The organism is Flavipsychrobacter stenotrophus (assembly GCF_002954265.1).
Classification (GTDB): domain Bacteria; phylum Bacteroidota; class Bacteroidia; order Chitinophagales; family Chitinophagaceae; genus Flavipsychrobacter; species Flavipsychrobacter stenotrophus.
In genome coordinates this window covers 173,014-230,684 of sequence record NZ_PPSL01000002.1, presented here as the reverse complement: position 1 = coordinate 230,684, position 57,671 = coordinate 173,014, and the positions used below count along the sequence as shown (strand labels likewise).

Here is a 57,671-nt window from a genome sequence, read left to right as displayed (position 1 = left end):
CGGAGAGGATGGCAGCAAGAAATATTTTTCTCATTAATTAGTTAGTTTTAAAGGGGTTAGAGAATTTAGGGTCGCTGATCATAGAATAATCAGTAAGCGTATTGAGGAAAGCGATCAATGCCTGTTTTTCTTGCTCAGATATGTCCATAGCGCGGGCTTTGTTATCATTACTTTTCAAGAGTATATCAAGGTTAGGACTATTCTGTATGCCATGGCTGTAGTGATTCAACACATCATTAAGCGTCTTGAACCTGCCATCATGCATGTATGGCCCCGTGAGTGCAATATTGCGTAGGCTAGGTATGCCGAATTTGCCATCATCGAAGCTGTTGCCTGTAACATTACCATTACCCTTATCAGAAGGTGTCTCATCAAGGCCTATATCTACAAAGCCAGATGAATAGTAATTGTTGGTCATTACGCGGTGGCAATTATCGCAATTGTACTTTGTTGTAAACAGGTTCAGGCCTTGAGTTTCTAAAGCATTCAGCGCGGTCATATCGCCGTTTTTGTACCTGTCGAATTTAGTGTTATGTGCCTGAATAGACACCAGAAACGCAGCCACGCACTCAGATATACGCCCTGATGTGATAGTAGCATCTCCATATGCTTTCTGGAAGAGTGGTGGGTAGAAAGGCAGTGCAGCCAGTTTGCCCGGCAGTACAGACGCATCGTCTATGCCCATTTCCACGTGGTTGGTAATAGGCCTGTTGACCAGGTTGGTAACTATATTTTCCCTGCCATCCCAGAACAGCGGGAAATTGGTGCCGGAAAGGAAGTTGGTGTAGAAAGAAGTATCAGAGCCTTTTAAGTTGGCAATACTTTGAGAATTACGACCTGTTAGCCGCCCTTCAAAGCCTGTGCTGAACTGCTTGCCATCGGCAAAGCCCCTGGCCTGCTTGTGGCAGCTACCGCACGAAATAACGTTGTTTACCGACAGGTGTCCATCATAAAACAATACCCTGCCCAATGTAGCTTTGTCATTGATGCCGGGGTTATAGCCTTCGGTTTGTGCATTGTAATATCTTGCAGCTGTAGCAGGTAGTTCTACAGTGGTAGTACCTGCAGGAGCCTGGATGTTGCTCTTGTGGCAAGAGATCATAAAGGTGATGAAGCCTGCAATAGACGCAACGTATAGTAGCTTTCTCATAGGGAATACGTATTAAGTTATGTGTTGAAGTAAAATTAATATGTTTTCGCAATAAAACAAAAAATATATTATTGCCTATTTCTTCGGTACATATATAACATACTTCTCTCTAAACGATTCTTCGTCGAAAATATTGTCTACCTCCCACGCCTGCACAATTTCTTTTAACCCGGACTCTGTGATCTCTTTATCCAGGTCACCACCTTTCAGGCAGATAAGTCCGTTTGGTAATTCTTCACTCATTTGGCCCGGTCTCAGCAATGGGTTCACCCACCGCCAGAGATCACCCAGCGGCGCCACTGCACGAGATACAGCATAGTCGAACGTGCGGCCCTTTATGTCTTCTACACGGCTATGTACTGCTGTAACATTTTTTAAACCTATGGCATTGGCTACTTCGTTGACCACCTTTATTTTCTTACCGATGCTATCCGTCAGCAGGAAGTTGACCTCGGGGAAGAATATGGCCAGCGGTATGCCCGGAAAGCCGCCACCTGTGCCGATATCCACTACCTGCGTACCCGGCTCAAAATTGCATAGCACGGCTATGGACAAGGAATGCAGCACATGCCTTTCATAGAGCGAGTCGATATCCTTACGGGATATCACATTGATCTGCTCGTTCCAGTGTTTATACAATTCTTCCAGTTGCTGCAATTGCTGCAGCTGAGTATCATTGAAGTCGGCAAAGTATTTTAAGATTATGTCCAATGCTGTTTGTTTTTTTGAAGTATGTATGGTAGAAAGGCAAAGTTATAGAGCATCCAGCCTATATCAAATAATGGGAGCAGGTAAATGATGTTTTTTTCTTTTAGTCGGTTAGCTACTCCTGCCCATAACAACCAATAGATAAGGCAGCGCACCAACAATATAATTGCAGCTACCTGCCAATAGGGAGTGAATACAAGGTAAACAAAGTATACCCATACAGCGGCCTGCGATATGCCATAGAGTGACAGCAGTACCTGTACCGCAGGGTGGTAATGTTTGCCATCGGAGGTGTGCCTTTGTTTCTGTTTCCGCCATGTGCTGAAGGATTCCCTCGCTATGGAACAGGTACGTGCAGAAGGGTCTGTTACCAACGCCATATTCTCTTTAGTGGCCGATTCTTTTACCAGCAGATCATCATCGCCGGTAGGGCCTGCAGTCCATAAGGGTGAATTGTAGGCGCGCAGACATACGGCCTTTGTGCATGCCAGGTTGCGACCGATAGCCAGGTAGGGTTTGCCTATCATAGCATAGGTAGAAAGTTGCAGAAATGTATGCGTGGTCTCCCAGCGAATGAACTTATTGAGCAGTCCCGGAGCTGGCTTATGTGCTGCATACCCTGCAACAATTTCTTTTCCCTGAGCAAGTGGTGCAACCATTTTTGCAAGCCAACTATCTGAAGCGGGTTCGCAATCTGCGTCGGTCAATAATATCCAGTTGTGTGTGGTATTAGTAACGCCGGTGCTGAGAGCAAATTTCTTACCAACCACTGTGCGCTGTGTGTCGGGTGTTATAATGATCTCGCGCAGGTGCGGATATTGCATTTGAAGGCTTGCTAACACCTCATGCGTAGTATCATCAGAGCAATCATTTACTACAATCACTTCATAGAGCAGGGAATTGTTATGACTATAGTTTTGGGTAAGGATGCCCGGCAGGTGTTTGCGCAGGTTATCTGCTTCGTTTTTTGCACAGATGACGATACTTACACCTTGCATTCTTGCCGGTTCAATAGTTTCATTATGTGCAGGCAACCTGAAAAAACGCAGGAATAAGAAGACCGCATACAATACCTGTATTACAGCCCATCCTACGAACGCCCAGAAAACTATTGTACTCAGCACGGGGCAAAGATAATCTTTAGTAGTTAGTAGTTAGTAGTTAGTAGTTAGTAGTTAGTAGATAGTAGATAGTAGATAGTAGATAGTAGATAGTACATAGTAGTTAGTACATAGTAGTTAGTTCCGACGAAGGTGATTTGGATAATAGATGTAGATAGTAACGATGGGCATAGCTGATATTATAGATCCTGCCAGTTGGCAGGATCTATAATATAGATGGGCGGACTATCTAGTATGGACTAATGACTATGTACTAAAAAAGGGATCGCTCGATTACCGTGACTATCGCTAGTCATCAGGTAATACATGCCGGGTGGGAGATCATTCCCCAAGTCAATGGATTGCTCAATTGCCTTGCCTGTGTGGTTGATAGTAGACGTATACACAGATTGACCGAGTACGTTTTTCACATCAACACTAACGCTGCCGGATTTGCCATCATGGATAATACCCTTTAGTGTGAAATGCCCGTTATTGGGGTTAGGGTAGATAGTGAAACTAGCCGATTGTGTTGCCAGGTCTTCTACAGCCAGTTTTCCCGTGCTGATGTAGATGATGTTGCTGGTATCAAAATCGGGCACGGCACAGTAACCGTTGCTATGCATGATGCAATAGAAAGTGTCGGGGCCATACATTGCTTGCTGGTAGAAGTTGTTAGTCTCACCGGCAATAGGCCCGTGGTTATTGTACCACTGAAATGTAGGTGCTGTGCCACTGTAAGTAAGGTTGCTGAACAATGTGATGATCTGGCTCCAGTAGGCTACAACAGTGTCCGGGTCTGCATGTATGTGTATGTAGGGCCTGAAGCTGGGTATTACCGTTAGGGGAATATCTACATGAGATGTAACGGGGAAAGCGCATGGGTCATTGCTGGTCAATACACAGGTAACAAAATCGCCTGTTACAGGGATGTAGGCAAACATGGTGCCGGTCCACATGTAGACACCGTTTACATACCATTTGAAAACAGGTGCAGTTCCTCCGTTAGTAGCGGTGGCAGAAAACGTCATGGTCAATCCCGCGCAAATAGTGTCGCCGGAGTGGGTTACATGTACCAACGGCAAAATCGGTGGCAGTACGGTCATGATAATCGTATCTGATTTGGCCAGCAACATGCCGCCATTGGCGGTGTCAATTATATTGCAGATCACGGTATCCTGATTATGGACAGTTGTAGACGCATATGTGGCTGAGTTGGTGCCAACAGGCAGGTTATTTACAAACCACTTGTACACGTAAGTATAATAAGCTTGTGTAGGATGTGCAGTGAATGTAGCCGCGGTATTACCACATAGCACAGGGCTTGGGGCCACACTTATGTGGAATGTATCGACCTTGTATATCTGCCGTATACGGTGTCCCCAGGGCGATCCGCTTGGGCCTTGTATACCTTTGTCGGTGATGTACATATTCCCTCTTTTGTCAAAGCAAATTTGTGATGGGTAGTTAAAGCGGGCAGTTGTAGCAGGTCCGCCGTCACCTGCAAATCCCGCACTTATACTTCCTGCATAAGTAGAAATGATACCTGCGGGGTTTATCCTTCTTATTTTGTGTACATTTTGTTCTGTAAGGTAAAGGTTGCCTGCGGTATCGAATCTGAGCCCTGCTGTTCCGTTAAGCCTTGCCGCGGAAGCGGGGCCGCCATCGCCGGTAGAGCCAGAGGAAGCAGGGCCTAATCCTGCATAGGCTGTAATAATACCTGCAGTATTTACCTTACGCACGGTAAAGCTGTTTTTTTCCGCGATATACATATTTCCTGCCGCGTCAAATGCTATATCAGATATGCCATCAAAAGAAGCCGCTGTTGCCTGGCCGCCGTTGCCGGCATTACCTAGTGCGCCATTGCCGGCTACGGTAGATATGATTCCTGCGGTATTTACCTTGCGCACTTTAGTATTGCCATCAGCTATATACAAATTGCCTGCTGCATCATATGCAAGGCCACTTACCGACCCCAGCCCCGCATCGGTAGCCGGTCCGCCATCTCCACCAACCGGCACAAAGGCATGTGTACCCGCTATAGTTGAAATAATACCTGCGGAGTTGATCTTTCTCACCACTTTGTTGCCGGCATCGCCAATAATGAGATTACCTGCCGGGTCCATGATTATTGCTGTAGGTGCAGCCAATGAAGCCGCCGTAGCAGGGCCGCCATCGCCGCCATATACAGGCACCCCATTGCCACAAATTGTGGTTATGATACCATTGCGTGTCACTTTTTTAACTACATGGTTGGCATTGTCTGTAAAGTAGAGGATACCGTTTGTATCAACAAAAACAGCGTAAGGGCAGCCTAAACCCGCAATTTTTGCCGGTCCGCCGTCACCCACAAATGCACTGCTGTAAACACCTGTTCCGGCTATAGTCCTTATTATCTGGGCATTAGCGGTAAAGGAGCATATTATCAGTAGGATAAGACCAGGTAATGTATATCGGGCATTAGTCATAAGGACATTTTAAAAATATAGGTTATATCAACAAAAATACCAATAAAATCTCATTCTTCTGTCATAAGAAGGTTAGGAAACAGTACAATTATGCATGATGATTAGCATTTAGTTAATAATTTTCGCCGTATATAAATGTTTAGACGCGGTTGTCGCAGGGATGGGGCGCAAAGAACCTCAAAGGGTATTTTTCGTGTTTGAGCACGCAATGAGTTGGCGTATAAAACTATCTTGGTAGCAGTATAATAAAGGAAAATTGAAAAGACCGCCGTGGTGGCGATCTTTTCAATTTATAAAAAATGATTTGTCTTATTTAAGAATAGCGGGTGGTTCCATTACAGTGCCGCATTTTTTGCAGGTACGTTTATGTTCATCCGCATAAAAAGCTTCCATTACAGGTGGCAGTTGTTTTACTATGTCAGATACATTCATAAACTCTTCGTATAGCTTCTCGCTACAGTTCTCGCAAAACCACATAAAACCGTCTACCTCGCTTGCATCGCGTTTCTTTTCTATCACGAGACCTATTGTACCCGGCCCGCGTTGCGGATTGTGCGGCACTTTGCCCGGCAGCAGAAACATATCGCCCTGCTTAATTGGGACCGTAACTATTTTGCCATCTTCAACTATGCGAACGGCTACATCGCCCTCCAGCTGGTAGAATAGTTCTTCACTGTTATTGAAATGAAAATCTTTGCGGCTGTTTGGCCCGCCTACTATCATTACAATGAAATCACCCGCTTCTTTATAAACATTCTGATTGCCGACAGGTGGCTTTAGCAGGTGGCGGTTATCTTCTATCCACTGGGTAAGATTGAACGGGCGCTGGATCATAAAAGTCAAAAGTTAAAACTAAAAAGTGTTTCCTGAAAAGTAAATTACCCTTACTGCTGCAATGCATTATTTCCTGCTCAATACTTTCATTTTCACGGTTTCAATACGAGTATCGGTCACCAGCAGAATGTCAAATTCGTAATCGTCGAGTATGATCTGTTCCTTGATCTTTGGTATCGTCTCGTGCCCGGCAATGATGTAGCCAGATAAAGTTTCTGATTGCTCAGTAGGGAACTCGAATCCATACTTTTCATTAAGGTAGTCGAGCTCCAGCCTGCCTGAGAAGATGTACTCATTTTCCGCCAGTTGTTTCTCCACGTGCTCTTCAATGTCGTATTCATCATTGATGTCGCCGAATATTTCCTCCAGCACATCTTCCATAGTTACTATTCCGGCTGTACCGCCAAACTCGTCTACCACCCATGCTATGCTCTTGCGCTCTTTGGTAAACCTGTTCATAAGGTCTACAGCACTCATAGCCTCGGGTATAGCAGTGATAGTGTGCAAGATCTCTTTTACTTCACCGGGTCTTCTGTTAAGGTCCAGGTGGTGTATATAGCCCACAATGTCGTCGATAGTGTCGTTATAAACAATGATCTTGGACAGTTTGGTCTGGATGAATTTTTGTCTAGCTTCCTCTACCGTGGTGGTGTTAATGTCAATGGCTTCCACCTCATTGCGGGGAACCATACATTTACGGATACGCACGTTTACAAGGTAGAGTGCATTTTCAAACAGTTCGGCATTTACTTCCCCGTTCTCATTTTCATGGCCATGCATGCCTTGCTTTACAAATACTTCAAGATCTACGCGGTTAAATACCTGCTTATTCTCTTTAATCTTCACATTGAAGAGATATTTAAGTATAAATTCTGAAATAGAAACGAATACCTTGGCAATGGGGAAGAACAGGTAATACATGAGCAGCATGGGTACTGCGAATATGGTAAGTACTACCTCTGCCTTAGACCTGAAGATGGCTTTGGGAAGAAACTCTGCGAAGATGAGGATAACCACGGTGGCAATAAGTGTGTCAACTGCCAGTTTTGGATATTCAGAGAGGTGTATGCTGTAATTCTTCAAGATGAGTTCTGTGGTCTGTGAGAGCAACAGACCATAAATAACAACTAATACATTGACGCCAACAAGGCTGGTGCCGATAAATTCAGAGGGGTTCTCCATAAACCTTGCCAGTATCTGCCCGGAGAATTTGCCTTGTTTTTTCCTGAGTTCGATGTTGAGCTTGTTTGCCGATATGAATGCGATCTCTGTACCGGCGAAAAAGCCGATCAGTAGTATGCATCCTAGTATATACAGCAGTAAATGGGAAATGGTCATATTGGTCCAAAGATAATAAACCTAATTTACTTAGTGCTCAATTGGTGAGTTAAGTACAAACTATGTTTACAGGGTTGTATAGAAAACACGTGCCAGTGTAAAATAGACGTGCGCAGCTACAATTTCTTAATGGTGGTGGGGCCGGAGGTATGAAGATATTTAAAAAAATGTCTTAGTTTTGCCCAAATTGACTACTGCTTGTTAGGTAAATTAAGAGATATAATTGTTGCTGTAATTGATTTTTGCCATAAACCCTTTGCAAAAATTATACCCACACAAACTTTCAGGTACATAGCCTGCGGAGGTGCTAATACCGTAGCCGGCCTGCTTATCTATTCCGTTGTTTTCGTGCGGATATTGCACCAGGCTGAATATGTTCATATTGTTGGAGACCTTCATATTACCAGCCGTATTGCTGCGTGGGCTGTTCAATTCCTATTTTGTTTGCCTGTCGGTTTCTTACTTTCCAGCTATGTTGTTTTTCCTGAATCTCAGATACATGGCCGGGTGCAGCTGTTCAGGTATATAATGTCTACATTGATATTTTTGTTGATGTCTTACGTGCTGACAAAGGTTTTTGCCATTATCATGCCGATAGTAAGAGCAGATATTGCCAATATATTTGTTGCTATGATCACAACAGTGCTAAGTTACCTTACGCAGCGGTTCTTTACTTTTAAAATCACCCCTGAAGCAGCTATTGAGGTGAGTGAAGAAGAAGTAGAAGAGGAAGTGATCGTTGATTAATGACATTTTTAGATATAGAGAGCGGGTTATTGAAGTAATTCAATAACCCGCTTTTGTTTGTATGAAACAGGGTGGTGGAGTCTGACCAATGATAATAGATACGTGTTTATTGACTAGTTTTTTGTTGCCAATAACGCCTTTTACTAACGGTAATTTTCAATCACGTTCTGTTGCCAGTTGCCTATGATCTGTAAATGAAAAGCGGGTGTCTCATATGATGAGACACCCGCCTGAGTGATTTTAGGTAGTGTAATATTGATTACTTTTCTATAAAGTACATAACAACAGGGAAGTGATCACTGAAACCGTTGTCCCAAACACGATTGACAGTGAAAGACCTGTGCGGAAGGCCTCTGTCCTTACCCAGTGAGTTTTTCAGGAACTCCCTGTTAAAGATTTCCTGACGGAGGTACTGCCATTTGTTATTAGCATTATTTACGAATGCGCCTGATATCATTATCTGATCTATCAGATTCCACTCACCTCTAAAGCTTTCTGTACCCAGGCCATTTTTGTACATATTGATCCATGGGTTGTAAATGTCGGTAGCTGTAAGGTCTTTTCTGAAGGCATGTGCTTTTAATACATTGATCACCCCGTCTGATGTAGGGTTATCATTCAAGTCGCCCATAAGCAGGATCTTGTTGTTGGGATTTGCCTTTTGTATAGAGTCAATGATGTTTTTATCTGTTTGAGCAGCCAACCTACGACCCGGTGCGCTTCCCGCCTCACCACCACTCTTTGATGGCCAGTGATTTACTAATACGTGGATTGTATCACCTGCAAGAATGCCACAAACGTATAATATGTCTCTTGTAGGCCTCTTTTTCCCTATGGTTTCCAGCGGAATATGATAAGGCTGAGCATGGAGTACCTTGAAATATTTAGGGTTGTACATCATGGCAGTGCTGATGCCGCGCTCGTCGGGCGTTGGGAAGCAGATAACCTGATAGTTGCGGCTTTTCAGCTCGGGCTCTTTAGCCAGATCTTTTAATACGCCTTCATTCTCTACTTCAGCGATACCTATAATAGCCGGACCGTCGGGGGTAACATCGGTACCGAGCTTGCTTAATGCTGTAGCGATATTGTGTTTTTTTGCGGAATACACCTCCATTGTATAGCCATACGGACCAGTGGGGGTGAAGTCTTCATCCTGTTTTGCTGGGTTATCTTCTGTATCAAAGAAATTCTCCACATTATAAAAACCTATGGCAATAACCTTGTGATGTTCCTTCTGTGCAAATGCCGCAAATCCTGAAACTGCAATAAGTGCTGTGAGTAATGATTGTTTTATCACGTATGTTTTTTTGCAAAGGAAATTAAAATCCCAGCACTTTTGCTGTATGAGGTATATTATAATATAGAAATGACATGCCTTTAACAATAACTTAACCCCTATTGCGCTTTTACTGAACGGAGTATCTTACTTTTGCTGCTTGTTTTAAAGTAATTCACTTAGGTATTATAAATTTGTTTATGCTGAAATTGAAGAGTTTATTAATAATCATGCTCATGCTTTGTTCCGCTGCTTATGCCCAGAAGGGCAAGAAGTACGGAACAGTGAAAGGTAAGCTTATAAATGCAGCAACAAAAGCGGCATTCAGCGAACTAAATGTCTCAGTTCCCACAATTAAAGCATTTACCATTTCTACAGGTGACGGCTCATTTGTTATCAACGAGCTCCCTTACGGTAGCTATGATATAGTAATAGCAGGTGAATATGCTGTGAGTAAGACAGTGAAAGTGAATGTGAACAGTGAGAATGTAGATGCAGGCACGATAGAAATTACGCCGTCTTCTACCAAGACAGAAATGGAGAATCAGATACCTACAATAGCGGTAGACGATGCGACAGGGGTAGATGCTGATGATGATAATAACAACAGTGACAATGGCCAGAACATGATGGGCTATTTTACACCGGCACAAGACCAGTTCCTTTTTAATACCACACGTACCTTCGGCAGCTACCGTTTCAGGCCAAGAGGTATTAATGTAGGTGAGACCCAGTTCAATGGTTTTGACATCAGGGATGTAGCAAGAGGATGGAGTTCGTTTGCTGCTTTTGGTGGATTGAATGACGTGCTGAGGAGCAGGAATGTAGTATATGGTATCAAACCGGCTGATTTCTCATTTGGCGCACCTAATGGAAGCACCAATTACATAGATGCAACAGCGGCATCTCAGCGCAAAGGAACAAGTGTATCTTATGCGGCTAGTAATCGCTCTTACCGCAACAGATTGATGGTCACTCATAATTCAGGCCTTCTGAAAAATGGCTGGGCCTATTCGTTGTCATTCTCTAAGCGTTGGGCACAGGAAGGGTATTATGATGGTACTTTTTACAATGGCTATTCGTTCTTCGGCAGCGCCAGCAAGACATTTAAGAAAGGAATACTCAGTTTAACTACTATAGGCTCGCCAACATCAAGAGGGCTTGTGTCAACGGCTATAGAAGAGACATACGAACTGGCAGGTGATCATAAATATAACCCATCGTGGGGCTACCAGAATAATGGCGCAGATAAGCGCAGCGGAAGAACATCTTATGTTTTCCAGCCAATAACCGTAGCTAACTACACACACAATTTTTCTGACCGCACCCGTTGGAATACATCACTGGGTTACCAGTTTGGGCAGAATACAAGGGGCGGTATAGATTTCTACAATGGTTATAACCCAGCTCCTGATTATTATCGTAATCTGCCGGGCTACTATATTAACGGTATACTTACTCCAAACCCTACCGTTGCTGCCGCAGTAACCGCACAGTATGAAGCTAATCCTAACCAGATGCAGATACAGTGGGATAACCTGTATCAGGCGAACTACATGAACTTCAGGACCATTGAAAATGCAAATGGTAGTGGTTCATCAGTAACAGGTCTCCAGTCTATCTACGTATTCAGCAACCAGGTTGATAATATGAACAAATTTTCGTTCAACAGTACTATCGACCATTCTGTGAACGAGCACCTGAACGTGCAGGGAGGAATAAAAGTAATGAAGCAGTCGGATGAGTTTTATAAAGAAGTTACAGACCTTATGGGTGGCGACTACTATGTGAATTTCAACCAGTTTGCAGCACAGGCTTCTCCGGGTAATGCTAATGTTATACAGAACGACCTCAACCACATCAACCAGATCATTAAGAAAGGTGATAAATACGGTTACGACTATACTTTGAACATGCTTGAGTCTCATGTATGGGCACAGGGAGTATACAATGTAAAGCAATTCAATTTCTTTGCAGCGGTTGACCTGGGTAATACTTCATTCAGCAGAGATGGTAAAACTAAGAGTGGTATCTTCCCTGGTGATTCTTATGGTAAGAGTGATGATCACAGCTTCATGACATTTGCAGGTAAAGGTGGTATACGCTATCAGCCTAATGCAAAGAATGTGTTCTTTGCCAATGCGAGCATAGGACAGTATGCACCTAATGTACACAACACCTTTATTTCTGAGCGTACAAGAAACACAGCTGTAAATAACCCAGTAGTAGCTCTTTCTTCAGGACTGGAAGCAGGTTACCAGTTTAAATCTACTGCCTTCGTTGCTACGTTTACAGGGTATGTAAATGATGTGACGAACGCTACAACTATTACGAGATTTTTTAATGATGATCCGGACATTCAGTCTTATGTAAACTATGTAATGCAGAATGTAGCTACCCGCTCAATAGGTGGTGAGTTGTCATTGAGCTACAAGATCAATGAATCATTTACGCTGAATGGTAATGCGGCGGTAGGACAGACCTTCTATACCAACAGACCTACAGTATCTATTTATCAGGATAACAATCCGGCGGCTACTATTACTTCTAAGACGGTGTATATTGAGAACTTTTATGTTGCCTCAGGTCCGCAGTCTGTATACACAGCAGGGCTTACTTACCGCCCGGGCTACAATACCCGCCTTGGTTTCAATGTTAACTACATGGACCGTAATTATGTAGGTATCAATCCAGAGCGCCGTACTACACTGGCTGTAGACATGGTAGACAGGGGTAGTGCACAGTGGGATGCGATCACCGCGCAGGAAAAACTGCCTTCAGCATTTACCGTAGATGTGAACGCCGGCAAGACATGGAACTCATCTAAATGGACAAAGCGTGTATTGAAGAAAGGAAGCACACTGGCGTTGAACGTAAGTGTAAGCAACCTGTTGAATAATACCGACATCAAGCTGATAGGCTACGAGCAGCTGAGATATGATTACAAATACAACAATGCCAATAAATTCCCTAACAAATATACTTATGCAATGGGCCTTAATTTCTTAGCCGGTCTTAGCTTAAGGTTCTAAAAATTATTTAATCAGCAACAAATAAAATTATTTATATGAAATTCGTTCGTTTGTCATTGTGCGTATTGTCAGCAAGTCTTTTACTCAGCTCATGTTTTAAGAAAACATACGATAGCCCGCTTGATACCAGCCAGTATGATCCAAACCTGCCTGTGCAGGCATCATTGAAACAGATCTCTAACATTGGCCAGGCGCTAGGTTCGGGCCATTCAAGGGTGATGGGTGATACTACGGTGTATGGTATAGTAGTAGCTGATGATAAGTCTGGTAACTACTACAAGCAGATCATCATAGAAGATACTTCATTCGGTGGCGTGGTATTGTACATGGACAAGTCATATATCTACAATGATTACCCTGCAGGCCGCAAGATCTATGTAAAGTTGAAAGGCCTTACACTTGCCAATTACAATGGCTTGCCGGAGATAGTATATTCTGCTGACCAGGCAGGTAACACAGTGCCTATTCCTTCAGGTCTTTTGGGTAACTACATTGTAAAGGGTAACTACCCGAATAACACTGTTCAGGCTCGTGATGTTACTATTGATCAGGTAAAATCAAATCCGTTCGCTTACCTCAATACGTTGGTGAAAATATCTAACGTGCAGTTCCAGTTAACTTCTGCCGGCACCTCTTATGCATTACCAAGTGCTACAGCATCGGCTACCAACAGGGTTATTGAAAGTTGTGATCATTCTGTTACCGCAACTGTCCGCACCAGCGGCTACTGCAATTTTCAGCCGTATCTTACACCTACAGGCAATGGTACTGCTACTGCAATCGTATCTGTGTATGGTAGTTTGCAATTGATCATCAGGGATACTACTGATATAAACATGACAGGTACACGCTGCAATTAATTAGCGGTATAGTTAGTAATAATTAAATAATGTTAAAACGTAACGGGTCGGTTTTTTTTGAGATTTACCCGTTACCTTTGTCCAATCTTAAACATAAAATACAGACAGATGAAAAAAATTCTTCTACTCTCTTCAATGGTTGTTTTATCCCTAGCAGCCAATGCCCAGTACGGCCTTAGTGGCTTTGCTCCTTACACTCAGAATTTTGATGCGATTGGTGCAGGCCTGCCAACGGGTTGGAATGTATACAGCGGCGCGAGCATGACTTTCGGCGGTACACTTGAAACATTCAGCGGTTCTACAAGTTATGGTATATTCAATGACACTACTTGCGCTACTTCAGCAGTAGTAGGTGGTGGTTTTAAGAATTATGCATCTGCTAACGCGGTAACTTCAGGAACGTCTTGCACATTGCAGCAGAGCGAAACCAACAGGGCTATGGGTGTTCGTCAGGTTTCTCCTTCTAACGCTTCTCATCCAAATCTTGATTCCGGTGCTTCTTTCGTTTTTCAGGTAGCTAACACAGGTGGCATCAGCGCATTGGGTTGCACTTTTAAGTTGCAGTCTTTGGATGTATCAAGCCCTCGTGTAACTACATGGAGATTGCAGTATAAGATAGGTGCAGCAGGTACATGGACAGGCGTTACTCCTACATCAGGTACTATGACTACAGGCGGTAATCTATTCAGCAACAACACTATCACTGCCAGTTTCGGTGCTGCACTAGACAACCTGTCTTCTAATGTTTACTTCCGTATAGTTACTATCGATTTCTCTTCCGGAACAGGTAATCGCCCAAGTACTGCTATTGATGATTTCACTCTTACATGGACTGGTAAAGCAGGTATCAATGATGTAGCTTCTCAGGGTACATTGCCATTAAGCGTTACTAATGCTTCTACTTCTGCAATCGGTTTCAATTTCGATGCTGAAGATGCAGGTAACTACACTATTGTTTTGACTGACATGGTAGGGCGCAAGGTAGCTACTCAGAACGTAGACGTAGTACATGGCAACCAGAACGTAGCGTTCAACGGTTTGTCTTTGACACCGGGTATGTACATTGCTAAGATCAGCAATGGTGTTACTTCAGGTATCACTAAGGTTATTGTTCAGTAATCAACTAATAATCTAATTGAAAGAGGGCGTCTCCAAAAGAGACGCCCTCTTTCAATTTCGCCACTATTGCTAAACAGAACTTTATAAAGGTGTATTTTTGACATTCAATTTTTTTGAACTAATAGTGATGAAAAGAAATATTTTCAGGCTTGCGCTTTGTGCGATAGCGCTGGTATGCAATACTGCGGTACACAGCCAGATAAAGATATTGTTTGATGCTACTAAGGCAGAGTCTGCAGGTAATGCCGACTGGGTAGTAGATGCTGATGTGAGGAATATAGACTGGTACCCTGATGCACAGATAGGTACGGGTACTTTTTATACATCAAGTAATGCGCAACGTGTGCCAACACCTGCACAAAGCGGAATAACCGCATCATCACTCGAATCATACTGGTCTGGCGGCTTATCTGCCTGGGCTGTTGACTGTGCGAAGAGGGGATATACAGTAGAAAGCCTTCCTTACAATGGGCAGATAACGTATAGTAATACAGCCAATCCGCAGGATCTGGTCAACTATAAAGTGTTTGTCATAGACGAACCGAATATTCCATTTACGGCAGCTGAAAAAACAGCAATCATGCAGTTTGTACAGAATGGCGGAGGTTTGTTTATGGTCTCTGACCACAATAACAGCGACCGTAACGGCGATAGCTGGGATTCTCCGAATATATGGAACGATCTCTTGTCTAATAACAGCGTGCAGAATTACCCCTTTGGTATCTACTTCGACCTGGATGATATTTCGGGTACTTCGACCAATATTAGTGCCGCGGCTACTGATTCTATCATAAACGGCCCTATGGGCACTGTAAGTCGGGTACAATGGGCCAATGGCACCACTATGACGCTTGCGCCATCACTGAACAGTACTGTAAAAGGAGTGGTTTTTAAGACAGGGACTACCCCCGGCAATGCAGGTGCTATGGTTGCTTATGCCAGATATGGTGCAGGAAAGGTAGCCGCACTGGGAGATAGCTCGCCTACGGATGATGGTACGGGTAACCCTGCCTGTAGCCTGTATCCCGGTTACCTGGGAGACGCGCTGGGCAACCACCGGTTGCTGATCATGAATATGACCATATGGCTGGCAGGCATATCGCATGTGGGAGTAGATGAGGTTTCAGGCAACAGCGGCCGCATAAATGTATTTCCAAATCCTGCAACTGATGTTATCAATATATCAACGGGTAAGGTGCTTACCAATACATCAATAAATATTTATAATTTCGCAGGGCAATTGGTAGTTAGGCAAACGGTAGGAGAATTTACCGCTGCTAATGATCAGTCTTTTTCTTTGCCGGCCGGAGCCTACATAGTAACGGTGCAGAGCAATGAAGGGTTGCAAACTTCAAGGTTTACCGTATATTAGTCGAAAATAACTTTATGATAAAGAGGATATCAGTAGCAATAGCAATTATCTGTTCTTTGTTTTGTGGCGCTGCGACCACCTATGCCTGGGGCGTATGGGGGCACAGTAAAATAAACAGGGGTGCGATACTAGCCTTGCCACTCGAGGTGGGATTATTCTTTTATAATCATGCTGATTTCATCACAGAAGAATCTGTGGCGCCTGATATCCGTAAGTATACCATGGGCGATAAAACAGAGTTCCCCAGGCACTATATAGACCTTGAAAATTACAATTATACTACACCTGCCTCTATGCCCAAAACGCTTGATGCGGCTAAGGCAAAGTATGGTAAAGACAGTGTAGATAAGTTTGGTACACTACCATGGACGATACAGGAAGTGATGACCAAACTTACCGCTGCCATGAAGGCAAAGAATAAGTCGGAAATTCTCTTCTTGTCGGCCAACCTTGGCCATTATATTGGGGATGCGCATATGCCCTTGCATACCACCATTAATCATGATGGACAGTTAACAGGGCAGAAGGGTATACATGCACTATGGGAGTCGCATTTGCCTGAATTGTTTGGTAAGAACTACAGCCTGTACACAGCTGATGTGCACTACATAGACAATGTAGAAAAAGCCACCTGGGACATCATAGACAGCAGCCACAAGCTGATGATCCCATTGCTCTATAACGACAAGAAATTACGTAAAGATAAGCCGATAGAAATGCTCTATAAGCTGGGCACAAATGGCCAACCTGAAGAGAATAAGTACGGACAAAAGACCCATGCCTATGAGTATGCACATGTGTATCATGAACTGCTGGGAGGCATGGTAGAGAACCAGATGAGGGCGGCTATTTCGGCTACAGCCAGCTTCTGGTACACCGCCTGGGTAAACGCAGGTAAGCCCGATCTTACAGATCTTGATCCGAAGTATATAACTGAGCGCAACGAGAAGTTTTATAAGGAAGATGTAAAATACTTTAAGCAGGGAAAAGTGACCGGGTATAAAGTGACTAATGAGTATCAGTAGATAGTAGATAGTAGATAGTGTATAGTGGATGGTTGTGAGTAGAGAGCTTTGTTTAAGTAGTTGATGGTAGTTAGTGTATAGTAGACAGTGTTGAGGGTATTTTAATAACAATAGATTTTTGAAAAAGAGGTTACTTGATATAATTAGAAAACCACATTGTGCAGCATTGCGTAGTGTGTGTTTTTTTGTTAGTATGTTATTGTGTGGTGATGCAGGTGCACAGATAAATGTTGCAGGTGGGCAGACGGCCTCAGTGCTGGCGCAAAAGCTGGCGGGGCAGGGTGTTACTGTACTTAATGCCGTGTTGCGCTGCCCATCTCAAGCCAATGGATTATTTACTGTAGTGAGCAGTAATCTGGGATTGGACAGCGGTATAGTATTGACAACGGGCAGGGCAGAGTCGGTACTGGGTTCTTACGGTGTTAACGGTCCCTCAGACGCGTTGGCCAGCAGTCAGAATGGCACTCCGGGCGACTCTATGCTTAATGTGCTTTCCGGCCAATACACAAAGGATGCCTGCGGGCTTGACTTCGACGTAGTACCTGCGGGGGATACGGTGAGTATAGATTATGTGTTCAGCTCAGAAGAATATATAAGTGCGGTGTGCGGACCTTACAATGATGTGTTCGCATTCTTTATTTCAGGTCCCGGCATCACTGGTCTGGATAATATGGCAAAGGTGCCGGGAACAACTATTCCCGTTGCCATCAATTCTATAAACAATGGTATACCCGGTGCTTCGGGTAGTCTTGCGGGTTGCACATCAATGGGGCCCGGATCTCCGTTTACAGCATATTATAATGACAACATTTCGGGCACAAGCATTACCCACAAAGGCATGACCAAAGTGCTGAAGGCAATGCATGTGGTTAGCCCATGCGATACCTATCACTTCAGGATAGTTATCGCAGACGCCGGTAATGACAAATACGATTCAGGCGTGTTTCTGGAAGCCGGAAGTCTGAAGACCGGTGAATATAAGGTGCAGGCATTGGCAACCGCTGTGTTTGACGGGTTATCGCCCATCTGCATCAAGGGTTGCTTGCCGGGGCATTTCAAAGTGAAGAATGCTAAGGCGAAAGCCACACCACAGGTGGTGAGGTTTGCTACTACAGGTAGTGCGGTAAGTGGCGTAGACTACATACCTCTTGCCGATAGTGTGGTGATACCGGCATACGCTACTTATGCTGATGTGCCTGTGTATGGTATACCTACAGCTAGCAACGGAGCTAAGACTTTGGGTATTACAATTTATGCGCCATCCATCTGTAACAGTACCAGCTTTGCTGCTGACAGTGCCGTACTTACTATTTATGATACCATATATATTACCACACGACCTGCCGATACCATTGTATGCGGTAATGACAGCGTGCAGTTGCAGGTTATTGGCGACGGTATCTATAGCTATAGCTGGGTGCCGCTCACTGATCTATCGGGTGGCAACACAATGATACCTCTCGCGTTCCCAATGGTGAGCACTGTTTACACGGTCACTGCTACATTGCCGGGTACGTCGTGCCCTTTCAGAACAGCTACAGTAAACATTATTACAAGGTCTACGGCGGCCGTTACACTGGTAGCGGATACTCAGGTGTGCTACAACACATCTTTTCAGTTATCACCGGTTGTTGCACCTGTCAATTCTTTTTACAGCTATCAGTGGAATGGCCCCGGCGGATATACAAGTAGTGTTGAAAACCCTGTATTATCTGCGGGTGTGCCTGCCAATGCAGGCATCTACCACCTTACTGTTACCAATGACACCAATGGCTGCAAGGGTAGGGCAGACATAAATGTTGCCATCTTCACACCTCCGGCTCCTGTGGTTACTTCTCCGGCCTATTACTGTTTAAATAATCCGGCCATTGCACTTAATGCATACGGTAACGAGCTGCACTGGTATCTGCCTGACGGCACGATGGTATCGGGTGCTCCGGCACCTCCTGTTGATGCCATTGCACAATACCTGTATCACGTTACCAATGTGGTGAATAACTGTGAGAGCCCGCAGGCAGATGTGCAGGTAAAGGTGGAAAAGTGCTGTGATGGCAATGTATTTATTCCATCGGCTTTCTCTCCTAATGCGGACGGCCTTAATGATATATTCCGCGTGCAGGAAGATTTCTCTTACTCGCTGAAGACCATGTCGGTTTTTAATCGCTGGGGGCAGGTAGTATATAGTGGCAATGTAGGCGCATGGGATGGCACTACAGATAACGGGCCGGCCGATGCGGGTGTGTATTACTATAAAATAACCTTTGGCTGCATACTGGGTGGTACAATGGTGAAAACAGGCGATGTGACCCTTATTCGTTGATCTGCAAACTGATGCCTCTTTATAATTTTTATATACCTATCTTTGCCGACCCATTACAAGCGTTTAACAATGTCTTGTATGGGTAAGTTATCTTTTAAAAAGCTGAACTGATGCGATTCCTTAAGTTTTCTTTACTGGCTATTCTCTCTATCGTGGCCACCCATGCCCATGCCGGTAACAAGATCAAGTACTACTTCAACCACCCACCTGAGACGTCAGTTTCTACCGGTGTTGACGCCATAAACCTGAATGGCCGTATTGATGATACCCTTATTGCATATATCAATCGTGCTAAGTATACTCTTGATATTGCTGTTTATAATTTCACCTCATATTCCGGATCGGGAGATCTGAGCAATGTAGTTAATGCCATCAATGCCGCATATACACGCGGTGTAAAGATCCGTTGGATACATAATGGCACAACCGCTACCGCAAATACCGGCCTTACTACAGTGAACGCGGCAATCCCAAAGTTGGCAAGCCCAATCGGCAGTGCTTACAACATTATGCATGATAAATTTATGGTGGTTGATGGTCATTCGCCTAACCCTGATGAATCTATAGTGTGGACGGGATCTACCAACTGGTCGGTAGCGCAGTTCAATCAAGACTATGATAATGTGGTCATTGTGCAGGATTCTGCACTGGCGCATGCTTATATAGGAGAGTTTAACCAGATGTGGGGTGATACAGGTATGACTTATAATCTTACCAATTCTAAATTCGGACCGTACAAAGCCGACCTTGGCCGCCACAACTTTACAATAGATGGCAAGCAGGTAGAACTCTACTTTAGTCCATCAGATGGAACAAATAATAAAATAAAATCAGCTATTCTCACGGCAAATAAAGACCTGTATTTTGGAGTTTATACTATGACGGATAATGGTTGTGCCAACTCAATCGCAACAGTGAAAATGAATGGTGCTTATGTGGCAGGCATAGTTGATCAATATAGTAACTACAGTGGTAACGGCGCATATGCAACCCTGACAGCTAACCTGGGTAGCAATTTTATCACCTATACAGGCAGCGATCTTTACCATAATAAATATGTGGTAATAGATCCTTCAGATGCCTGCTCAGATCCTATGGTGCTTACCGGCTCTCATAACTGGACAAGTGCAGCCAATACCACAAACGATGAAAATACATTGATCATACATGATGCTACTGCTGCTAATATATACCTGCAGGCGTTCAGAGGTGATTTTTATGCACTGGGTGGCAGTCTTACCAAAGTATATGGTTGTACGAGTGGGGTAGATGAAGTGGGTGAGGAAAAAGCCAGGATGGCTGTTTATCCTAATCCATCTTCTGGTGACTTTACTATGACACTTGATCTGGCAGCACCGCAAAGCGTAACAGCATACATTACTGATATTAGCGGAAGATCAATAAATATTATAAATGATGAATGGCAACCGGCAGGAGTTATGAAGAAGACCCTCTCCGTGCCAGCGGCAGGTATATATATAGTTAAAATAATAACAAACGCTAGTGTTTATAACTATCAGATAATAAGGAACTAGAACAGATAGAAATATTAAATATTAATATTACAGGCGATTAATAATACTAGATAACAAAAAAATATTATTTTTACCGACCCAAGCATAATATTTTAATAATATTTACTTGTTGGTAATGCAATATAAATTAAATAAATTTGCAGATTAAAATATCCCCATTTATGAGACATTCTTTACAATCGACGGCATTTCGGTCAACTGTTTTAACGCTTACTTTACTTGTTTCAATGCTGTTTTCACGAACGGCAAACGGGCAGACGTCTACACTGGTGATAAGTCAGGTATATGGTGGTGGTGGTGCAACTGGTGCGACATATCTAAATGACTTTGTAGAATTGTTCAATCCTACCACAAGCACAATTACAATCACTAACTGGAGTATTCAGTATGCTGCAACAACGGGTACGAGTTGGGGTGTAACAACAATTCCTTCTGCCGTAATTGCTCCAGGTAAGTATTATCTGATTCAATTGGCCAGTGGTGGTGCAGTAGGTTCCTCGTTACCTACGCCCGATTTAACTGGATCAACAAATATGTCTGCCACTGTTGGTAAAGTTGCTCTTTGTAGTAATACTACAGCGTTAACTGTGGCAAATCCATCAGGTGGAGCACTCGTTGATTTAGTGGGGTTTGGTACTGGTACTAATGGCTTTGAAGGTGCCGGACCAACTGCAACACTCAGTGCTTCGTTAGCTGCCATCAGGGCATCGGCAGGATGTACTGATAATAATAGTAATAATACTGATTTTACTACCGGTACGCCTAGTGCGCGTAATAGTTCATCTTCAGCCAATATCTGTGGCGTTACAAATTATTATTGGAGTGGCTCGGGAACACTAAGTTCTACTGCTAACTGGGGAGTAAATACAAATGGTACAGGTACAGCACCAACAAATTTTACTAATTCTGGTCAGACTTTTAATATCCGTAATGGAGGTACACCTACTTTAACTGCTAACTGGACTGTAACCGGGGGAGGTTCAAAGATAGTGGTAGAAAATAATGACCTTACAATCCCATCTGGTTTTAGCATCATAGGTAAAATAGATGTGAATAGTGGAAGAACTTTGACTATATCAAATGCTACCACGCCAACGTTAGGTACACTTAATGCTTCAAGCACGGTTATATACAACAATGGTACAGCGAACACATTGAATTTCATTACAACCTACGGTAACATAATATTTGATGGTGCAGCTACTACAATTACCGCTCCTCCTGTATACAACAACATGAGATTTGCGGGTAGCATAACATTAACGAATAGTGCAAGTTTTAATGCTCCGTTAGCTAACCTTATTCCTGTTTCTTCAAGCGCACAAACGCTTACAGGTAATTCCGGTTCCTTCACTATAGATAGCTTTATAAGTGTAGCCGGAACTAAAACAGGAACATTGACGTTGGCATCTGGTACCACAATGACTTTAGCTGGTTCCCTGAAAATGGATAATACCGGTTCTCCCAATGTATTTAATGATGGTGGTAATACTATTAATGTAAAGGGGTATGTCATTACAGCCGGTAACGCCGCTGGATATTCATTGTCTGGTACTATAAACGTTGTGCCGACAGCAGCCATGTTGTTTATGGGATCTGCAACTACCCTTGGTGGTGTTGCGGCATTGCCTAATGTTACTTTGGGTACATCTGCCAGCCTTTCTTCATTTGTAGGTACAAGTACTGTCGCCGGAAATTTATCAATTGCCAGTGGCTACACCAGTACGCTCACTCTGGGAAACTTAAGTATTGGAGGTAATTATACCTGGTCGCCAACAGCTACAAAAGTTGCTTCCGGTGCCAATGTTACTTTTAACGGAACAGCTCAGACATTTTCAACTGCAGTAGCTGCAGGCCACGTCTTTTCTACTACTACAATAGCTGCTTCTACAGGTCTTACCGCAGTTACAAAATATAATACTGGTGATTTTACCTGGAATAGTGGTTCACTAACTGTAGCACCGGGCACTACCACTGCTGTTGGAACAACATTCTCGGTAACTGGGGTATTCTCCGGTTCTTCAGCTAAGACATTGCTTGGTCGTGGTACAATTGGCGATGTTCCTACAACAACTAATCTTAATGGTGGTTTGCTGAAACTGACTGGCACGAGCACCGCGACAAACGGCATTACCGTAGGTAGTGCAACTACGCCGTTTAACAGCGCAGTATTAGATCTTACGAGTGCAGGTGCATGGAATGATGTTGCTTCAAACAGCATCTCTATCAATCCTTACAGTCAGCTTTACATGACCGTTGCACCTACAACAGCAACCAATTTCCCTATATCATTAAAAGGTATAGGTAATAATATAAGTACTACCTATGGCCTGGGGGCATTAAAAACCGCTGCTATTATTACGTTGGCTAACCCTGTTACAATAGCTGCTGACGCAACTATCAATGCAAGTGCAGCGCTTACATTATCCGGCCCGATCACTTTTACCGGCCAACTCACAAAGAGGGGAGCTGGTCTTATGACAATTGCCGGGTCTTCAACTTCAATTTCAGGAGCGGGTGGCTTTAAGCTGAGTGAAGGTGCTGCTACAGTACTTTCAGGTTCATCTCTGGGCTCTGGTCCCCTGGAAATTGCGGAAGCGTCAACAACTACTTTGACATTAACACTCAACAATACGCAAACTGTTTCTGAATTGAGCAGTTCATGGACAAAAGTTTCTGGTAATCAGGTAAATGTTTTGAACCTTGCTTCTGGGTCAGCATTGACTATTACACAAACTTCAAATACGACTTTTGGTGACCGTACCGGCGTAACAAGTTTAAAGAATACGATCACCGGTCCCGGAAATCTTACAAAATTGGGCTCCGGAGCACTAACGCTTACCAGTGGTGCTCATGCACACACCGGCTCTTTGACTGTTGGGGCAGGAACATTTACTCTTGCACCTTCATTAACTGGAAGTACATTTGCCGATGGCGGTGTTACCGTTAGTGGTGGTGCGCTTGTTGTCACACCGGCGGCGTTAACTACGCTGGGGTACACTGGTGGTATAGTGGCTTCAAGCGGTTCAATGACGGTGGTAAACTCAGTATCGTTAACTTTAGGAAGTCTTACGGTTTCAGGTGCTAATGTCACACTTACCAATGGCGCAACTTTACAGCAGAACGCTTCAGGAAGCCCTGTTGCCATATCCAGCGGATCGCTGACGATAAATGGTTCTGTTGCAGCAAGTCTTGGTTTGGGCGGTATTTCCGCATCAGGTGGTACTTTTAGAGTTGCGAATACAGCTGGTGTTGTTACACTGGGAAGTATGAATATTTCAGGTACTTCTGTAACGCTTGCAAATGCTGCCGCAGTAACACAAGGAACTTCGGGAACACTTACCATGTCATCGGGATCATTGAATATTACAGGAGCTGCGACAGTTACCTTAGGTGCAGGTGGTATCACGTTGTCGGGTGGTGTATTAAATATTTCACCGTCAGCACCACCGGCTACCCTTACATTTACCGGAGCCACTGTTACATTGTCAGCGCCTACTTATCTAAGTGGTGGTGCCATATCTACAGGTGGTATTGGTGGAACTACCATAATCAACTGTGGAACAGTAACACTAACGTCTAACAGTACCATTACTCTGGGAACAGGTGCAGCACACTCTATTAAATTTGGAACATCTGCTACCGGCTGGACCGGTGGTGCATTGCTAACTATACGCGGCTGGCAGGGTTCATTCCAAAGCGGTACTGCTGTAAGCACGAAAGGAAAAGTATTTTTTGGTACAGCAGCCGGCCTTGGTGCCAATCTTGCACAAATCAAGTTTGACGACGGTACATATGTATATGACGCATTACAGTTGAGTACGGGCGAGGTTGTGCCAAAAGCATTTATAACTACAAATGCACCTTCACCAGCTGGTCCATATTATAATGACAACCCTATTGCCCTCACAGTTGGCTATACCTATACAGGGCCTACACTACCAGCAGGTACTGTTTATACCGTAGAAGTATCTGACATTGCCGGCTCATACGTTTCACCTATTGCCAGCGCCAGTAGTACGGTAAGTCCTATTGCTGTTACTATACCATCACTTACTCCGGTGGGTACATACAAGATACGCATATCTTCAAGTTCACCTCTTGCCATAACGGGTACAGAACAGTCGTTAGTTCTTGTAGGCCACCCACCTATAATAACTGCGCTTAGTGCTTATGCAGGGGTGGCACCAGGTCAGACAATTTCTATTACCGGGTCTAATTTTAATATTGTACCAAGTTTCAATAAAGTATCGTTTGGTGCTACCGGAGTAAATGCCGATACTACTTCTACCATCAGTACGCTAATTGTCACTGTTCCTGTAGGTGCAACTGCGGACCTTGTTACGGTTAATGACATTACAACGCATTTGTCAGCTAATTCACCAAAGGTTTTTGTACCTGATTATAAGAATGAATATTTTACAACAGCACAGACATTCCAGACACCAGTTACATATGCCACCGATTCCAGTACCAATTTCGGTTTTACGCCGTGGAACAGTGCGGTGGGTGATCTGGATGGTGATGGTGATCTTGATCTTGTAGTGCTTACAGGTAAACTTTCTCCTGCAACATCTTACATCGCAACCTATGAAAATATTGGGACGAACGGTGGCTCGGCTGATTTCTCCACGTCAACTTTCCGTCGTGTTAGTTTCAGAGCATCATCTGCAATAGGAACTTCGGTTAAGATTGCCGATATGGATGATGACGGCAAGCCGGACGTGATTGTATCTTCAATCAACTCGGCTGCTATAAACGTATTTAGAAACGTTACAACCGGTTACAGCACAACGTTACACGGTGCCATTACATATGATACCCGTACAGATGTGAGCTATAACCCGCGTGCCGCAAATGCACAAAAGATCACTATCGCGGATTTTGACAAAGATGGCAGACCGGATATCGCAGGTGGTTGTTTTGGTAGTAGTGGAACAGGTACAAATGAAAGTCGTCTGGTTGTTATAAGGAACAAGACCACATCAGGAGTTTCTTTCGGTACCGCAAGTGCTTTTTTCGATACAGTAACATATACCTCTAATAATAACACTGGTGCCACGGGCTCAAGTGCTTGTTCGGGAGATTTTACCGGTGATGGTAAAATTGATATTGCAATGATAGACCAGAACAGAACCGGTGCAGGTACAGTATCAATATTCAAGAATACATGCCCATCGGTAGGAACGATATCTTTCACCTTGCAGTCTGGTCCACTTACTACCGGAATAGGTGCGGCGGATATTGCGACTGCTGATTTTAACGGAGATGGTTCTTTGGATCTGGTTGTGAGTAATCAATTATCAAGCACAATTGATGTTTACTTGAATACCAATGACACTACAGCACCATTTGTTGCTACTCCTTCTTACTCAATGACCGGATTGACATATGCCGGCCCATCGGGTACAGTTTCTCTTGCTCCTGCTGGTTTGGCTGTTGCTGATATGAATGGTGATGGAAAGGTGGACGTGATTGCAGTTAGCTCTAATAATGCTATTGGTGGAGCAACATCTGACACAATGCTGATTTATACAAACACTACTACTCTTGTTGGTACGCCGGCCTTCTCTGCTCCTTTCATTCTTCATACGGGAGGTAGTGCAGCCTCTGCCGGTGTAATTGTAGCAGACCTAGATAAGGATAAATATCCTGACCTGATCGTAGCGAATATTTCAGATAATACTATTTCTATAATCAGAAATAAGCCAACTTTAAATATAGGTTCGATCACAGGTGTTCCTACGCCATTGTGTTACCTGGCTACTACTACATTGTCTTATTCAACGGCTTCTATAGGTTCTCCTTATACAGGTTCTCCCTTGCCTACCGATCTTTCGGGACAGTGGACGAGTACTGACCCTTCGTTGGCTACCATTAATTCGTCTACAGGAGTAGTGCAAGGTCTGGCTTTTGGAACACCAACCATCAGCTACCAGATCACTGTGACAGGAACGAATTTAAGCGGAAGTGCTTCCAATACGCTCACAGTTAATAAAGTGGATATCAGCCCAGACGCTGCCCCTGCTTTATGTATAGGCGCAACTACTTTGCCAATAGGATATTCTGCAGTTGATGGAACACCAACCAACTACAGTGTTGCATACGATGCTACTGCATTGGCTGCAGGATTTTTAGATGTTTCAAATGCTGTGTTGTCTGGTGGTACTATAACACTGGTAGTGCCAGGTACTGCGGTTGCAGGACAAACGTATCATTCATCAATAACTGTATCAGATGCAAGTTGTACCAGCACACCAGCATATGATGTCGCTTTCAACTCTTACGATCCGCCAACGGCGTCAATCGGTGCATCTACCGCTACTCCTTGTAACAATCACTACGCTGAAATTTTATTTACCGGTACGATTGATGCTAGCTTTAATTATTCTGTAGATGGCATTACTGCTTCGCCAGAGGTGCTTACCGGTGGTGCGTTTACACTCGCACTTCCACATGTTACGGCAAGTCATGCTTATGTATTGATAGACGTTCAGGATGTACATTGTACAACTACTTACAATACTACACAGAATGTTAGCCCTATAAGTATGAATTGGGTGGGTGGTGTAACCAGCCATACTACGGAATGGAATCAGGCAAATAACTGGACTTGTCTGGAAGTGCCGGGAGATACTGACATAGTACACATTTCAAACATTACTCCCCGCCCTGAAGTATTAGCTGATTCTATTGCTAATGCATTAGATATAACATTGCTTTCCGGAGCAACACTAACCTTAAATACCGCATCAGTATTGAACGTTAAGGGTAATGTTTCGAACAACGGTATTGTAATAGGCGCAGGTACAATGATTATGAACGGCACGTCTGCTCAAACTATTGATGGTATCGGTTTTGTAGACCGTCTTACAATCGACAATAGTGCAGGGGCTACTATCAACACCGGCGCACGCGCGACTGTGAAATCTTTGCTTACCGTTAATGCGGGAGACCTGGCTACGAATGACAGCCTTGCTTTATTCTCTGATGCGAATGGTAGCGCAAGGATAGGTGAGATTCCTGGTGCAGGTGCATCAATAACAGGAAAGGTAAAAGTATATCAATACATACCTGCAGGTTATCGCCGTTTCCGTTTCTGGGCACATCCATTCAGTGACACTTTGTCATTGAGCCAGCTACAGTTTTATATGGATATCACAGGTTCAGGTGGTGCAGGTAATGGATTTACTACTACAACTACTAACGCCCCTTCTGCTTTCAGACTTGATCCATTTACTGAGAATTCAAGTCTAGGCTACGATCCGGGTTGGAAACCAATTACTAAGATCAATGGTACAGCCGCAGACTCTAACAAGTTGAAGCCGGGTCAGGGATTACGTTTATTTATGAGAGGTGCCAAGGGCGAAGGTTTGATTGGATTCCCATATATAATTCATGAAAACACTGTTGCTATGATCGGTAATGTTAACCAAGGCACAAAGGTAATCACATTGAACAGAGGGGCAGGGCCAGATCCTACTCTTATGGATTTCAACATGGTAGGTAATCCTTTCGCATCTCCGGTAAATATTGGTGCTGCTTTGTGGAACGCAAGCGATCTGAATATGAGTGGTACCGGCGATATTACGGGTGCCGCTGCTTATGTTTGGAATGCTTCACTCGGGGTTGCTGGTCAGTTCCAGCCTGTTGATATTGACGGTTCTAACTACTTCTTACAAGCAAATGCCTGCTTCCAGGTACGTGCCGCAGGCAACAACAAACACATTACTTTCACTGAGAGTATGAAGTCAGATACTGTGACTACGCCGTTATTCAAGCAATCTTCTTCCGAACATCTGACGTTGAATATTTATGATGCAAATTATCATATGTGGGATATGTGGAAGTTAAGGTTTAACAGCGCGGCAAATGATGCTGAAGATGCTAAGTATGATGCCGTTAAGCCATCTGGTGCAGATTTCAATTTCTACAGTATGTCTGCTGATAATAAGAAAATGGTTATTGATGCTCGTCCGTTTGTAAAGGACGCTACGATTCCACTTGGTATATCTAGCCCTTACAAGCAAGACTTCATTATCAGGGCCGACGATATGAAGCTGGCCGAAGGTACTGCTGTGTTCCTGCACGATAAGATGCTGAAGAAATATGTAGAGCTGCAGGCAGGTACTGAATACAGGTTTACTGTTTCTAACGACAAATCTTCGCAGGGCAATGACAGGTTTGAGATTGCTATGAAGCCTGCACAGGTAGTTGCTACCGGCTTCAAGGTAACTATGGCGCCAAACCCTACATCTGATGATGTTAAGATATCGTTCACTTCTAACAAGAAGGACAATGTATCTATCAGAGTTATGGACATGTCTGGTGTAACAGTTTACACTCAGGATCTGGGTGCTGTACAGAATGGCAACACCGTAGTTTCTCTTGGTAAGTTTGCTTCAGGAATATACATGATAGAGCTTACTTCGGGTACTGAGCATTCAATACAGAAGTTGGTTAAGGAATAATAACAAGGAACATTTTTAAGAAGCCGGAAGCACATTATATGTGCTTCCGGCTTCTTTGTTTAGTGCCATTATCTGTCTTTCATTACCGGTAAGGTGGCGGCTGTAGAAGGCTGTTCACATATTGGTTTGTGGTAAGAATAATGCGGCACGTGGTCAAATTGACCAACAGAATTTTGGCTGAGAATCTTTCAATTATAGTGCATAGATCGTGCTGTATTTTCACACTTTTTACCGTGGCTTTTATGGTATCTACACACTTTTAGACAACCGTTTTCTGAGGTGGATATGACTTTGTACCATCTCGTTTTGACCTGCAAAATTGCATGCTATTCGTTACTTTTTTGTAAGTGATCTAGTGTATATAAATGTATGTACCTCAATATCTTTTTGGGATAGATATATGGTTGCATTTCAGCATTCTATATAACGGTGGTGCTCGTTTATGCATGTTGATACACTCGTTTTAAGTGCAATTCACTCCATTTTTCGATGTTTTTACGAATTAGTTATCCACAAATGCACGTTTTTTTGGATTTACAATAATTTTTCGTATGAGCTACTATTTTCCTTTCAAATATGCGCCAATACTCATTTTTGTGTCTTGCATAAGCAGGCTGAAAACGCACTTACACATGTAGATAAATGTAACCCAAATATTTTTAGTTGTTTTTTCGTTAATGGTTGTTTTTTGATATGCATTATGCATTAACTTTGGTTTATAACTAAAAGCTAATAATTACGTAACAAATATTATATCGGCTATTTACAAACTGTTGATAATCATATGTTGTTGTAAAAACTAACTAATAGGTATTATAAAGGTTACATTGTTTAATAGTTATAGATATTATTTACTGAAAATTAAAAATTCATAACAATTATTTGTTTTTAAGTTTATAATTCTATAGTTTGCGAATAAATTCTACACTCCGTCCTTTCGGGGTGTTAATTATTGTTTAAAGTATACCCATTTTGAAGAATTTAAAATTTGTGAGTATGAAGAAGATATACCTCTTTCTCGTTGTTAGCTGCCTAACCGTTTTTACAGGTTTTGCGCAGAGTTCGTTTTACAGTTTTGCTCAGTCATCTACGACTTACACAGCTGTTACAACAGGCGATCCGCTGTATGTAGCGCTCCTCTCATCGTGGGACGATGGAACAACTTCTACCACAATACCATTTGCATTTAATGTGATGGGAACGGCATTTGCTGCTAATGCCAATGTTTTTGTTTCATCAAACGGCTATATTGAATTTGGTGGAACAACAAACTATACGTACACGCCTAACACGACTAATACTGCGGGTATTTTTACGATAGGGGCGAATGCTCAGGATCTACAGTACAATACTACCGGCGCGTTGCCTGTAAGAAAGTCTGTATTGGGTACTTCACCTAACAGAATATTTGTTGTGGAGTGGCCTAACTGTAGGCATTATGGAGGAACGCAGGTATGGAATTTTCAGATCAGGTTATACGAAACATCTAATATGATACAGATGGTGTATGGGTCTTTTACAGGGAACTATGCTACTCTCGCAGGTTATTGCGGTATTTGGGGGCCAAGTGCTACAGCCAATAACTGGGTTGGTCGCTCTGTTTTGACCAGTGGAAACTGGAATAGCTCTTCTGCTTCTACATCCCGCACATCGGCTGCTGTTGCTGCTATGGTTTCACAGATAGCCGGTACAACTCTTCCTACTTCAGGTCTTACATTCTCTTATTGCCCTGCTGTTACCGCTACTGCTACACCAGCCACGTTGTGCGAGGGTGCAACGCTTGCACTTACTGCCAACACACTTACTGGTGCTACTTATTCATGGAGTGGTCCTAACTCATTTAATGCAGCTTCACAAAATCCTTCCAGCTTTACTGTTGCTCCTGCTAGTGCAGGTAGTTATATAGTTACAGCAGCGCGAGGAAACTGTACGGTTACCGGAACAGCGCTTGTTACAGTTAACCCTACACCAAGTGGTGTAGCGAGTTCTACAGGTTCTTTTACATTTTGTAGTGGTACAGCTATTACTTTATCGGCAACACCATCTGGTGGAACCTGGAGTGTTGTTGCCGGTGGTACCGGAGCGGCTAGTGTAGTTGGTGCAACTGGTAGATATACCGGAACATCTGCGGGTACTGTTACCGCGAGATATACAAGTTTGGCCGGGTGTGCGGTCGATCAGACAATAACTGTTGCTCCATTGCCAACAACACCAACTGTTACCCGGAGTACTACCTACTATTGTAGTAACAATGTCAATGGACCCGTAACGCTGACACCAGCAGGCACAGGTACATCATTTGTTTGGGCGCCCGCAGCTTCTTTAACATCTTCTGTTAGTTCTTCGGGTAGTCCTACGGTGGGGGCGAGTCCTTCAGTCACTACTACCTATACGGTTGTTGCTTCATTAGGTAGTTGTACGTCAACAGCTACATCGACAGTAACTTATGACCCGGTGCCAACATTTATAGATGTTACTGTTGGCGGATCCGTTCCATCCGGTGGTGATACTGTGTGCTATCCAGGTACTGTTTATTATTTTGCGGCCATGACACCTAGTCCTTTAGTGTACGCATCCGGAGCACTTGGTAGTTATTCCAGTAGTGATCTGGCTGTTGCCACAGTGGGGTCTGCCACAGGTACAGTATATGGTGTGTCTACCGGTACTGCAATTATTTCATATGTCGATGCCGGCTGCTCGGTTACTTTAACTAAGCCGGTAATAGTAGCAGGCGTCGGTTTTACATTGTCTGCTTCACCGTCCACGGCTAATTATTGTGCTACGGGTGCCGGCATAACTTTAACCGCCACTCCTTCTGGTGCAGGTGCTACCCAATTTTTATGGACTGATGGTGCAGGTGGCACTGCCGTTGGGTTAAGCAGTACATCAACAAGTACAGTGGTTTCAACCCCTTCGGCCGCAACTACTTATTATTATGTATTTGCGACCAATCCTACTTCACAATGCCATGCACAGTCGGGTTTAGTGACGGTTAATAATGTTACCCCGGTTATTTCAGGGGGTACTGTTACTATTTGTCAGGGAGCAAGTACAACCTGGTCAGCAACTATGGGTGCCGGTACATGGTCGAGCCTTAATACTGCCATAGCAACGGTTAGCGCTGCTGGTGTTGTAACTGGTGTGCTCTCCGGTAGTGGCGGTGTCGCAACTATTCAGTTCGTCAATACATCATCTGGTTGTATTGTAACAAGAGATATAAATGTAAATGCTACTCCGGTTTTGAGCGCTACACCAGCAAGTGCTGTAGTTTGCGGCGGAGTAGGTGTAACACTTACTGCATCGGGCGCACCAACTTATTCTTGGGCACCTAATACCTCACTATCAGCTACAACGGGTTCAACGGTCTTTACTACCGCTGCAAGTGCCATTACCTACACTATAACTGGCACATCAGTTGCCGGTTGTACCAGCACACTTACTAAGGCAGTGGGCGTGGGTACAGGTGTTGCAGTTCTTGCCGCAACTACATCTGCTTCTGTTTGTCCGGGTGGTAATGTTACCCTTAGCGGTGCCGGCTATTTTACCAGTGGCACCAGCTACACAGTTACAACTATTCCATTTAGCCTTGCAACTTTAACGGGTGCGGCAGTAACATCAGTTAGCGGAGATGAAACAAACTCTGCTGCGCTGTCTTTGCCATTTACCTTCAATTTCTTCGGTACTAACTATACTACGTTCTCTTTGCAGTGTAACGGTTTCATGACATTAGGTAGCACAATTCCTGCTACTAACTATAGTGCTTCCAATCTTCCTAATACTGCTGCGCCTAGGCCAGCTATAATGATATTTGGCCGAGATCTTAATGCGGTTACAGCCTTAAGGTATGAGACATTTGGTACTGCGCCTAACCGTAGTTTTGTGGTTTACTTTAAAGATGTAAGTACATATGGTTCAACAGACCTTGCGTTTGATGGTCAGATCATTCTTTATGAAACGATCAATGTCATAGACCTGATGATTGCCCGCAAGTCATCAACATCTACTTGTAATGTTGGTATACAGGATGCTACAGGTACACTATATGCAAGTCCGTTTGGCGCTGCAAGCGTTAACGCTACAGGTCTTACCAATACCGGTTACCGTTTCTCTATGCCGGTTACTTCACCTACATACGCATGGACACCTACATCTGGTGTTACATCTACAGCGGGAGGTACTACAGCTGCTACTGTTTCCTCTCCGACTACTTATTCTCTTACGGTTACCAGCACAGCAGGTTGTTCAGGTACAGGTACAGTTGCAGTAGGTAATTATCCATTGCCTACGGTTAGTATTTCTGCAGCTACACCTTGTTATAATGTACCAATGACAGCAAGTGGTGCGGTTTCCTACACATGGGCACCCAATACTACTATAAGTGCTACAACCGGTGCTACTGTTACTGCCACTCCGGTTACTGCTATTACTTATACTGCTACAGGTACAAGTGTTAACGGTTGCTTAGGTACAGGTACTAAAACTATTAATCCTGTGCCGGTTATAACAGCATCATCAGCTACTTATTGTAGTTCAGGATCACCGGTTGCTATTACCGGTTCAGGTGGTTCTACTTACACATGGGCTCCATTTGCTACTTTAAGCTCATCTGCGGGTACTTCTGTAAATGCTTCACCGTCAGCTACCACTACATACACAGTTACAGGTACTACAGCTGCTGGTTGCGTGGGCACTGGTACAACTTCTGTTACTTTCAATGGTGCTACTACTGTTATTACCGGGCCTTCTGCTACATTGTGTTTACCTGGTTCTATGAATCTTACACAGGGTGGTTCAGGTGGTACATGGTCTAGCAGCGATCCTTCAGTGGCTACTGTAGATCAGGCAGGTGTGGTTTATGGTGTTATTGCTGGTTCATCAACAACCATTACTTACGACAATCCTACTTGTGGTGGCAGTGCTACTTACCTTGTCAATGTGGCAAATGGTGGTTTCACTGTTTCAGTAGCTACACCATCTGGTACGAATTATTGCAATTCCGGCACTGCATTGCCACTTACTGCTTCTAATACAGGTTCGGCAATCAACTACTCTTGGAGTCCTTCTTCAGGATTGGATGCCACAAATACAGCATCTGTAAATGCCAGCCCTGCTGCTACTACTACTATTTATACAGTAACTGCTTCAGACGGTACATGCACTAATAATACAACTGTTACCATTAATAATATTACACCTGCGCCTATCAGCGGTGGTGTAACAGCATTGTGTACAGGTTTCTCTACCACCTGGACTTCATCAGGTGGTAATACATGGTCTTCAAGTGCACCAGCTGTAGCAAGTGTTAACTCTTCTACAGGTGTTATAGCTGCTCTTTCTATTGGTACAGCTACTATTACTTATACTAATACTTCTACAGGTTGTTACGTTGTGCGTAACATCACTGTCAATGGTAGCCCTTCATTGGCTGCAAGCCCTGCTACCGCAGCAGTTTGTAGCGGCATTGGCGTTACGCTTACGGCATCTGGTGCATCCACTTATTCATGGGCACCTAATACCAGCTTGTCTGCTACTACAGGTGCATCGGTGGTAAGTACTGCCGGTTCTGCCATCACTTATACTATTACCGGTACATCTGCAACAGGTTGTACGGCTACACTTACTAAATCAGTTGGTGTAGGCAGCGCAGTTTCTGCTACTGCTACAGCATCGTCGTTCACGGTTTGCGCAGGTAGTCCTGTTACGCTTACCGGTGCAGGCTACATTGCTTCAGGTACCAGCTACACCGTTACATCTGTTCCATTTGCGTATAGAACGCTAACCGGTGCTGCTGTAACATCAGTTAGTGGAGATGAAACAAACTCTGCTGCACTGTCTTTGCCATTTACGTTCAATTTCTTTGGTACTAACTATACTCAATTCTCATTGCAGTGTAATGGTTTCATGACATTGGGTAACGCTATTCCGGCAACTAACTATAGCCCTAATAATTTACCAAGTAATGGTAACTCTAACCCAGCTATATTACTTTTCGGAAGAGATCTGAACGCCTTGACAGCAATACAATATGAAACCTTTGGTACTTCACCAAACCGTAGTTTTGTAGTTTATTTCAAAGATGTAAGCACGTTTGGTTCTACTGACCTTGCATTCGATGGTCAGATCATTCTTTATGAAACAAGTAATATTGTCGATCTGATGATCGCCCGTAAATCAGCAGTAAATACCTCTAACGTAGGTATTCAGAATGCTGGTGGTACGCTTTATGCAAGTCCTTTCGGAGCAGCAAGTGTTAATGCTACAGGTCTTACTAATACCGGTTACCGTTTCTCTATTCCACTTACCGGTGGTACTTATGCCTGGACACCTACATCAGGTGTAGCGTCTACAGCTTCAGCAGTTACTTCAGCTTCAGTAACGGGTACTACTACCTATTCTGTAACTGCAACTAACCCTACTTCAGGTTGTAATGCTACTGCTACTACTACTGTATATAACTACCCTGCTGTGTTACCATCTATCACACCGGCCACTGTTACAGCATGTATAGGTGTATCCACTACATTGTCTATCGATCAGGTTACTGCAGGTAGCGGTACATGGTCTCATGGTTCATATGGTGCTATCGCTACTGTCAATTCATCAACAGGCGCGGTAACAGGTGTTTCTGCAGGTACTGCGGTTATTACTTTCACCAATCTTTGCGGTACTACTACTACAAGAAACGTGGTGGTTAATCCGGCACCTACCGCTATTAGTGTTACGCCTACTGTTACTTCATTATGTATGGGTGGTACTGCTACCCTGTCTAATGGCACACCAGGTGGTACATGGACATCTTCTAGCCCTACCGTTGCAAGCATAAATGCTTCAACCGGTGTTATAACTACTATTGCTGGTGGTAGCACCACATTTACCTATGCTACTGGTTGCGGTGCACCTGCTACTATTTCATTCTCTGTTAATGATGCTCCTGTTGACATTACGCCATTAACTACTGTTGATGCGTGTATTGGTCAGACCACTACGTTGTCTGAAGCTTCACTGGGTGGTACATGGTCTCATGGTGTATTTGGTTCTATTGCTACTGTCAATTCATCTACCGGAGTGGTAACGGGTGTATCTGCGGGTACTGCTACAATCACTTATGGTAATGGTTGTGGTGCTGATGTTTACAGAGATGTAAATGTTAACCCTGCACCTGGTGCAATAGGCGGCTTCGGTACTATTTGCCAGGCTACCTCTGCTACCTTAACCAACTCATTACCTGGTGGTACATGGGTGAGTAATAATACGGCTATCGCAACAGTTGATGCCACTACCGGTGAGGTAGGTGGTGTAGCCGGTGGTACTACTACTATTAGTTATGTAACTACTGGTTGTAACGCCGTAACAGCGTCTGAAACCATTACACCGTTGCCGGCAGCTATTGGTGGCGCATCAATAATGTGTACTTCTAATACTACTACTCTTACTAATACAGTACCGGGCGGTGCAAACCCTTGGTCATCTACATCTGCAACAGGTAGCGGTAGCATCAACACTGCTACAGGTGTGCTTACCTCTACTGCTTCGGTTGGTACGGTTACTGTATCTTATACAAACACTTGCGGTTCGGTAGGAAAAGTAGTTACCGTTTCTTCTACTCCTGCATCTATATCAGGTACTACAAGTCTATGTGCTTCAGGTACACCTACAGTATTGTCTCAGAACTTTAATGATACAGTAGGCCAGATACCTTCTGGTGGTCTTTGGACTATCAGAAGCTATGGTTCTAATCCGGCTTCTACTAATAACTGGAGATTAGTTCCGGCATCACCTACAGCAGGTACATGGACCAATACCACTGTTACTGGTGACGGTAGCAACTTCATTGGTGCAAATGCCGATGCTGAAGGTAGTGGTACTACGATCAAATCTTATATTACTTCGCCTACGTTCTCTACTGTAGGTCTTACAACTGCAACGCTTACATTCAATGAGTATGGTTTGTCTAATTCTGTTTGGGATGCGGCTTTGTTGATCCAGTATACTACAGATGGTGGTACTGCCTGGAATAACCTTGCTTCTTTCTATGGTGGTTCTTCAGGAGCTACTTCATGGACTGCGGGTACGCCTAACTATTCTATAGCTATACCTTCAGATGCGGTTGGCCAGCCTAATGTTCAGATCAGGTTCTACTACCAGTCATCATGGGGCTTCTATTGGGCTATGGACAATGTGAAGATCATTGGCCCTTCAATTGCGCCAACTTCTACACTTACAGACGCTACGCCTGCAGGTGCCACTCCTTGGAGCTCTGGTAATACTGCCATTGCAACCATCAACAGTAGCACAGGTGTAATGACAGGTGTTGCCGGTGGTACAACTAATATTACATATACTACTCCTTGTGGAACTACATTTACCCCGGTAACTATCAATGCGGCGCCTGCGCCGGTAGGTGGTAGTAGCTCGGTATGCGTAGGTGCTACTATTACTTTAACTAATGCTTCTACAGGTGGTACATGGAGCAGTCTTAGCCCTACTGTTGCAACAGTTAACCCTTCTACAGGTGCGGTTACTGGTTTGGCTGGCGGTACTTCTTACATTGCTTATGGTAGCAGTTGCGGTGCATCTACTGTTAAGTTGGTTACTGTAATTGCCGCACCAACCGCTATTACAGGTTCTACTGCACTTTGCCCTACAAGTACAGGTAACCTTGGTCAGTTGTTGAATACTGCAACTGGTACATGGTCATCTGCTACGCCTGCTGCTGTTACAGTTAACTCATCAACTGGTGTTAATGGTGCAGCCGGTGCTTCAGGCACATCTTCGATAATTACGTTTACAGGTACTTGCGGCTCTGCAACAACTACAGTTACTGTAGGTGGTGGCGGTGCTACGGCTCCTATTGTTGGTTCTACTACGTTATGTGCGCCTTTGGCTACAGCTACCGATGTATTGATCAATAACTTCAATACATCATATACAGGATCACTTGGTGGTACATGGAACATGAGCGTAAATGCAGGTAACTTTGCCTGCGGATTCAATCGTACTACCGGTGGTGGTATTGGTGATGGTTCGGTTTACCTGGCCAGCTCGCCTACAAGTGCGCCAGCTTCTGGTGCAAATGTTGAGTTGATCACGCCTTCATTCTCTACAGTTGGTATGACATCAGCTACCGTTACATTCAATCATTATCTGGTATATGCTGCAGCGGTGAGTACTACCGTTGACTATTCTACTAATGGTGGATCTAGCTGGACTACGATAACAACCTACAGTGCAAGTACTGGTACTACAACATGGTCTTCTGCGACGCCAAACGGTAGTGTAACATTACCTGCCGGTGCATTGGGTAACGCTGCTACTTTGTTAAGGTGGAAGGCTTCGGGTATTTCTGCTGGTACAGGATCTCTTTGGTATCTTGATAACTTTAAGCTTCAGGCTAAATACGCTCCTTCAACTGTGTATACTGATGCTACTCCTGGTGGATCTTGGTCATCGACCAATTCAGCAGCGGCTACGGTTTCAGGTGGTACTGTGTTTGGTGTTGCGGCAGGTTCTTCTAATATCAGCTATACTACATCATGTGGTGGCGTTGTGAAAACGATCACCGTTACACCGGCTCCGGGTTCTATCACAGGTGCTTCAACTACACTTTGCGCAAGTACGTCTATGACGCTGTCAAACAGTTCTGCTGGTGGTACATGGTCTAGTTCTAATACATCTGTGGCTACAGTTAACCCATCTACCGGTGTGGTAACTGGTGTTGGTACAGGTACAGCAGATATTACTTATGTTACTGCTTGCGGTACGCCTCCGCCATATACTTTAACTGTATTGGCTCAGCCGGCAGCTATTGTTGGTGCTACTTCATTGTGTACCAGCTCTTCTGCTACGCTTACCAATACCACTACAGGTGGTACATGGTCTACTACAGCGCCTACCGTTGTGTCTATCAATGCTTCAACCGGTGTTATGACGTCGTTCCTTGTTACCGGTACACCGGTTACTATATCTTATAACAATGGTTGTACCGCTGCTACTTCGTCTGTAGTAGTTTCTGGTTCACCTGGAGCTATTTCTGGTACTACTACATTGTGTGTGCCTTCTACAGGTACTACTACGCTGATAGATCAGAACTTTACTTCACTTACTGGTGCTACAGGTGGTACATGGTCTGTGGTCAACACTTCAGGAAACAGTACTTCTTATTTCCAGATCGCTGCATCTCCTGGGTTCAGCGGCCTCATCACCGGTGATGGTACCAACTTTGCTCAGGCAGTGCCTAATACTTATGGTTCAGGTGTTGCGGTTACAGAGTTAAGGTCTCCTTCATTCTCTACTTCAAGCATGACTATAGCTACAGTTTCATTGAACCTGTATTATAGTGCATTGTCTGGTGATGTGGTTACACTTGATTACTCTACTAACGGTGGTAGTTCATGGTCTAATCTGGCGTCTACCGGTGGTACTACATTTGGTACTGCTACATGGACCTCAGCTACACCTACTTACACTACTAATCTGCCTGCAGCTGCTCTTAATCAGTCTAATGTTATGCTTAGAGTTTACTATAGCTCTAATGGTGGTAACTGGATGGGAGTTGATAATGTGCTGGTGGTAGCGAATAAATTCAGAACATTGCTTACAGATGCTACCGCCGGTGGCTCATGGGCAACTACTGCAAGCTCAATTGCTTCAGTTAACGCTTCTTCAGGTATTATGACGGCTGTTGCCGCCGGTACCGCTAATATCTCTTACACAGCTTGTTCTGCAAGTGTAGGTACACCGGTTACTATCAAGGGCACACCTGGTGCTATCACCGGTATCTCTTCTTTCTGTATCGGTGCTTCTATTACTGCAAGTAACTCTGCAACTGGTGGTACTTGGAGTGTTGTTAACACTGCCGTAGCTACTATAGATGCTAACACTGGTCAGTTGTTTGGTGTTGGTGCGGGTACTACTACTATCAGCTACTCTAACGGTTGCGGTAATGCAGTAGGTACTTCTATCACTGTTAAGGCTCCTCCTGCTGCTATTGTTGGTGCGTCTTCAATGTGTCCTACTACTTCTTCACCTGCATTTACAAGTACTACCAACCTTACCAATACTGTTGGTGGCGGTACATGGAGTACAAGTGATCCTACAGTTGCTACAGTTGGTTCGTTCTCTGGTGTTGTTACGGCGGCCTTAACAGGTGTGTCTGGTAATTCTGTTACTATCACATATGGTAATGGTTGCGGTACTGATGCTATTAAAATCATAGACATCGATGGTACTACTGACCCTATAGTTGGTGCAAGCACAATATGTTCTTCTCCTTCGCCACTTGTACTTACAAGTTTCGAAAGTGGTGTTCCTTCTACTTCAGGTTCTCCTGTTGATGGTTGGAGCTATGTTCAGGGTGTTGGTGCTGCAAATGGTTATTTCAGTTCTATGGTAGGTGCTTCTACTACAAACCCTACAAGTGGTGTGCCAACAGGTGGCGGTACTAATGTGGTTATGTTCGGTAGCAACACTATTACTGCAGGTAATACTGCTGCATTGGTTTCTCCTGCATTCGATCTTACAGGTGCAAATGGTGGTCGCGTAAGCTTCTACATGTATCGTGATGGAACTGCTGGTGTAGCGTCTAACTACGATAGTATCGCGGTTTATGTAAATACTACACCTACTATTGGTGGTACAAGAATCGGTAGCGTATGCCGCTCTAGAACATTAACTACTGCCTTTACCGGTACAGTTGGTGCTGCAAGCTGGCAGAAAGTTACCTATACTATCCCTGCTACTATCTCTGGTGCTACTAACTATGTAGTTATCAAGGGTGTGAGCGCAGCGGGTAACAATATGTATCTTGATAGTCTGATGATCAGGAACAATACATCAGTTACAACATTAACTGATGCAACAGCAGGTGGTACATGGAGTACTTCAACGCCTTCGGTTGCTACAGTTACTGCTACCGGTATTGTTTCTTCGGTTGCTTCAATAACATCTTCTTCTACAGTTACGATCAGTTACACTGGCGCATGCGGTGCTCCTGTTGAAAATGTAATGACAGTTAACCCAACTCCGGGTACTAACACAGCGGGTGCTACTACATTATGCCCTGGTGGAACTACTACAATGGCTAACACGAATACTGTTCCCGGTGGTGCATGGTCATCATCTAATACAGCGGTGGCTACTGTGAATTCATCTACAGGTGTTGTAACAGGTGTTGGTGCTGGTAGTGCTATCATCTCTTACACTGCTGGTTGTGGTAATCCTGGTATTACAGCAATAACAGTTAATTCTTTGCCTACTGTTTCTCTGGTTACTTCATCTGCTACTACGTTGTGTGCTGGTTCAGCATTCACACTTACAGCTGGTTCTGTAACTGGTACAGGTGGTCTTACTTCATACAACTGGAGTGGTCCTGCAGGTTATGCTACAACTGGTACTGCTACTGCAGTTACATATACTGTTCCAGATGCTTCTGCTACCGGCCAGTATAGCCTCACGGTTACTTACCCAGGTGCAGGTTGTACAAGTGCTCCGGTACAAACAGGTACAGTAACTGTTAATGATTATCCTGTTGTTTACAATGTTACCGGTGGTAATGGTTGTACCGCTACAGGTATAGCGGTTGGTTTGAATAACTCACAGACTTCTGTTATCAACTATTCATTGATCAAATCGCCTTCTACGGTTATAGCTACACAAACAGGTACTTCAACAACACTTGCGTTCGCGCCGGTGACCGCCAATGGTACGTACTTTGTGAAAGCAACAAGTGCGGTAGGTTGTATAAGTACAATGAATGGTGCAGATACTATCAATACTACGCCTTCTGCATCAGTAAGTGCTGCTATGCCAAACATCTGCCAACCTACTGCTTCTGCATCGATTGGTATTAGTACAATAGTTGGTGCGCCTACTACATATAGTGTTGCATGGGATGCAACAGCATTGTCTGACGGCGGATTCAGCAATATCTCAGGTGCTACTTTGTCAGGTTCATCTGTTACATTGATCTACAATCCGGCAGGTGGTGCAGGTTCATTCGATGGTACACTAACACTATCTAATGCTGCTTGTACAAGTGCTCCTTATCCGGTACATACAATCGTTCATTCTAATCCTGTTGTTACAGTATCTGCAGTCAACGTTCCTTGTATGGGTTATGCAGGTAGTATCGACTTCACAGGTACTGATAGTGCTACAGTTTCTTACAGTAAGGATGGTGCAGCTGCAACCAGCTTCACATTCAGCGGAACTACGCACAATCTATCTACTGGTTTGATAACTTCTGCTCATAACTATCTCATCATCGATGCGCACAATGCAGTTTGTACTACTACTGTTGGTACAACTATCACTATCGATCCTACGCCTATGGCTTGGGTAGGTGGTACAGGCGGTGCAGGTCATGAGTCTGAGTGGAACAGAACAACCAACTGGAGTTGTGGTTTCGTACCTACAGTTGCTGATGATGTATCAATTCAGGCAGCTGCATTCAACCCTGTAATACCAAGTGCCTTTACAGCAACTACAAGAAATCTTACTGTTAGCAGTGGTGGTGTATTGGTTGTTGATGGTTCTGGTAAGGTTGAAGTTGGCGGTTCTTATAACAATAGTGCTCAGGTACTTGGTGCTGGTAAGGTTGTCTTGAATGGTGCTTCTGCTCAGACAATCACAGGTATTGGTACTACCAACAACCTGGAATTGAACAATAGCAATGGTGCAACGATTAACATAGGTTCACGCATGATTATCGGAAGTACTATCACTATCACCGTAGGTACGCTTACAACAAATGATAGCCTTGAGCTGGCCTCAACAGACACCAACTCTACTGCACGTATTGCTGAGATACCTGCTTCAGGTGCTGTAATATCAGGTAAGGTAAAGGTTGACCAGTATGTAATGGGTGGTTTCCGTAGATACCGTTTCTTCGGTCATCCGTTCAGCGATACTATCCTATTGAATCAGTTACAGCCGTATATCGATATTACTGGTCCTGGTGGTACAGCAAATGGTTTCAGACCTACTGCTTCTAATGCGCCTTCTGCTTACAGACTTGATCCTTACGTAAGTAACTCGTCTGTTGGATACGATCCGGGTTGGAAGCCATTCACTAAGATCAATGCAGGTGCAGCTGATTCTAACATGGTACATCCGGGACAGGGTATTCGTCTGTTCTTCAGAGGTGCTAAGGGTGAAGGTTTGGGTTATGCAGGATGGGCTGGTGCTTATACACCATCATCTACAACATTCAAAATGATGGGTAATGTAAATCAGGGTAACGTTTCAATTCCGTTGGCACAGGGTGTTTCCGCAACACTTCAGAGCTTCAACATGGTAGGTAATCCGTACGCTTCTCCCGTAGACATGGGTACGGTTATCTTTAATGCTAGAGCAGCAGGACAGGTAATGGGTGGTGCATTCTTTGTCTTCGATCCTGCAATGGGTGCTGGTGGCCAGTTCGTATCAGTTAACCTTGGTGGTTCAGCAGTTCCTTACTATGTACAGGCTAACACTTGTATCCAGGTACAGGCTGATCATGATGGTGCTCATATTGACTTTACTGAGTCTGACAAGTCTGCTTCAACATCTAACTACCTTTATAAGACTCCTGTACAATACACTGCTTTAAGTGTGTATGACGAGAAGAACCACATATGGGATATGTTGAAGATCAACTTCAATGACAAGGCAACAGATGAAAACGACAGAATGCTGGATGCCGCTAAGCCTATGGGTGCAGCTGATTTCAACTTCTACACTAAGTCTGCCGACAATCTGAACCTTGCAGTAGATAGCCGTCCGTTCGTAGCAGAGAAGGTGATACCTCTGGGAATAGCAAGTGGCTACCAGCAAAACTTCATCATCCGTGCCGACAACGTAGTTGTTCCTGCAGGTGGTTCATTGGTTCTTCATGACAAGTTGCTTGAAAAGTATGTTGATCTGAATGCAGGTACAGAATATCCATTCACTATCGGTAAGGATAAGACCACACAGGGTGATCGTTTCGAACTGGCATTGAAATCTAATGTTCCTGCTGCAGTTAAATCACTTGCAGTAACTATGACACCAAACCCAACAACTGACGATGTTAAGATCAGCTTTACATCAGGTAAGAAAGAAAAGGTTACAGTGCGTGTTATGGACATCAGTGGTGTGAGTATCTACAATCAGGATCTGGGCGTACAGCAGAATGGAACAGTAAGCGTTCCGTTGAGCACATTCGCCGCAGGTATCTACATGGTAGAACTTACACAGGGTGAACAAAAAGTAACACAGAGATTGGTTAAGGAATAATCAATAACTGTTTCAATAAACAAAGGGCAGGATACTCAATGTATCCTGCCCTTTTTGCTTTTGGTTGAAGTCTGTTTTGGATGGTAGTATGGGTGGTAAATACATGGTTGGCTAAAAAGCAAAAAGCCCTTCTGCATATGCAGAAGAGCTCTTAACTCGTAGTCCGACCAGGATTCGAACCTAGACAAACAGTACCAAAAACTGTGGTGCTACCGTTACACCATCGGACTAACGTTTCCCTTGAAGGGAGTGCAAATGTAAGAACCTTTTTAAAAAATCCCAAATTCTAATTCGATAATTTGATAATTTGGTAATTAGTCAATGAGATGGTAGATACAGATAATGGTATATTGACGTTATAGGTTTTCTTCACTTTGCCTATTCATCTGCACTTCACAACATTTCATTGTGTTCCCGCATGTCATCACATTCCATCACATTTCCGCATTACCCTCATTGTTAAATTGTCAAATTGCCGAATTGTCAAATTAACTTTTCACCTGCGCTTCCATTGCCGCTATGGCCACTATGTTTACTATCTGGCGAACGGTGCTACCCAGCTGCAATACATATACCGGCTTCTTAAGGCCCAGCAGTATAGGCCCTACTGCTTCTGCACCGCCTACTTCCTGCAGTAGATGATAGGCTATGTTGCCGGCTGCCAGGTTAGGGAAGATGAGTACGTTGGGCGATTCATTGACCAAGTCGCTGAAAGGATAGTTTTCCTTAAGCAGTTCCTTGTTAAAGGCCACGCTTGCCTGTACTTCACCGTCTATTATCAGGTCGGGATGTCGCGCTTTTATCTTGGCCACAGCATTGCTTACCGTCAGTGCTTCGGGCGATGTGGTACTACCGAAGTTGGAGTAGGAGAGCATGGCTATACGCGGCTTGATATTAAAGTGTTCTACGGCCTTTGCGGTAAGAAGGGTAATATCTACCAGCTGATCTTCTGTAGGGTTAAAATTGAGCGTTGTATCGGCAAAGAACAGCGGTCCTTTCTTGGTGAGCATGATGTACAATCCCGCTACACGGCCTGCGCCTTCTTCCATTCCTATTATCTCGAGTGCCGGTCTTATGGTGTAAGGATATTTGCGGGTAAGGCCGGATACCAATGCATCGGCACGGCCCTGCTTTACCATCATACAGCCATAGTAAGGGCGCTCGCGCATGATCTTCTTTGCCTCGTAGAGGTTTATGCCGCGGCGTTTGCGCTGTTCAAAGAATAGTTCGCCATAGGCGTTGCGGTTAGCATCTTCGGCATCGCTCTTAGGGTCAATGATCTCTACATCATCCAGGTGAATGTTGTTCTCGGCGATCATCTTGCGGATCTTCGCCTCATTGCCCAGCAATATAGGTATGGCTATACCTTCATCTTTAGCCAACTGTGCTGCCTTCAGTATCTTAATGTTTTCGGCCTCGCTGAATACCACACGTTTCAGTGTTTGCTTGGCCTTGTTGATCACGTGGCGTAGAATGATGTCATCACTGCCCAGGCGCTTGTAGAGCTGGTTTTCATAGGTTTCCCAGTCGGTAATAGGCAGGCGGGCCACACCACTATCTATAGCTGCCTTTGCCACGGCCATGCTCACTGTTACCAGCAGGCGCGGATCCATGGGCTTGGGGATGATGTAGGTGGGGCCGTATTGCAGTGTAATATCGTTGTAGGCCACATTTACAAGGTCGGGCACGGGCTCTTTGGCCAGTGCGGCCAATGCGTGTACCGCAGCCAGTTTCATCTCTTCATTAATAGCCGATGCACGTACATCGAGCGCACCACGGAATATGTATGGAAAGCCTAGTACATTGTTTACCTGGTTAGGGTAGTCGCTGCGACCGGTGGCCATGATCACATCAGGACGGGCCGCAAGTGCATCATCATACGTTATCTCGGGGTTAGGATTAGCCAGCGCAAACACAATTGGCTTTGTACCCATGCCCTTCACCATCTGCTGAGATACCACGCCGCCCTTGCTCAGGCCTATAAATACGTCGGCACCCTTCATGGCGTCTTCAAGGCTCATATCGCCGCAGCTTTGTGCAAACTGAGTCTTATGACTATCCAGGTCTGTGCGCGTTTTAATGATCAGCCCCTTGCTGTCGAACATATACATGTTCTCTACCCGTGCACCCAGCGCCAGGTATATCTTACAGCAAGATATGGCCGATGCACCCGCACCGCTTATTACTATCTTCACATCGGCAATGTTCTTGCCTACAATATCCAGCGCATTCAGCAGCGCAGCTCCACTTATTATGGCCGTACCATGCTGGTCATCGTGCATGATGGGTATCTTCAGTTCGGCCTTCAGACGCGTCTCAATTTCAAAACACTCTGGTGCCTTTATGTCCTCCAGGTTTATGCCGCCAAATGTTGGTTCCAGCGCCTTTACTACCTGTATAAACGCCTCGGGGTCTTTTACATTCAGCTCTATGTCAAACACATCTATGTCGGCATAGATCTTAAACAGCAGGCCCTTGCCCTCCATCACCGGCTTACTGGCCTCGGGGCCTATATCGCCCAGACCCAGCACTGCGGTGCCATTGCTTATCACGGCCACCAGGTTGCCCTTGGCGGTGTACTTATACACATCATCGGGGTTGGCCGCTATATCCAGGCACGGCTCTGCCACACCGGGACTATAGGCCAGCGCCAGGTCGCGCTGTGTTTTGGTTTCTTTGGTAGGTATTACTTCTATCTTACCCGGTCTGCCTTTACTATGGTATTCCAGGGCGTCTTCTTTTCTGATCAGTTGAGCCATGAGTGGTGTTGCGAAATTGAGAGACTAAGTTACGAATATTCACGCGCTAAGGAAAGGTTAAGAATTCGCATCCTTAACTGCCAGCGAGAGCCAGGTCAAAGCGTATTTTCTTTTTGTCAGCGCCTATTTGGGCGTGCCCCACCTTGCGTAAACGTACTTCGTCTTCGTATTCTAAGCTTCATTAAAGGTTACAAAAGGCCTTTTAAGTTAAGTGTATTCGCAACTATCCCTCACGCGAAATACTTCACTTACAACTTGTCAGGGTAGTATCAGACAACTGTTCTTTACTGTGATTATTATTTCGAATCTATAACGCAAATGGTACAAGGTAATATTTACTTCTAGGTTTCATTCCGGAGTGTTATGTTTTAAATAATCATTTAGCATGTTTTACCATGTAGTTGGAAACGAACCTCATTACACCCGAACTCGGCTGGTTTACACTACAGTCTGGAAATTTGGTAAAGGGGGGCAAGGGAGAGGGAGATATGGTTAGGTGCTCAAAGAGAACCGGTCTGATGGCTGTTGGTAGGTGACCGCCTTCCGTGCAAGGATAGTCGGAGACATATGCTCCGGATCTGGCGCGAGCCCGACTCAGGTGATTGCAGGTTCGGGCAAACGAAATACCTTTACTACGGATATGGCCCGATTCTATAACATACATACACACAAAGCACCAGAGCAAAATGAGCATGTATTTTCCATACAAAGCTTGTATGAAGGATTTGATCAGATGCAGCCGGAGTTCTTTTACAGTATAGGGCTACATCCCGGATATCTTACTGACTATGCCAATCAGTTTGAGCAGGTAGAGCGGCTTGCGTCGCAGCCAAATGTATTGGCCGTTGGAGAGTGTGGCCTTGATAAGTTGGTGGAGACACCAATGGACCTACAAAAGGAAATATTCATTAAGCATATAGCACTGGCCAACCGGGTGCAGAAACCATTGATCATACATTGCGTAAAGGCTCATGAACTTATAGTAGAAATATTTGCCCGCCATAAACCCAATGTGCCAGTGATACTTCATGGATTCAATAACAGGTCGGCAATAGCAGCGACGTTTAGCGGGTATTCCTTTTCGTTTGGGGCGGCAATATTCAATGAAAGCTGGCCGGCGGGCGAAGTGCTTGAACATACCTATTCTGATCAGTTTTTTTTAGAGACCGATGATGCTGATATTTCTATTGAAGCTGTTTATGAAAAGGCAGCTGCAATAAGAAATGTGCCAGTAGAAGACCTTATAAAGAGCCAACAATATCATTTTAACCAGATGTTTAATTTTGAAGGATAATGACAGATACTAAATGGCTTTCGCGTACAGAACTATTGATAGGCAATGAAAACCTTACCAAGCTACATAATGCACATGTGCTGGTGGTAGGTATGGGCGGTGTAGGGTCTTTTGTTGCAGAGTTCTTGTGCCGGTCGGGAGTGGGAGAAATGACGATAGTGGATGGGGATATAGTAGACCCAACCAATAGAAACAGGCAATTGCCAGCACTTACATCCACACACGGGCAAAGTAAGGTTGATGTAATGGGAGCAAGGCTGATGGACATCAACCCGGAACTGAAACTGCATATCATAAAGGAGTTCATACAACCAGAGGTAGTAGAATCACTACTGCATGAAAAGCTGGATTATATTGTTGATGCAATAGATAGTATTACACCTAAACAGACGTTTCTGATAGCGGCGTATAAGTCGGGGATGAAATTAGTAAGCTCTATGGGGGCAGGTGGCAAGATGGATCCAACGCAGGTGCGCGTAGCCGATATTGGCAAAACATACAATTGCCCTTTTGCCCAGCAGGTGCGCAAAAACCTGAAAAAGGTGGGTATCTATAAAGGTATCAAAACAGTATTCTCTGCAGAGGAGAACAATAAAGATTCGCTTATTCTGACTGACGGATCTAACTTTAAGAAATCAGCATATGGTACTATGTCTTACCTACCGGCTACATTTGGTGCGGTGCTGACATCGGTGGTGATAAGGGATCTGATGGGGGAGGTGTATTGACTTTAGTTTTATTGGTCTCAAATAAGCGATGATGGTTAGAGATTTTGCGACGAATCTGCCTGTGTCCGTCCGCAATGTCGAGCGTGTGCCTGTAAGTATATCGTATGCAAGATTTAGCCCTTTGTAATAAGAATGAACATAATTGAATTCCGGTTCGCAAATCTAATATGCCGGTTGTTTTTGTCGGGAAAAGGCTCTGAAAATGACAGTTCAAAACCTAATTTTTATCACTTTTTAGAGGTTTGTAATGCTGTGTTGAGCCACTCTAGCGGATTACGAGGGAGGGTGATGATGATCACTTTTCCCGGTGACTAAAGTCATGGTTTGTCGCTTGTGTCGTAAATACGTTTGTTGTAGAAAAATACGATCATGCCATTCTACCACAGCCTGGGTATAGTACCCGAAAAACGACACATTGTAAGCCGCCAACCCAACGGGAAGCTATACCAGGAGGAGTTGGTAGGCACACAGGGTTTTGCCGGTTTGTCTTCATTGGTCTATCATTTGCATCCGCCTACATGTGTGCGGCAGAAGGGTGCACCATATTCTGTGCAGCCGGAGATTGCCATTGATAATGGACTTAATGCGATGAGTTTTATGGGTGCTGATGTAGCGCCTGAAAAGGACTATCTGAAAAGCCGTAAGACGTTGCTTGTAAATGCAGCTATGCATATAGGCCTGGCAGCTCCGCAAGAATCAACCGACTATTTTTATAAGAATGCGGATGCTGATGAAATGCTGTTCGTACACAAGGGTAGTGGCCGCCTGGACACCATGTACGGTTCACTTACTTTCAAGTATGGCGACTATATAGTGATACCGCGTGGTACAGTGTATCAGATCACTTTTGATACGCCGGATAATAAGCTCTTGTATATAGAATCGTTCGACCCGATATTTACGCCACGCCGCTACAGGAACGATTTTGGTCAGTTGCTGGAGCACTCTCCGTTTTGTGAAAGGGACATCAAGCGTCCGGAAAATCTGCAGACCATAGATGCCGAGGGTGAGTTTGCTATCTACATCAAAAAGAAGGGACACATCTTTCCTTACGAGTATCTGTATCATCCGTTTGACGTAGCAGGATGGGATGGTTATCATTATCCTTATACGTTCTCGATCTTCAATTTTGAGCCAATTACTGGTCGCATACACATGCCACCACCTGTGCACCAGACCTTTGAGAGCCGCAATTTTGTAGTGTGCTCTTTTGTGCCGCGCTTGTATGATTATCATCCGCTAGCCGTACCGGCGCCCTATCACCACAGTAATATAGACAGTGATGAGATACTGTATTATGTAGATGGTGACTTTATGAGTCGCAACAATATAAAGGCGGGTCAGCTTACGCTGCACCCCGGCGGTATTCCACATGGTCCTCACCCGGGTGCTATAGAGCGCAGCATTGGTGCTAAGGAAACCAAGGAGCTAGCTGTGATGATAGATCCGTTCCAGCCAATGATGATCACCAAAGAGGCAATGAAGATAGATGTTCCCGACTATTACAAATCATGGTTAACAGCATAAAATTTTAAAGCAATGACAACCACTCCCGATTTAAAAAACGTAACCAATTACAATTACGGCATTGAAAAGATCTTTGATAAAGCACAAGATTTTTTACCGATAAATGGTACGGACTATGTGGAGCTTTACGTAGGTAATGCCAAGCAGTCTGCGCACTATTATAAAACCGCATTTGGCTTTCAGAGTCTGGCATATGCCGGCCTGGAAACGGGTGTTAGAGACAGGGTATCTTATGTGCTGAAGCAGGATAAGATACGCGTTGTGCTGACTACTCCGCTTACTGCTTATGGTCCTATAGCCGAACACATAAAGCAACATGGAGATGGTGTGAAGGTGATAGCCTTGTGGGTAGATGATGCCCGTGCAGCGTTTGAAGCGACTACATCGCGCGGAGCGAAGGTCTATTTTGAACCTAAGGAAAGTACCGACGATAAAGGAACTATAGTAACTGCCGGTATTCATACTTATGGCGAAACTGTTCACATTTTTGTGGAGCGTAAGAACTACAGTGGTGTGTTCATGCCGGGTTATGAGGCTTGGGAATCGGAATACAACCCTACACCTACGGGACTGAAATACATAGACCATATGGTAGGTAATGTGGAGCTGGGTAGCATGAATGAGTGGGCCTCATTTTACGAGAAGGTGATGGGGTTTGCCAACCTGGTGACTTTCGATGATAAGGATATATCAACAGAGTATACGGCATTGATGAGTAAGGTAATGACCAATGGTAATGGTCGTATCAAGTTTCCGATCAATGAGCCTGCAAAGGGATTGAAGAAGTCGCAGGTGGAAGAATATATTGACTTCTATGGCGGAGCCGGTTGCCAGCATATAGCTGTGGCTACCGATGATATTGTATTCACTATCTCTGAGATGAGGAAGCGTGGGGTAGAATTCCTTTACGTGCCTGGTAGCTACTATGATACTGTGGAGCAGCGTGTAGGAGATATATCGGAAGATATGAAGATACTGAAGAGCCTGGGCATAATGGTGGACAGGGATGAGGAAGGGTACCTGCTACAGATATTTACCAAACCGGTGGAAGACAGGCCTACACTGTTTTTCGAGATCATACAGCGGAAGGGTGCAAGGTCTTTTGGTAAGGGTAATTTTCAGGCATTGTTTGAGTCAATAGAGGCAGAACAAGCCAGAAGAGGGACGCTGTAATTGAGTTAAAAAGTTAAGAGGTTGAAAGGTTAAAAGGGTAAAAGTTTAAAAGGTCGGGATTGATTGGAATAGCAGCTTTCTATTTTCTACTATCGACTAATGACTATCTACTCGACACTATCTACTAATGACTATCTACAAAATATATAGATAATGGAACAAGCACAAGACACGCTCCTGCGGGAGTTTGAAGAAAAGATAGAATGTGGTTTTGCCATAGAGCCTAAAGACAGAATGCCTGCAGGATATCGCAAGCACCTGGTCAGGCAGATGAGTCAGCATGCACACTCTGAAGTAATAGGTATGCAGCCGGAAGGTAACTGGGTAACGCGCGCGCCAAGCCTGCGCGCCAAGCAAATATTGCTGGCTAAGATACAGGACGAGGGTGGCCACGGACTATACCTCTATAGCGCAGCTGAAACGCTGGGGGTGAGCAGGGATGAGCTGATAGAGCAGTTGCACACCGGCAAAGCCAAGTACTCAAATATATTTAACTATCCGGCACTGTCGTGGGCTGATATAGGCGCTATAGGCTGGCTGGTAGATGGCGCGGCAATAGTTAACCAGGTATCGTTGCAGCGTACTTCATATGGTCCGTATAGCAGGGCTATGGTGCGTATCTGTAAAGAAGAGAGTTTTCACCAGCGCCAGGGTTATGAGATCATGGCTAAGATGATGGCGGGTACTGCCGATCAGAAGGCCATGGCACAGGATGCAATGAACCGCTGGTGGTGGCCATCGCTGATGATGTTCGGCCCTCATGATAGTGATTCTCCGCATACAGGTGATGCGTTCAAGTGGAAGATCAAGCGCCACTCTAATGACGAGTTACGCCAGAAATTTATAGACAAAACGGTACAACAAGCTGAGGTGATAGGGTTGACTATCCCGGATAAGGATCTTAAATGGAACGAAGAGAAGAAGTGTTACGACCATGGAGAGATCAACTGGGAGGAGTTTTCCCGGGTGATAGGTGGTGATGGTCCTTGCAATAAGCAAAGGATGGAACATCACATAAGTGTGCATAATGAAGGCGCATGGGTGCGCGAGGCAGCAGAAGCATATAGCGCTAAACAACAATATTCAAAGAACGTTTAAACTAAATGAACATGACAGCAGATAATCAACTGGACGTATGGGAAGTATTTATGCAAAGTAAACCCGGCGCCAACTATATACATGCGGGTAGTATTCACGCTTCGGACAAACAGATGGCGCTACAGAATGCACGCGACACCTATTGCCGCCGCGGAGAGGGGACAAGTATCTGGGTAGTGCCATCATCGGCTATTGTAGCTTCTAATCCTGAAGACAATGGTATGTTTTTCGATCCGGCAAATGATAAAATATACCGCCACCCAACTTTTTATGTAATGCCAGAAGGCGCAAAAGCAATTTAATATCATGACAGAGCAACAAGCTTTATATAAATATTCACTGAGGCTGGGAGATAATGCGTTGATACTATCTGCGCGCCTGTCTGAGTGGTGCAGCAATGCTCCTTTTCTTGAGGAGGATCTTGCAGTGACAAATATGGCACTGGACCTGATAGGCCGTGCCCAGGCAATGCTGAAATATGCAGGTGAGGTTGACGGTAATAGTAAGACCGAGGACGACCTTGCTTACCGACGTGGGGAGCGTGACTACTACAATAATCTGATCATGGAATTGCCTAACGGTGATTTCGCATATACAATGGTTCGTCAATTGTTCGTGTCTACTTTTGAGTTGTTCTTCTATGAAGAATTGCAAAAGAGCACGGATGCTACACTGGCTGCGATAGCCGCTAAGACACTGAAGGAAGTGAAGTATCATCACCTGCATGCCAAAGACTGGGTAATACGCCTGGGAGATGGTACAGAGGAAAGTAACAGGCGGGTACAGCAGGCAGTTAACCAGCTATGGATGTATACAGGTGAGTTATTTGAGATGGACGGCACAGATGCATTACTCATGAAGGATGGAATAGCTGTAAATGCAGAGCATCTTAAAATGGGTTGGATACAAATGGTGACGCAGATACTGGCATTGGCCAATATAGAGCTGCCGGCAGATGGTTATATGCAATCCGGCAGCCGAATGGGTATTCATACAGAACACCTTGGTCATATACTGTCTGAGATGCAATATTTACAACGAGCTTACCCGGATGCAACATGGTAGTTTCCCGCTTTGATAAAGAACAAATACTAGACATCCTCGCTACCATCCCTGATCCTGAAATACCGGTAGTGAATATACTGGAGATGGGTATGGTAAAGGATGTTGTAATTGGTGATGATGGCTATGAAGTTATTATTACACCTACTTATAGCGGATGCCCGGCGGTGGGAATGATCACCGCCGACATTCGCAGTACACTTGAAGCAAAGGGCGTGGTGCCAACCACTGTGAGGATGGTCTATGATCCTGCCTGGACAACAGACTGGATGACTGATGTAGCTAAGAAAAAACTTCATGACTATGGGATCGCGCCGCCGTTACATTCTTCGTGTAATGACGAGATGCTGGATAATAATACAATAACGTGTCCGCGCTGTGGCAGTGAGCGCACGCACCTATTGAGTAGGTTTGGGTCTACCGCATGTAAGGCGCTTTATAAGTGTGATGCTTGCCTGGAGCCGTTTGAATATTTTAAATGCCACTAATTAATTATCATGGAGCACATAAAATTTGTTGCTAAAGATCAGCAGGAAAAACAATTTACTGCTGACTTAAGGAAGAATGTTAAGCAATATTTTGAAGATAATAACCTCTCTATAAAAGGCGACTCGCGGCTATATGTCAAGACCATTGTTATGGTCTCTCTTTATCTTGTTCCATTTATTGTAATGTTGGCGATGCCGGTGCCTGCCGGGGTTGCGGCATTGCTGTGTGTGGTAATGGGCATAGGTGTAGCTGGTACCGGTATGGGGGTAATGCATGATGCGGTGCACGGTGCCTACTCACATAAGGTGTGGGTGAATAAACTGATGGGTGGCACACTTTACTTGTTGGGCAGTAATGTACTTAACTGGAAACTACAGCACAATGTTTTTCATCATGCTTATACTAATGTAGGCGGCATTGACGAAGACATTGATACCAAAGGTCCAATTCGCCTCGCGGAGCAGGCGCCACTCAAGAAGATCCACTACTACCAGCATATTTACGCATTTGCGCTTTATGGATTGCTGACCATATCTAAGTTGTTTAAAGATTTTACCCAACTGGCTCGGTATAACAAGGCAGGTGTTACCAAGAACTATATGGAGTCGCCGGCGTGGGAGTATACCAAGATGGTAGTTATTAAGCTGGCATATCTTGTAGCTATTATAGGGTTGCCAATAGTATTTACTTCGTTTACCTGGTGGCAGGTAGCTATCGGCTTCTTTATCATGCACTGGACCGCCGGGTTTATTCTCAGTACTATCTTTCAGATGGCACATGTGGTAGAAGGTGCAGAGCAGCCTGTGGCAGATAGTGCGGGCCACATTAATCATGCATGGGCAGTACATGAGTTGCAGACAACATCAGACTTTGCCCGTAACAATAGCCTTGTCAACTGGTATGTTGGTGGTTTGAACTTTCAGATTGAGCATCATTTGTTTCCCAATATCAGCCACGTGCACTACCGTAAGATATCTTATATAGTGGAACGTACGGCCAAGCAATACGGAATCAACTATAATCTTAAGCCATCATTCAGAGCTGCGATCAGGTCGCATATTGTAAAACTAAAGGAACTGGGCCGTCAGCCGGCCTATCAACACTAACTTTAAAACATTAAGCCATGTTTATTCAACAGATCTACACCAATTGCCTGGCTCATGCCGCTTATTATATTGAGTCGGGCAATGAAGCCGCGGTTATTGATCCGCTACGAGATTACAATCAGTATGCCGCAATTGCTGAGGCAAGGGGTGCAACTATCAAGTATATTTTTGAGACACATTTCCATGCCGATTTTGTGTCGGGTCACATAGATCTTGCAGAGAAGACAGGTGGAGTAATTGTGTTTGGACCTGGCGCTACGCCGGGTTATAAGGCATACATAGCGGAAGACGGAGAGGTTATGCACCTGGGCAATACGAAGCTTGAGGTATTGCATACCCCGGGCCATACGGTAGAGTCCATCTGCGTATTGTTGTATGATGAGCAGGGGCGTAAACATGCTGTATTTACTGGTGATACACTATTTGCAGGAGATGTTGGTCGCCCCGACCTTATGAGTGGTAATCATTCAAAAGAAGAGCTGGCAGCAATGCTGTTTGACTCACTACAAACCAAGCTAAAGACATTGCCTATAGATACGCTTGTTTATCCCGGCCACGGTGCAGGCTCTGCTTGTGGTAAGAATATCAGTTCACGATCTTTCTCAACAATTGAAGAGGAGGAGGATAGTAACTATGCCATGAAGATCACTGACAAAGATGAATTCATTAAGGCGGTTACTGCCGATCTACCACATGTGCCGGGTTACTTCTTTACTGATGCGGGGATAAATAAAAATGGCTATAAACCATTTGATGAAGTGCTAGCTTCAGCACTGGTACCTATGACTATGCAGCAATTTATAGCGCAGTATAATAATGGTTGTACTATCCTCGATACCCGCAACCCAATGGTATTTGCCACGGGATGCATTCCGGGTGCCATAAACATAGGCCTTACGGGAGACTTCGCAGTTTGGGTCGGTACACTCATTGCCCCGGGCACGAAATTGCTATTAGTGGCGGAGCCGGGTAAAGAAAAAGAGGCGATCGAACGATTGGCACGTATAGGTTATGAAAGTGTACAGGGATGTTTGCAAAACGGAATGGCAGATTGGCTGGCTGCCGATAAATATTGCGACCGGATCACCACCTATACCGGCAAGGAATGTGAGGCATTGCTGGATACCACCAGCTATCAGTTACTGGATGTTCGTAACAGGCGCGAAGTGGCCAAACATCGTATGATAGGCGCTACTCACATACCGCTCAATGAACTGAAGCTAAAAATGGGGACATTGGACAAACACGTTAACTGGCTTATCTATTGTGCAGGTGGGTATAGGTCTATGATCGCAGCATCTTTGCTCAGATCAGGAGGATTTCAACATGTGGCGAGTGTAGAAGGTGGTATACAAGAAATTCTAAGTACTGTACCGCAATTGGTAGAGATGCCAGATAATGATACAGAGTAATTTTTAGCACGATCATGAAGCTGGTTTCGGCAATGCCGGTGCCTTAGTCAGTATCAGATCAACAGCCCATCCGGATGCCGGATGGGCTGTGTTATTGTATGCTTTTAAAAGCAACCATTTTTTTAAAAAAATCAGGTTGCGATAATGAAGCTTGGTTTATTAGTCGTTGTAGGTGCGGGGCACTTTAGGATCTGTGATGATGATGTAGTCGCCAAACTTCTTATACTTGCTCCAGTCAACTTTCGGGAAGGTATCATCGCTGGCGGTTGATACTATCATTCGTTTTAGTTTGGGGTTGTAGTTAAGCAGTTGAGTGGCGATTGCAAATCCTTCGTCGCTATGGAATTTACCGTTTACCTGCATTATCTTTTTTAGCTTGTATTTCTTTTTGTACTGCGCTATTGAGTAGGCCATTG

30 protein-coding genes and 1 tRNA gene (2 of these 31 only partly in view) are annotated in these 57,671 nt (G+C 44.4%); 20 read left to right on the top strand and 11 right to left on the bottom strand.

The genetic code is table 11. The features are described 5' to 3' along the window. From CJD36_RS06050 to CJD36_RS06020, 7 genes are all read right to left on the bottom strand, one after another. On the bottom strand, nt 1-34 hold the start of the coding sequence (locus CJD36_RS06050; protein ID WP_105038240.1) for a DUF6850 family outer membrane beta-barrel protein. The gene continues 662 nt to the left of window position 1, outside the view; 34 of the gene's 696 nt are visible here — the first part of the coding sequence; its start codon is at nt 32-34; the stop codon falls past the left edge of the window. Nucleotides 35-37: 3 nt separating this feature from the next. Continuing rightward, nucleotides 38-1,150 carry a cytochrome-c peroxidase gene (locus CJD36_RS06045; RefSeq protein WP_105038239.1) on the bottom strand — a complete coding sequence of 371 codons (1,113 nt, stop codon included), beginning with the start codon at nt 1,148-1,150 and terminating at the stop codon, nt 38-40. Nucleotides 1,151-1,225: 75 nt separating this feature from the next. Continuing rightward, nucleotides 1,226-1,861 (bottom strand): 16S rRNA (guanine(527)-N(7))-methyltransferase RsmG, encoded by a 636-nt coding sequence (rsmG, locus tag CJD36_RS06040; protein WP_240609310.1) that lies wholly within the window; start codon nt 1,859-1,861, stop codon nt 1,226-1,228. Further along, a complete protein-coding gene (locus tag CJD36_RS06035; protein ID WP_105038237.1) occupies nt 1,852-2,982 on the bottom strand; it encodes a glycosyltransferase in 1,131 nt (376 codons plus the stop codon). Before CJD36_RS06035 ends, rsmG begins: the two co-directional genes overlap by 10 nt. A gap of 236 nt (nt 2,983-3,218) precedes the next feature. Continuing rightward, nucleotides 3,219-5,426: an NHL domain-containing protein gene (locus CJD36_RS06030; RefSeq protein WP_105038236.1), complete on the bottom strand. Its 2,208-nt coding sequence runs from the start codon at nt 5,424-5,426 to the stop codon at nt 3,219-3,221. Between the two features lie 309 nt (nt 5,427-5,735). Then, the gene (locus CJD36_RS06025) at nt 5,736-6,260 is read right to left on the bottom strand and encodes a 3-hydroxyanthranilate 3,4-dioxygenase (RefSeq protein WP_205685564.1); all 525 of its coding nucleotides are present in this window, start codon (nt 6,258-6,260) and stop codon (nt 5,736-5,738) included. Nucleotides 6,261-6,326: 66 nt separating this feature from the next. Further along, nucleotides 6,327-7,598: a hemolysin family protein gene (locus CJD36_RS06020; protein ID WP_105038235.1), complete on the bottom strand. Its 1,272-nt coding sequence runs from the start codon at nt 7,596-7,598 to the stop codon at nt 6,327-6,329. 198 nt (nt 7,599-7,796) lie between these two features. Between CJD36_RS06020 and CJD36_RS06015 the strand changes: the two genes are divergently transcribed. After that, nucleotides 7,797-8,345 (top strand): GtrA family protein, encoded by a 549-nt coding sequence (locus tag CJD36_RS06015; RefSeq protein WP_161499221.1) that lies wholly within the window; start codon nt 7,797-7,799, stop codon nt 8,343-8,345. A 259-nt stretch (nt 8,346-8,604) separates the two neighbouring features. Here the strand turns inward: CJD36_RS06015 and CJD36_RS06010 are convergent, their stop codons facing one another. Continuing rightward, nucleotides 8,605-9,642 carry an endonuclease/exonuclease/phosphatase family protein gene (locus CJD36_RS06010; RefSeq protein ID WP_105038233.1) on the bottom strand — a complete coding sequence of 346 codons (1,038 nt, stop codon included), beginning with the start codon at nt 9,640-9,642 and terminating at the stop codon, nt 8,605-8,607. Nucleotides 9,643-9,821: 179 nt separating this feature from the next. On the opposite strand from CJD36_RS06010, the gene CJD36_RS06005 reads away from it, so the two are divergent. The 9 genes from CJD36_RS06005 (at nt 9,822) to CJD36_RS05965 (ending at nt 44,607) form a co-directional block, all read left to right on the top strand. Then, a complete protein-coding gene (locus CJD36_RS06005) occupies nt 9,822-12,653 on the top strand; it encodes a TonB-dependent receptor domain-containing protein (RefSeq protein WP_105038232.1) in 2,832 nt (943 codons plus the stop codon). 35 nt (nt 12,654-12,688) lie between these two features. Next, entirely contained in the window at nt 12,689-13,513 is an 825-nt protein-coding gene (locus CJD36_RS06000; protein WP_133162520.1) for a DUF5689 domain-containing protein, read from the top strand. A gap of 108 nt (nt 13,514-13,621) precedes the next feature. Next, nucleotides 13,622-14,632: a T9SS type A sorting domain-containing protein gene (locus tag CJD36_RS05995; RefSeq protein ID WP_105038230.1), complete on the top strand. Its 1,011-nt coding sequence runs from the start codon at nt 13,622-13,624 to the stop codon at nt 14,630-14,632. 127 nt (nt 14,633-14,759) lie between these two features. Beyond that, nucleotides 14,760-16,004, top strand: coding sequence for a T9SS type A sorting domain-containing protein (locus CJD36_RS05990; protein ID WP_105038229.1), 1,245 nt, complete (start codon nt 14,760-14,762; stop codon nt 16,002-16,004). Between the two features lie 14 nt (nt 16,005-16,018). Next, nucleotides 16,019-17,029: a zinc dependent phospholipase C family protein gene (locus CJD36_RS05985; RefSeq protein WP_105038228.1), complete on the top strand. Its 1,011-nt coding sequence runs from the start codon at nt 16,019-16,021 to the stop codon at nt 17,027-17,029. 118 nt (nt 17,030-17,147) lie between these two features. Further along, the gene (locus tag CJD36_RS05980; protein ID WP_133162519.1) at nt 17,148-19,349 is read left to right on the top strand and encodes a choice-of-anchor L domain-containing protein; all 2,202 of its coding nucleotides are present in this window, start codon (nt 17,148-17,150) and stop codon (nt 19,347-19,349) included. A 110-nt stretch (nt 19,350-19,459) separates the two neighbouring features. Beyond that, nucleotides 19,460-20,884 carry a phospholipase D-like domain-containing protein gene (locus CJD36_RS05975; RefSeq protein ID WP_105038226.1) on the top strand — a complete coding sequence of 475 codons (1,425 nt, stop codon included), beginning with the start codon at nt 19,460-19,462 and terminating at the stop codon, nt 20,882-20,884. Nucleotides 20,885-21,045: 161 nt separating this feature from the next. After that, on the top strand, nt 21,046-29,355 hold the full coding sequence (locus CJD36_RS05970) for an FG-GAP-like repeat-containing protein (protein ID WP_105038225.1): 8,310 nt from the start codon (nt 21,046-21,048) through the stop codon (nt 29,353-29,355). Between the two features lie 996 nt (nt 29,356-30,351). Beyond that, nucleotides 30,352-44,607 (top strand): Ig-like domain-containing protein, encoded by a 14,256-nt coding sequence (locus CJD36_RS05965; RefSeq protein WP_105038224.1) that lies wholly within the window; start codon nt 30,352-30,354, stop codon nt 44,605-44,607. Between the two features lie 159 nt (nt 44,608-44,766). Here the strand turns inward: CJD36_RS05965 and CJD36_RS05960 are convergent. Continuing rightward, nucleotides 44,767-44,837, bottom strand: a tRNA-Gln gene (locus CJD36_RS05960). 258 nt (nt 44,838-45,095) lie between these two features. Continuing rightward, nucleotides 45,096-47,366 (bottom strand): NADP-dependent malic enzyme, encoded by a 2,271-nt coding sequence (locus tag CJD36_RS23870; protein ID WP_105038223.1) that lies wholly within the window; start codon nt 47,364-47,366, stop codon nt 45,096-45,098. 640 nt (nt 47,367-48,006) lie between these two features. On the opposite strand from CJD36_RS23870, the gene CJD36_RS05950 reads away from it, so the two are divergent. The 10 genes from CJD36_RS05950 (at nt 48,007) to CJD36_RS05905 (ending at nt 57,255) form a co-directional block, all read left to right on the top strand. Further along, nucleotides 48,007-48,660, top strand: a complete 654-nt coding sequence (locus CJD36_RS05950; RefSeq protein WP_105038222.1) for a TatD family hydrolase — start codon at nt 48,007-48,009, stop codon at nt 48,658-48,660. After that, on the top strand, nt 48,660-49,388 hold the full coding sequence (locus CJD36_RS05945) for a tRNA threonylcarbamoyladenosine dehydratase (RefSeq protein ID WP_105038221.1): 729 nt from the start codon (nt 48,660-48,662) through the stop codon (nt 49,386-49,388). The genes CJD36_RS05950 and CJD36_RS05945 overlap by 1 nt, the downstream gene beginning before the upstream one ends. 369 nt (nt 49,389-49,757) lie before the next feature. After that, entirely contained in the window at nt 49,758-50,915 is a 1,158-nt protein-coding gene (locus tag CJD36_RS05940) for a homogentisate 1,2-dioxygenase (protein ID WP_105038220.1), read from the top strand. Nucleotides 50,916-50,927: 12 nt separating this feature from the next. Beyond that, a complete protein-coding gene (hppD, locus tag CJD36_RS05935) occupies nt 50,928-52,088 on the top strand; it encodes a 4-hydroxyphenylpyruvate dioxygenase (RefSeq protein ID WP_105038219.1) in 1,161 nt (386 codons plus the stop codon). 153 nt (nt 52,089-52,241) lie between these two features. Beyond that, nucleotides 52,242-53,186, top strand: a complete 945-nt coding sequence (paaA, locus tag CJD36_RS05930) for a 1,2-phenylacetyl-CoA epoxidase subunit PaaA (protein WP_105038218.1) — start codon at nt 52,242-52,244, stop codon at nt 53,184-53,186. An 11-nt stretch (nt 53,187-53,197) separates the two neighbouring features. Then, on the top strand, nt 53,198-53,488 hold the full coding sequence (gene paaB, locus CJD36_RS05925) for a 1,2-phenylacetyl-CoA epoxidase subunit PaaB (RefSeq protein WP_105039027.1): 291 nt from the start codon (nt 53,198-53,200) through the stop codon (nt 53,486-53,488). A 4-nt stretch (nt 53,489-53,492) separates the two neighbouring features. Next, nucleotides 53,493-54,251 (top strand): 1,2-phenylacetyl-CoA epoxidase subunit PaaC, encoded by a 759-nt coding sequence (paaC, locus tag CJD36_RS05920; protein ID WP_105038217.1) that lies wholly within the window; start codon nt 53,493-53,495, stop codon nt 54,249-54,251. Continuing rightward, nucleotides 54,245-54,736: a 1,2-phenylacetyl-CoA epoxidase subunit PaaD gene (gene paaD, locus CJD36_RS05915; protein ID WP_105038216.1), complete on the top strand. Its 492-nt coding sequence runs from the start codon at nt 54,245-54,247 to the stop codon at nt 54,734-54,736. Before paaC ends, paaD begins: the two co-directional genes overlap by 7 nt. Nucleotides 54,737-54,745: 9 nt before the next feature. Beyond that, entirely contained in the window at nt 54,746-55,843 is a 1,098-nt protein-coding gene (locus tag CJD36_RS05910; protein WP_105038215.1) for a fatty acid desaturase family protein, read from the top strand. A gap of 17 nt (nt 55,844-55,860) precedes the next feature. Then, nucleotides 55,861-57,255, top strand: coding sequence for an MBL fold metallo-hydrolase (locus tag CJD36_RS05905; protein WP_105038214.1), 1,395 nt, complete (start codon nt 55,861-55,863; stop codon nt 57,253-57,255). Between the two features lie 159 nt (nt 57,256-57,414). Here the strand turns inward: CJD36_RS05905 and CJD36_RS05900 are convergent, their stop codons facing one another. Continuing rightward, nucleotides 57,415-57,671, bottom strand: partial view of a ChaN family lipoprotein gene (locus CJD36_RS05900; RefSeq protein ID WP_105038213.1) — the final stretch only. Its footprint extends 661 nt past the window's final position; 257 of the gene's 918 nt are visible here — the last part of the coding sequence; its start codon lies off the right edge, out of view — the gene reads right to left on this strand; it ends in the stop codon at nt 57,415-57,417.

Coding starts and splice junctions, on each gene's coding strand:
- CJD36_RS05970 (WP_105038225.1), top strand. CDS start 21,046: ATGAGACATTCTTTACAATCGACGGCATTTCGGTCAACTGTTTTAACG.
- CJD36_RS05995 (WP_105038230.1), top strand. CDS start 13,622: ATGAAAAAAATTCTTCTACTCTCTTCAATGGTTGTTTTATCCCTAGCA.
- CJD36_RS06045 (WP_105038239.1), bottom strand. CDS start 1,150: ATGAGAAAGCTACTATACGTTGCGTCTATTGCAGGCTTCATCACCTTT.
- paaD (WP_105038216.1), top strand. CDS start 54,245: ATGGTAGTTTCCCGCTTTGATAAAGAACAAATACTAGACATCCTCGCT.
- paaC (WP_105038217.1), top strand. CDS start 53,493: ATGACAGAGCAACAAGCTTTATATAAATATTCACTGAGGCTGGGAGAT.
- CJD36_RS05990 (WP_105038229.1), top strand. CDS start 14,760: ATGAAAAGAAATATTTTCAGGCTTGCGCTTTGTGCGATAGCGCTGGTA.
- CJD36_RS05985 (WP_105038228.1), top strand. CDS start 16,019: ATGATAAAGAGGATATCAGTAGCAATAGCAATTATCTGTTCTTTGTTT.
- paaA (WP_105038218.1), top strand. CDS start 52,242: ATGGAACAAGCACAAGACACGCTCCTGCGGGAGTTTGAAGAAAAGATA.
- CJD36_RS06030 (WP_105038236.1), bottom strand. CDS start 5,426: ATGACTAATGCCCGATATACATTACCTGGTCTTATCCTACTGATAATA.
- CJD36_RS05975 (WP_105038226.1), top strand. CDS start 19,460: ATGCGATTCCTTAAGTTTTCTTTACTGGCTATTCTCTCTATCGTGGCC.
- CJD36_RS06025 (WP_205685564.1), bottom strand. CDS start 6,260: ATGATCCAGCGCCCGTTCAATCTTACCCAGTGGATAGAAGATAACCGC.
- CJD36_RS05910 (WP_105038215.1), top strand. CDS start 54,746: ATGGAGCACATAAAATTTGTTGCTAAAGATCAGCAGGAAAAACAATTT.
- CJD36_RS06020 (WP_105038235.1), bottom strand. CDS start 7,598: ATGACCATTTCCCATTTACTGCTGTATATACTAGGATGCATACTACTG.
- CJD36_RS05950 (WP_105038222.1), top strand. CDS start 48,007: ATGGCCCGATTCTATAACATACATACACACAAAGCACCAGAGCAAAAT.
- CJD36_RS06000 (WP_133162520.1), top strand. CDS start 12,689: ATGAAATTCGTTCGTTTGTCATTGTGCGTATTGTCAGCAAGTCTTTTA.
- CJD36_RS05965 (WP_105038224.1), top strand. CDS start 30,352: ATGAAGAAGATATACCTCTTTCTCGTTGTTAGCTGCCTAACCGTTTTT.
- CJD36_RS23870 (WP_105038223.1), bottom strand. CDS start 47,366: ATGGCTCAACTGATCAGAAAAGAAGACGCCCTGGAATACCATAGTAAA.
- paaB (WP_105039027.1), top strand. CDS start 53,198: ATGACAGCAGATAATCAACTGGACGTATGGGAAGTATTTATGCAAAGT.
- CJD36_RS05905 (WP_105038214.1), top strand. CDS start 55,861: ATGTTTATTCAACAGATCTACACCAATTGCCTGGCTCATGCCGCTTAT.
- hppD (WP_105038219.1), top strand. CDS start 50,928: ATGACAACCACTCCCGATTTAAAAAACGTAACCAATTACAATTACGGC.
- CJD36_RS06005 (WP_105038232.1), top strand. CDS start 9,822: ATGCTGAAATTGAAGAGTTTATTAATAATCATGCTCATGCTTTGTTCC.
- CJD36_RS05940 (WP_105038220.1), top strand. CDS start 49,758: ATGCCATTCTACCACAGCCTGGGTATAGTACCCGAAAAACGACACATT.
- CJD36_RS05945 (WP_105038221.1), top strand. CDS start 48,660: ATGACAGATACTAAATGGCTTTCGCGTACAGAACTATTGATAGGCAAT.